The 57,671-nt window shown below is 70.4% G+C and carries 50 protein-coding genes (1 of these 50 running past the window's edge); 19 read left to right on the top strand and 31 right to left on the bottom strand.

Translation table 11 applies throughout. From position 1 onward, the window contains the following. On the bottom strand, positions 1-310 hold the 5' portion of the coding sequence (locus HHX40_RS33560; RefSeq protein ID WP_182877759.1) for a class I SAM-dependent methyltransferase. The gene continues 431 nt to the left of window position 1, outside the view; the window shows 310 of its 741 coding nt (coding positions 1-310); the start codon lies at positions 308-310; its stop codon lies off the left edge, out of view. A gap of 302 nt (positions 311-612) precedes the next feature. Here HHX40_RS33560 and HHX40_RS33555 point away from each other — a divergent pair, with 302 nt between their 5' ends. From HHX40_RS33555 to HHX40_RS33525, 7 genes are all read left to right on the top strand, one after another. Continuing rightward, positions 613-1,254 (top strand): sigma-70 family RNA polymerase sigma factor, encoded by a 642-nt coding sequence (locus HHX40_RS33555; RefSeq protein WP_117408844.1) that lies wholly within the window; start codon positions 613-615, stop codon positions 1,252-1,254. After that, positions 1,251-1,517, top strand: coding sequence for a mycothiol system anti-sigma-R factor (gene rsrA / locus HHX40_RS33550; protein ID WP_117408816.1), 267 nt, complete (start codon positions 1,251-1,253; stop codon positions 1,515-1,517). The genes HHX40_RS33555 and rsrA overlap by 4 nt, the downstream gene beginning before the upstream one ends. Positions 1,518-1,617: 100 nt before the next feature. Next, positions 1,618-2,535, top strand: a complete 918-nt coding sequence (locus HHX40_RS33545) for an NAD-dependent epimerase/dehydratase family protein (protein ID WP_182883782.1) — start codon at positions 1,618-1,620, stop codon at positions 2,533-2,535. A gap of 302 nt (positions 2,536-2,837) precedes the next feature. After that, positions 2,838-4,193, top strand: coding sequence for an HD-GYP domain-containing protein (locus HHX40_RS33540; RefSeq protein WP_182877757.1), 1,356 nt, complete (start codon positions 2,838-2,840; stop codon positions 4,191-4,193). Beyond that, on the top strand, positions 4,190-5,479 hold the full coding sequence (locus HHX40_RS33535; protein WP_182883781.1) for an HD-GYP domain-containing protein: 1,290 nt from the start codon (positions 4,190-4,192) through the stop codon (positions 5,477-5,479). Before HHX40_RS33540 ends, HHX40_RS33535 begins: the two co-directional genes overlap by 4 nt. 133 nt (positions 5,480-5,612) lie before the next feature. Next, positions 5,613-6,947 (top strand): acetyl-CoA carboxylase biotin carboxylase subunit, encoded by a 1,335-nt coding sequence (locus tag HHX40_RS33530; RefSeq protein WP_182883780.1) that lies wholly within the window; start codon positions 5,613-5,615, stop codon positions 6,945-6,947. A 32-nt stretch (positions 6,948-6,979) separates the two neighbouring features. Further along, positions 6,980-7,192 carry a biotin/lipoyl-binding carrier protein gene (locus tag HHX40_RS33525; protein WP_117408812.1) on the top strand — a complete coding sequence of 71 codons (213 nt, stop codon included), beginning with the start codon at positions 6,980-6,982 and terminating at the stop codon, positions 7,190-7,192. On the opposite strand, the gene HHX40_RS33520 is transcribed toward HHX40_RS33525, so the two are convergent. Further along, complete coding sequence (locus HHX40_RS33520; protein WP_117408811.1) at positions 7,189-7,566, bottom strand: thioesterase family protein; 378 nt, start codon at positions 7,564-7,566, stop codon at positions 7,189-7,191. The genes HHX40_RS33525 and HHX40_RS33520 overlap by 4 nt on opposite strands. Before the next feature lie 500 nt (positions 7,567-8,066). Between HHX40_RS33520 and HHX40_RS33515 the strand changes: the two genes are divergently transcribed. Beyond that, positions 8,067-9,764, top strand: a complete 1,698-nt coding sequence (locus HHX40_RS33515) for a serine/threonine protein kinase (RefSeq protein WP_182883779.1) — start codon at positions 8,067-8,069, stop codon at positions 9,762-9,764. Positions 9,765-9,821: 57 nt separating this feature from the next. Here the strand turns inward: HHX40_RS33515 and HHX40_RS33510 are convergent, their stop codons facing one another. From HHX40_RS33510 to HHX40_RS33490, 5 genes are all read right to left on the bottom strand, one after another. After that, complete coding sequence (locus HHX40_RS33510; RefSeq protein ID WP_182883778.1) at positions 9,822-11,468, bottom strand: acetolactate synthase; 1,647 nt, start codon at positions 11,466-11,468, stop codon at positions 9,822-9,824. 116 nt (positions 11,469-11,584) lie between these two features. Further along, a complete protein-coding gene (gene bioB / locus HHX40_RS33505; RefSeq protein ID WP_182883777.1) occupies positions 11,585-12,583 on the bottom strand; it encodes a biotin synthase BioB in 999 nt (332 codons plus the stop codon). 34 nt (positions 12,584-12,617) lie between these two features. Continuing rightward, positions 12,618-13,340: a dethiobiotin synthase gene (gene bioD / locus HHX40_RS33500; RefSeq protein WP_182883776.1), complete on the bottom strand. Its 723-nt coding sequence runs from the start codon at positions 13,338-13,340 to the stop codon at positions 12,618-12,620. A gap of 128 nt (positions 13,341-13,468) precedes the next feature. Beyond that, entirely contained in the window at positions 13,469-14,197 is a 729-nt protein-coding gene (locus HHX40_RS33495; RefSeq protein WP_208759319.1) for a GntR family transcriptional regulator, read from the bottom strand. Further along, the gene (locus tag HHX40_RS33490) at positions 14,194-15,351 is read right to left on the bottom strand and encodes an 8-amino-7-oxononanoate synthase (protein ID WP_259404145.1); all 1,158 of its coding nucleotides are present in this window, start codon (positions 15,349-15,351) and stop codon (positions 14,194-14,196) included. The genes HHX40_RS33495 and HHX40_RS33490 overlap by 4 nt, the downstream gene beginning before the upstream one ends. Positions 15,352-15,458: 107 nt before the next feature. Between HHX40_RS33490 and HHX40_RS33485 the strand changes: the two genes are divergently transcribed. Beyond that, entirely contained in the window at positions 15,459-16,922 is a 1,464-nt protein-coding gene (locus HHX40_RS33485; RefSeq protein ID WP_111700806.1) for a PAS domain-containing sensor histidine kinase, read from the top strand. Between the two features lie 255 nt (positions 16,923-17,177). On the opposite strand, the gene HHX40_RS33480 is transcribed toward HHX40_RS33485, so the two are convergent. Both HHX40_RS33480 and HHX40_RS33475 read right to left on the bottom strand, forming a co-directional pair. Next, positions 17,178-17,432 carry a WhiB family transcriptional regulator gene (locus HHX40_RS33480; protein ID WP_111700805.1) on the bottom strand — a complete coding sequence of 85 codons (255 nt, stop codon included), beginning with the start codon at positions 17,430-17,432 and terminating at the stop codon, positions 17,178-17,180. Between the two features lie 288 nt (positions 17,433-17,720). Further along, positions 17,721-18,713, bottom strand: coding sequence for a diacylglycerol/lipid kinase family protein (locus HHX40_RS33475; RefSeq protein ID WP_111700804.1), 993 nt, complete (start codon positions 18,711-18,713; stop codon positions 17,721-17,723). Between the two features lie 88 nt (positions 18,714-18,801). Here HHX40_RS33475 and HHX40_RS33470 point away from each other — a divergent pair, with 88 nt between their 5' ends. Then, a complete protein-coding gene (locus HHX40_RS33470; RefSeq protein ID WP_310738392.1) occupies positions 18,802-19,200 on the top strand; it encodes a hypothetical protein in 399 nt (132 codons plus the stop codon). 123 nt (positions 19,201-19,323) lie between these two features. Here HHX40_RS33470 and HHX40_RS33465 read toward each other — a convergent pair whose 3' ends face one another. The 3 genes from HHX40_RS33465 to sodN all read right to left on the bottom strand — a co-directional run bounded on the left by HHX40_RS33465 (position 19,324) and on the right by sodN (position 21,222). After that, entirely contained in the window at positions 19,324-20,106 is a 783-nt protein-coding gene (locus HHX40_RS33465) for an RNA polymerase sigma factor SigF (protein WP_220499890.1), read from the bottom strand. A 17-nt stretch (positions 20,107-20,123) separates the two neighbouring features. Further along, positions 20,124-20,549 (bottom strand): anti-sigma factor, encoded by a 426-nt coding sequence (locus HHX40_RS33460; protein WP_111700803.1) that lies wholly within the window; start codon positions 20,547-20,549, stop codon positions 20,124-20,126. Positions 20,550-20,820: 271 nt separating this feature from the next. Then, positions 20,821-21,222, bottom strand: coding sequence for a superoxide dismutase, Ni (gene sodN / locus HHX40_RS33455; protein WP_111700802.1), 402 nt, complete (start codon positions 21,220-21,222; stop codon positions 20,821-20,823). An 84-nt stretch (positions 21,223-21,306) separates the two neighbouring features. Between sodN and HHX40_RS33450 the strand changes: the two genes are divergently transcribed. Continuing rightward, positions 21,307-21,621, top strand: a complete 315-nt coding sequence (locus tag HHX40_RS33450; protein WP_244302491.1) for a S24 family peptidase — start codon at positions 21,307-21,309, stop codon at positions 21,619-21,621. Between the two features lie 21 nt (positions 21,622-21,642). Here the strand turns inward: HHX40_RS33450 and HHX40_RS33445 are convergent, their stop codons facing one another. Beyond that, entirely contained in the window at positions 21,643-22,170 is a 528-nt protein-coding gene (locus HHX40_RS33445) for a CGNR zinc finger domain-containing protein (protein WP_244302492.1), read from the bottom strand. Between the two features lie 292 nt (positions 22,171-22,462). Here HHX40_RS33445 and HHX40_RS33440 point away from each other — a divergent pair, with 292 nt between their 5' ends. Together HHX40_RS33440 and HHX40_RS33435 are read left to right on the top strand one after the other, a co-directional pair. After that, complete coding sequence (locus HHX40_RS33440; RefSeq protein ID WP_244302494.1) at positions 22,463-23,626, top strand: NAD(P)-dependent malic enzyme; 1,164 nt, start codon at positions 22,463-22,465, stop codon at positions 23,624-23,626. Positions 23,627-23,785: 159 nt separating this feature from the next. Beyond that, positions 23,786-24,943: a hypothetical protein gene (locus HHX40_RS33435; protein WP_182883774.1), complete on the top strand. Its 1,158-nt coding sequence runs from the start codon at positions 23,786-23,788 to the stop codon at positions 24,941-24,943. A 76-nt stretch (positions 24,944-25,019) separates the two neighbouring features. Here the strand turns inward: HHX40_RS33435 and HHX40_RS33430 are convergent, their stop codons facing one another. From HHX40_RS33430 to HHX40_RS38035, 8 genes are all read right to left on the bottom strand, one after another. After that, the gene (locus HHX40_RS33430) at positions 25,020-26,126 is read right to left on the bottom strand and encodes a trypsin-like serine peptidase (protein WP_182883773.1); all 1,107 of its coding nucleotides are present in this window, start codon (positions 26,124-26,126) and stop codon (positions 25,020-25,022) included. Between the two features lie 183 nt (positions 26,127-26,309). Beyond that, positions 26,310-27,422: a trypsin-like serine peptidase gene (locus HHX40_RS33425; RefSeq protein ID WP_182883772.1), complete on the bottom strand. Its 1,113-nt coding sequence runs from the start codon at positions 27,420-27,422 to the stop codon at positions 26,310-26,312. 178 nt (positions 27,423-27,600) lie between these two features. Beyond that, a complete protein-coding gene (locus HHX40_RS33420; RefSeq protein ID WP_182883771.1) occupies positions 27,601-28,821 on the bottom strand; it encodes a trypsin-like serine peptidase in 1,221 nt (406 codons plus the stop codon). 508 nt (positions 28,822-29,329) lie between these two features. Next, positions 29,330-30,412, bottom strand: a complete 1,083-nt coding sequence (locus HHX40_RS33415) for a trypsin-like serine peptidase (protein WP_182883770.1) — start codon at positions 30,410-30,412, stop codon at positions 29,330-29,332. Between the two features lie 486 nt (positions 30,413-30,898). After that, positions 30,899-32,158: a trypsin-like serine peptidase gene (locus tag HHX40_RS33410; protein WP_111700794.1), complete on the bottom strand. Its 1,260-nt coding sequence runs from the start codon at positions 32,156-32,158 to the stop codon at positions 30,899-30,901. Positions 32,159-32,677: 519 nt separating this feature from the next. Continuing rightward, on the bottom strand, positions 32,678-33,901 hold the full coding sequence (locus HHX40_RS33405; RefSeq protein ID WP_182883769.1) for a trypsin-like serine peptidase: 1,224 nt from the start codon (positions 33,899-33,901) through the stop codon (positions 32,678-32,680). A gap of 472 nt (positions 33,902-34,373) precedes the next feature. Beyond that, entirely contained in the window at positions 34,374-35,558 is a 1,185-nt protein-coding gene (locus tag HHX40_RS33400) for a trypsin-like serine peptidase (protein ID WP_182883768.1), read from the bottom strand. Positions 35,559-35,844: 286 nt separating this feature from the next. Continuing rightward, positions 35,845-37,002, bottom strand: a complete 1,158-nt coding sequence (locus HHX40_RS38035) for a trypsin-like serine peptidase (RefSeq protein ID WP_182883767.1) — start codon at positions 37,000-37,002, stop codon at positions 35,845-35,847. A 209-nt stretch (positions 37,003-37,211) separates the two neighbouring features. Between HHX40_RS38035 and HHX40_RS33390 the strand changes: the two genes are divergently transcribed. Further along, positions 37,212-37,667, top strand: a complete 456-nt coding sequence (locus tag HHX40_RS33390; protein WP_165900679.1) for an SSI family serine proteinase inhibitor — start codon at positions 37,212-37,214, stop codon at positions 37,665-37,667. A gap of 187 nt (positions 37,668-37,854) precedes the next feature. On the opposite strand, the gene HHX40_RS33385 is transcribed toward HHX40_RS33390, so the two are convergent. Continuing rightward, positions 37,855-38,979 (bottom strand): trypsin-like serine peptidase, encoded by a 1,125-nt coding sequence (locus tag HHX40_RS33385; protein ID WP_182883766.1) that lies wholly within the window; start codon positions 38,977-38,979, stop codon positions 37,855-37,857. Between the two features lie 317 nt (positions 38,980-39,296). Between HHX40_RS33385 and HHX40_RS33380 the strand changes: the two genes are divergently transcribed. Continuing rightward, positions 39,297-40,259 (top strand): zinc-binding dehydrogenase, encoded by a 963-nt coding sequence (locus HHX40_RS33380; protein ID WP_182877736.1) that lies wholly within the window; start codon positions 39,297-39,299, stop codon positions 40,257-40,259. A 39-nt stretch (positions 40,260-40,298) separates the two neighbouring features. Here HHX40_RS33380 and HHX40_RS33375 read toward each other — a convergent pair whose 3' ends face one another. The 6 genes from HHX40_RS33375 to HHX40_RS33350 all read right to left on the bottom strand — a co-directional run bounded on the left by HHX40_RS33375 (position 40,299) and on the right by HHX40_RS33350 (position 49,577). Next, the gene (locus tag HHX40_RS33375; protein WP_182883765.1) at positions 40,299-41,078 is read right to left on the bottom strand and encodes a PadR family transcriptional regulator; all 780 of its coding nucleotides are present in this window, start codon (positions 41,076-41,078) and stop codon (positions 40,299-40,301) included. 64 nt (positions 41,079-41,142) lie between these two features. Next, a complete protein-coding gene (locus HHX40_RS33370; protein ID WP_138463212.1) occupies positions 41,143-41,970 on the bottom strand; it encodes a DUF4097 family beta strand repeat-containing protein in 828 nt (275 codons plus the stop codon). A gap of 93 nt (positions 41,971-42,063) precedes the next feature. Then, positions 42,064-42,240 carry a DUF6104 family protein gene (locus HHX40_RS33365; protein ID WP_165900678.1) on the bottom strand — a complete coding sequence of 59 codons (177 nt, stop codon included), beginning with the start codon at positions 42,238-42,240 and terminating at the stop codon, positions 42,064-42,066. 85 nt (positions 42,241-42,325) lie between these two features. Next, positions 42,326-46,057, bottom strand: a complete 3,732-nt coding sequence (locus tag HHX40_RS33360) for a multifunctional oxoglutarate decarboxylase/oxoglutarate dehydrogenase thiamine pyrophosphate-binding subunit/dihydrolipoyllysine-residue succinyltransferase subunit (RefSeq protein WP_182883764.1) — start codon at positions 46,055-46,057, stop codon at positions 42,326-42,328. Positions 46,058-46,254: 197 nt separating this feature from the next. Continuing rightward, positions 46,255-46,896 (bottom strand): B3/4 domain-containing protein, encoded by a 642-nt coding sequence (locus tag HHX40_RS33355; RefSeq protein ID WP_182877732.1) that lies wholly within the window; start codon positions 46,894-46,896, stop codon positions 46,255-46,257. A 140-nt stretch (positions 46,897-47,036) separates the two neighbouring features. Continuing rightward, a complete protein-coding gene (locus tag HHX40_RS33350) occupies positions 47,037-49,577 on the bottom strand; it encodes a glycoside hydrolase family 9 protein (protein ID WP_310738391.1) in 2,541 nt (846 codons plus the stop codon). A gap of 243 nt (positions 49,578-49,820) precedes the next feature. Here HHX40_RS33350 and HHX40_RS33345 point away from each other — a divergent pair, with 243 nt between their 5' ends. Together HHX40_RS33345 and HHX40_RS33340 are read left to right on the top strand one after the other, a co-directional pair. Beyond that, the gene (locus tag HHX40_RS33345) at positions 49,821-50,405 is read left to right on the top strand and encodes a winged helix-turn-helix domain-containing protein (protein WP_182883762.1); all 585 of its coding nucleotides are present in this window, start codon (positions 49,821-49,823) and stop codon (positions 50,403-50,405) included. A gap of 102 nt (positions 50,406-50,507) precedes the next feature. Continuing rightward, the gene (locus HHX40_RS33340) at positions 50,508-51,569 is read left to right on the top strand and encodes an MBL fold metallo-hydrolase (protein WP_310738390.1); all 1,062 of its coding nucleotides are present in this window, start codon (positions 50,508-50,510) and stop codon (positions 51,567-51,569) included. Between the two features lie 49 nt (positions 51,570-51,618). Here HHX40_RS33340 and HHX40_RS33335 read toward each other — a convergent pair whose 3' ends face one another. The 3 genes from HHX40_RS33335 to HHX40_RS33325 all read right to left on the bottom strand — a co-directional run bounded on the left by HHX40_RS33335 (position 51,619) and on the right by HHX40_RS33325 (position 55,932). Continuing rightward, complete coding sequence (locus tag HHX40_RS33335) at positions 51,619-52,677, bottom strand: dihydrodipicolinate reductase (protein WP_182883760.1); 1,059 nt, start codon at positions 52,675-52,677, stop codon at positions 51,619-51,621. A 154-nt stretch (positions 52,678-52,831) separates the two neighbouring features. Continuing rightward, on the bottom strand, positions 52,832-55,192 hold the full coding sequence (locus HHX40_RS33330) for a glycoside hydrolase family 65 protein (RefSeq protein WP_182883759.1): 2,361 nt from the start codon (positions 55,190-55,192) through the stop codon (positions 52,832-52,834). Further along, on the bottom strand, positions 55,189-55,932 hold the full coding sequence (locus HHX40_RS33325) for a beta-phosphoglucomutase family hydrolase (RefSeq protein WP_182883758.1): 744 nt from the start codon (positions 55,930-55,932) through the stop codon (positions 55,189-55,191). The genes HHX40_RS33330 and HHX40_RS33325 overlap by 4 nt, the downstream gene beginning before the upstream one ends. Positions 55,933-56,093: 161 nt before the next feature. Between HHX40_RS33325 and HHX40_RS33320 the strand changes: the two genes are divergently transcribed. Both HHX40_RS33320 and HHX40_RS33315 read left to right on the top strand, forming a co-directional pair. Then, positions 56,094-57,281, top strand: coding sequence for an ROK family transcriptional regulator (locus tag HHX40_RS33320; RefSeq protein ID WP_111701052.1), 1,188 nt, complete (start codon positions 56,094-56,096; stop codon positions 57,279-57,281). Between the two features lie 17 nt (positions 57,282-57,298). Then, positions 57,299-57,671, top strand: a 373-nt coding sequence (locus tag HHX40_RS33315; RefSeq protein ID WP_182877725.1) for an ATP-binding cassette domain-containing protein, incomplete at its 3' end; no start/stop codon positions are given.

Here is a 57,671-nt window from a genome sequence, read left to right as displayed (position 1 = left end):
CGATGACGCCGTCCACGCTGCCGTCGGGCAGGAAGCCCAGATCGTCGGCGCGCACCTTCTGGATGCGCTCGGAGGCGTCGCGCAGCCAGGGATCCGCCGGCCTGCGGAAGTCGACGACCTCGACCACGCGGTGCCCGGCGCGCGCCGCCTGGGCCGGCCACCGCCCCCGTCCGCCGGACAGGTCCAGCAGCAGGGAGGGACGGGCGGGCAGCCACCGCCGGAGCTGCTCGGCGACCACCGCGTGATAGAAGGTCCAGTACGGCCCGAGTGTGCCCGAGCCGTTGAGTTCGTTGGCCGGTATAGGCAGCACGAGCGGCTCCTGCACTCTGGCCGTCCCCGCGCACTCGCGTGGAACGGCGAAACTCGGTCTCCGGGCCACCTCGGTCGTGTCCGGCACACGCACGCGACGGACGGCATCGGCCGGACACTCCCTCGCCGGTGCCTGGTTTTTTCCCCGCACCGGGTCGTTCGTCACCTCAAACTGCACCGGGAACAGACTCTACGCCCGCCCTGTTGCAGTTGTGCATGAAGACGTTGGTGCTGTCAGAAGGCCTCGACTGGCCCGGCCTGGGCGGACCGGTATCCTCGGCTGGGTACGGCGTCCTGAAGGGGGTGGGTCCGGTCTCCAAGACAGCCGAGGAGACTCTGGAGCAGCGCAGCGAGCGGTTCGAGCGCGACGTCATGCCGTTTCTCGACCAGCTCTACTCCGCGGCGCTCCGGATGACCCGTAACGCAGCGGATGCGGAGGATCTCCTGCAGGAGACCTTCGCCAAGGCCTTCGCCTCCTTCCACCAGTTCCAGGAGGGGACGAACCTCAAGGCCTGGCTCTACCGCATCCTCACCAACACCTTCATCAACAGCTATCGGAAGAAGCAGCGGGAGCCCAAGCAGGCGGGCACCGAGGAGATCGAGGACTGGCAGCTCGCGCGGGCGGAGTCGCACACGTCCAGCGGGCTGAAGTCGGCCGAGATCGAGGCGCTTGAGCATCTTCCCGACAGTGACGTGAAGGATGCTCTCGCCGCACTTCCCGAGGAGTTCCGCATCGCCGTCTACCTGGCGGATGTGGAGGGCTTCCCGTACAAGGAGATCGCCGAGATCATGGGCACGCCCATCGGGACCGTGATGTCGCGCCTCCACCGCGGCCGCCGGCAGCTCCGCAACCAACTCGAGGACTACGCGCGTGAGCGCGGCCTCGTACGGCCGGACTCCCGCGGCGCGGATCAGGGCGGGACGGTTGGCGAGGAGGAGCGATGAGCTGCGGGAAACACCACGACACGCCGTGTGGCGAGGTGCTCGACAAGGTCTACACCTACCTGGACGGCGAGCTCGACAACGACCGGATCGCCGAGATCAGGAAGCACCTCGACGAGTGCGGCCCCTGTCTTGAGGAGTACGGCCTGGAGGAGGCGGTCAAGCGCCTCGTGGCCAAGCACTGCGGGTGCGATCCCGTGCCACAGGACCTGCGCGCCAGGGTCCTGACCCGCATCCAGCAGGTACGCGCCGAGATGGCCGAATAGGCCGCGTCCCCTGGGCAGAGTGAGGACCGGGCTGTGCGAGGCCCGGGCCGCGGCGCGGCCCGTTAGGATCTTCCCGTACGGGGCCGGGAGGGGGCGGGGCATGCGTGCGCTGGTAACGGGCGGAGCGGGCTTCATCGGGTCGACCCTCGTCGACCGGTTGCTCGCGGACGGACACGAGGTCGCGGTGGTGGACGACCTGTCGTCCGGGCATCCGCGCGACTCCGACGCCCCCCTGCACGCGATGGACGTGCGCGACCCCGCGCTCGCGGAGGTCGCCGCCCGGTGGCGGCCGGAGGTCGTCTGTCACCTCGCCGCGCAGATCAGCGTGCGCCGGAGCGTGGCCGACCCGGTGACCGACGCCGCGGTCAACGTCGAGGGCACCGTGAACGTCCTGGAGGCCGCCCGCCGCGCCGGCGCCCGCAAGATCGTCTACGCCTCGTCCGTGGCCGTCTACGGCAGGCCGGCCGTCATCCCGGTCCCCGGCGACGCCCCCGCCGATCCCCGTTCGCCGTACGCCGCCTCCAAGCTCGGCGGGGAGCTCTACCTCGCGACCTACCGCGCGCTGCACGGCCTCGAATACACCACGCTCGTGCTGTCGAACGTCTACGGGCCGCGCCAGTCGCCCGAGGGCGAGGCCGGGGTGGTCGCCATCTTCACCGACGCCCTGCTGACCGGGAAGCCCACGGTCGTCTACGGCGACGGCTCCCAGACCCGCGACTACGTGTTCGTGGACGACGTGGTGGACGGCTTCGCCCGCGCCTGCGGCCCGGACGGCGACGGCCGCCGGTTCAATCTCGGCACCGGCGTGCGGACCAGCGACCGGGAGCTGCACACCTTGGTCGCCGCGGCGGCGGGCGTTCCCGACGAGCCGCGCTTCGAGCCCGCGCGACTCGGCGACCTCCCCGACATGGCCGTCGACCCGGCGCCCGCGCTGGAGGGCCTCGGCTGGCGTCCCCGCCATGATCTGGCCACCGGCCTGAAGGCCACCGTCGAATGGGCCCGCGAGGCGCCGGCCTGACGCGAACCCCTGCAATTGCACGCGGTGTGATTGCTTGGTTACGTTTTGGCTGCGATGGTCGCGACATCCCGGACCGGCCCGCGCCCCTTCTGTAGCCTGAGGGCGCAATCGACGTGGAGGCGGCGCAATGTTTGGGAAGACCGTCGTCAGGCTGATAGTGGCGCTGGCGCTGCTCACTCCGGTGGTCGCTCTGGTCGGCCTCGCTGCCGGCACCCCGGGGATCTCCTGGACGTAGTCACTGCCTGTGGGCCGGTCACGGACGGCCGGCCCACAGGTCCGATCCGCATTCGAGGTGGCCGCCAATGCGGGAACTTCCATGGCCCGCCAGGGTCTATTTCGCCGCGCTCGTCGGGACCGCCGGCGTCGTGATCGCGCGTGGCCTGCTCGCCCGTCACGGGCTCACGCCGGAGGACTGGTCCACGCTCCTCGTCCTCGCACTGCTGTTCCTGCTGTGCGAGTCGGTGCCGACGCTGCTCAGCGTGCCGAACGTCGCGGTGTCGGTGAGCTTCTCCGCCGCCCTGGCCGCCGTGGTGCTCGTCGGCCCGGAGGGGGCCGCCCTGGTCGGACTGGCCGCGGTGGTGAGCGCGCGCCCCGGCCTGCCGCTGGTGAAGCGGCTGTTCAACGGCGCGCAGTACGCGCTGTGCGGATACGCCGCCGGGTGGGCCTACGAGAGCGCGGGCGGGGTGCCCGGGCTGCCGGAACCGGCCGACTTCCCGGGCGTCCTGGTGCCGTACGCCGCCGCGACGGCGGCCTTCGTGGCCATGAACTTCGCGCTGACCGCGGTCATCCTGCGGCTCGCCGCCGTGGTGCACCGCGACCAGGTCTCGCTCCGCGTGATGGTGCAGTTCCTCAGCTCCTACGTCGGCTTCGCCACCTTCGGCCTGCTGATCGCGGCCCTGTGGTCGACCGTGCAGTCGATCTCCGCCGTGCTCGTGCTGCTGCCGCTGTTCGTCGCCCGGTGGGCGCTCGGGCACTACCACGCCGAGCAGCGCGCGTACGACGCGACCATCGCGGCGCTGTGCCAGGCGGTGGAGACCAAGGACTACTACACGCGCGGGCACTGCACGCGGGTCTCCGCCGCCTCGTCGATGATCGCCGAGGAGATCGGCATGGGCACCGAGCGGCTCCGCGCGATCCGGTACGCCGGCATGCTGCACGACGTCGGCAAGCTCGGCGTGCCGACCAAGGTGCTGCAGAAGGAGGGCCGGCTCACCGAGGAGGAGTACGCCGCGATCCAGCTGCATCCCATGCGGGGGCTGGAGATCGTGCGGGGCATCGACTTCCTCGACGAGGCGTTCGCCGGGATCATGCACCACCACGAACGGCACGACGGCAAGGGCTACCCGATGGGGCTCGCCGGGTCCGAGATCCCAGAGTTCGCCCGGATCATCGCGGTGGCCGACGCCTTCGACTCCATGACCTCCGACCGTTCGTACCGGAAGGCCAAACCGATCGAGGTCGCGGTGGCGGAGCTGCGCAAGAACGCGGGGACGCAGTTCGACCCCGACATGGTGGTCCGGTTCGTCAGGGCGCTCGACCGGCACGGGTGGCAGCCGGCCCAGCCGGCGCCCGTCCCGCCGGACGACGCCGCCGTGGAGACCACGGCCAAGGACCACGACGACCCGACCACCCCGATCCAGGTGGTGTCCGAGCGGTGAGGACACGCCGGCCGGCCACCGCGCACCTGGGACTCGACTCGGGTCAGCTCCTGCTGATCTGCGCGGCCGGGATGCTGACCGTCGCGGGCATCGCCCACACGGCGGCGCGGGGACTGACCGACCCGCGGGTCGCCATCGGGTTCGGCGCGCTCATCGCGGCCGGAGAGCTGGCCCGGCTCACCATGCCGGGCAACCGCGAGGTCGCGCCGGTCTCCACCGCGGCCTCCCTCGGGTACGCCCTGCTGCTCGACGTGGGCGGGCGGCCCGCGGGCCACTCGGCCCTGGAGGTCGTGGCGGTGATGTCGGTGGGCATGATCGCCGGAGGGCTGCCGCATCTGGCGGTCGGCCGGCCGCCGCGGCTCGACGCGATGGCCCGGAGACTGCTCGCCGGGTCGCTGCTCGCGTTCGCCTACCGGCCGCTGACCGGCTCGCTGGAGGCGACCGCCCGGGACACCGGCGCCGGCCACGGCAACTGGTGGCCGGCGCTCGGGGTGATGGCCGTGCTGGTCACGGTCATGCTCGCGGCCGACGTGGTGATCGCGGCCATGCTCCGGGCCAACCAGGTCAGGACCGCGTTCGGCGTCGCCGTACGCGACGAGATCAGGATGGCCGCGCCGCTCGGCGCCGCCGTCGCGGCGTCGGGCATCCTGCTCGCGCTCGCCTCGCACAGCATGGACATGACCGCCCTGCCCGCGTTCGCCGCGCCGCTGCTCGTCACGCAGGTGGCCTTCCGCAAGTACGCCGGCATCCGCGCGACCTACCTGCAGACGGTGCGCGCGCTGAGCCGGGTCACCGAGGTCGGCGGATACGTGGAGCCGGGCCACTCGCGCCGGGTCAGCCGGCTGTCCGTCGGCGTCGGGCGGGAGCTCGGCATGTCGGAGCCCCAGCTGCTGGAGCTGGAGTACGCCGCGCTCATGCACGACATCGGCCAGCTCTCGCTGCGCGATCCGATCCCCGGCGGGGCCACGGTGCTGGCCGACGCCGACCAGGCCCGGCGGATCGCCGGCCTGGGCGCCGAGGTGATCAGGAAGACCGGCGTGCTGCACGGCGTGGCGGAGATCGTCCGGCGGCAGTGCGACACGCTCGGCGAGTCGCCCCCGATGGCCAGCCGGATCATCAGGGCCGCGAACGCGTACGACGACCTGGTGGGCGCGTCGACCGACCGGGACAGGGCGGCGGCGGCGCTGGAGCGGCTGCGGCTCGACGGTGGTTCGGCCTACGATCCGGGTGTGGTGGAGGCCCTGGCGCGTGTCGTCGACCGGCTCGTGCTCGTCACCCGGTTGTAGCAGACGTAACACTGCGGCACCGCCGGCGCCACGCCGATGACATCATCGTTGTCGCGACCCTACAGATTCGCCCGCCGGGTTCAGTCGGAACGGGCGGAGGGCCCTGGCGGGTGATCCCCCTAGAGTTGGCAACGTGCTCGACTCAGTTCTGATCGCCAATCGCGGTGAAATCGCCCGGCGGATCATCCGTACGGTCCGGGGAATGGGGCTGCGCGCGGTCGCGGTCCACTCCGAGGCGGACGCCGACCTGCCGTTCGTCCGCGAGGCGGACGACGCCGTGCTCCTCGGCCCGGCGAACCCGGCCCAGAGCTACCTCGACATCGACAAGGTCCTCCAGGCCGCCCGTACGACGGGAGCGCGGGCGGTCCACCCCGGTTACGGGTTCCTCGCGGAGAACGCCGCGTTCGCCCGTGCGGTGATCGACGCCGGGCTCGTCTGGATCGGCCCGGACCCCGAGGCCGTCGAACGGATGGGCGACAAGATCAACGCCCGGAACCTGATGGAGGCGGCGGGCGTCCCGGTCGCCGCCGGGACCAGGGAACCGGTGTCCGACCTCGCGCAGGCCGAGCGGGCCGCCAAGGAGATCGGCTACCCCGTCATGGTCAAGGCGTCCGGCGGGGGCGGCGGAATCGGCATGGGCGTCGCCCGTGACGACGACTCGCTGGCGAAGGCGTTCGAGCAGGCCTGCCGGGCGGCCGCCCGGTTCGGCGGCGAGCCGGCCATCCTGCTGGAGCGGTACGTCGAACGGGCCAGGCACGTCGAGGTGCAGATCCTCGGCCTCGCCGACGGCACGGTGGTCGCGCTGGGCGAGCGGGACTGCTCGGTCCAGCGGCGGCACCAGAAGGTCGTGGAGGAGAGCCCGTCTCCCGGCGTCACCCCGGAGCTGCGTGAGCGGATGCTCGCGGCCGCCGTACGGGCGGGGGAGGCGGTGTCCTACCGCGGCGCGGGCACGGTCGAGTGCCTGGTGGACGCCGACGCCCAGGACTTCGTCTTCCTGGAGATGAACACCCGCCTCCAGGTGGAGCACCCCGTCACCGAGCTGGTCACCGGCCTCGACCTGGTGGAGCACCAGATCCGGATCGCCGCCGGGGAGGTCTACTCCGTGGAGCCGCGGAGCAGCGGCCACGCGATCGAGTTCCGGGTGTACGCCGAGGACCCCCGCCGGTTCCTGCCCGGCCCTGGCAAGATCGGTGTGTGGGAGGAGCCGGAGGGCGAGGGGGTGCGCGTCGACTCGGGATACACGGCGGGCAACACGGTCACGCCGTTCTACGACCCGCTGATGGCCAAGCTCTGCGTCGTCGGCGCCACCCGCGAGGAGGCGCTGGAACGCGGACGGGCGGCCGTCGCGGCGTTCCGCGTCGAGGGTCCCAAGCACAACCTGCCCTTCTGCGCCGAACTGCTCGATCATCCCGAGTTCGTGAGCGGGGACTACGACACCGGTCTGGTCTCCCGGATGAGAAAATCCTGATCTGCTGAATCCATGTTGAGGGGAGTGTCCGGGTGGCCGAGGTGCACGCCGAGATGGTGGCGAACGTCTGGAAGATCGTCGTGAGCGAGGGCGACGTCGTCGACGAGGGCGACACGCTGGTGATCCTGGAGTCGATGAAGATGGAGATCCCGGTCCTCACCGAGGACGCGGGGACCGTCACCAAGCTCCAGGTCAAGGAGGGCGACGTCGTCCAGGAGGGCGACCTCATCGCCGTGATCGACTAGAGACGGGCGAGGAAGCGCTCGCGGTCGACGACGACCCGTTCGATCGTGCCGGTGGCCACCTGGGCGCCGGTCTTGTCGACGGCGCTGACGGAGAAGACGAGCCGCCTGCCGTCCACCTCCGTGAGTTCGGCGGCGATCCAGACGTGCATCCCGACGGGGCTGGGCAGGCGGTGCTCGATCAGCACCCTGGTCCCCACCGAGGTCTGCCCGGGCTCCAGGTGCTGGTGGACGGCCTTGACCGTGGCGCCCTCGGCGAACGAGAGCAGCCGGGGCGTCCCCAGCACCGGCACGTCACCGCTGCCGACCCGGATGGCCGTGTCCCCACGCTCCACCATGATGAGGACCTCGGCGCGCAGACCTGGAGCGAGACTCATGCCGTGAGCCTATTGGTTCGGCTTCCGATTGGAAGCGGCCGCAACTTTTCGCGGCGCGGAGACGTCTTAGAGAGGGGCGTCGCAGGAAGCGGCGTCCTGGACAGCGGTGTCTCAAGAAACAGTGGTGTCTCAAGAAGGGGGAAGAGCAGGCGGTCACCGGCTAGGGTGATGCACCGTGGACCTCTTCTGCGATCACTGCGGCCGTCCGGCCGAGGACGGTGATCACGCGGCCTGCCTGGCCGCGAGGACGATGGAGCCACCGCGCTACTGCCCGCAGTGCCGCCGGCGGCTGGTCGTCCAGGTGACGCCGAGGAGCTGGTCGGCGCGGTGCTCGGTGCACGGTGCCAGCGGCGGATAACAGGTAAGCTCGACATCCGGCCCCCGAGCCCGGATCCCTCGCCTTACAGGGTTCCGTGATCCTGTCGTTATCTTCCCGCGACGCGAGCCTGCTTTGTTGGACACCTTCGGGGGTCGAGTGACTTAGGGGGTACGGGGCGCAAATGGTGGCCCAAGGGATGACCCTGGCCGGGCGCTACCGGTTGGACGCCCGGCTCGGCGCCGGGGGCATGGGCGAAGTGTGGCGTGGTGAGGACACGGTCCTCGCGCGCACGGTCGCGGTCAAGGTGCTGCTCCCCGGTCGCCTCGACGACCCCGGATTCGCCGTTCGCTTCCAGGGCGAGGCGCGGGCGATGGCGACCGTCAACCACCCCGGAGTCGTCGACGTCTACGACTACGGCGTGACCGACGTCCCCGGCGACGGCTCGACCGCGTACCTCGTGATGCGGTTCGTGGACGGGGAGCCGCTCGACCGCCTGCTGACCCGGATCGGCCGCATCGGCCCCGAACCCGCGATGGAGCTCATCGCGCAGGCCGCCTCCGCGCTGCAGGCCGTGCACGAGCGGGGGATCGTGCACCGGGACATCAAGCCCGGCAACCTGCTCGTCCGCCCGGACGGCACGCTGGTGCTCACCGACTTCGGCATCGCCCGCGCCGACTCGGGCAGCCGCCTCACCGACGCGGGCATGGTGCTCGGCACCGCGGCCTACTGCGCACCCGAGCAGGCCGAGGGTGCTCCGGTCACGCCCGCCGTCGACATCTACGCCCTGGGTGTGGTGGCGTACGAGTGCCTGGCGGGCCGGCGCCCCTTCGACGGCGACTCGCCGGTGACGATCGCGCTCAAGCACATCCGCGAGGAGCCGCCGCCGCTGCCGCCGGACGTGCCGCCCGCCGTGCGGGCCGTCGTCGAGCGGGCCATGTCCAAGGACCCGGCGCTCCGCTGGCCGTCGGCCGCCACGATGAGCCAGGCGGCCCGGCAGGCGGTGCAGCCCGGTGCCCAACAGACACCCAATGCTCCGATACCCGGGGCCCAGATACCCGGCGCAGGCATGTCCGGCGCGGTCTCCCGGGCGATGGCCGTCCCCCCTCCGCCGGTCGCGGCGACCCAGGCCGGTCCCTACCCGGGCGGGCCCGAACCGGTCCCCTCCACCGGCCACACCTACCGCGTCACCCGCGAGTCGTGGGACGACGCCCCCGCCGTGCCGCCGGCGACCGTGGCGACGCCGCAGCAGGGCACGCGGGTGTCGCGGCGCGCGGCGGCGAGAGACGCCGCCCAGCGGTCCAGGCGGGGCCGCGGGCTGCCGCTCGCGGCCGGAGTGGCGGGAGTGGCCGTCGTCGGGGCCCTGGCCGTCCTGGGGATCAACATGGCCTCGGCCGGGTCCGGCACGCCCGAACCCTCGAACACGGGGCCCCTCACCGTGGAGACCCCCACGCCCAGCCCGTCGCCGTCCCGTTCCCGCGCCCGCAGGACGCCGACCCCGACGGCGGCCGTGCCGTCGGTGCGGCCCAGTTCGCCCAGGCCGAAGCCGAGCCCGACGCCCACTCCGTCGCCGAGCCCGTCCGCCTCACCCTCGCCCTCTCCCTCGCCGAGCCCGGCCGAGGATCTCGTCGAGGTCCCGTCCGTCGTGAAGGTGACCGAGAGCGTCGCGCTGGCGCGGATCAACAAGATGGGCCTCAAGCCCGCCGGCACCACGACGGGTGAGGGCAAGTGCCGGGGGCTCGTCGTCAGCCAGAGCCCGGCCGCCGGGACGAGGAAGCCCGAGGGCTCCGTGGTCAAGTTCGTCGTGCAGCTGAAGCCCTGCGCGTCCGCCTCGCCCAGCGCCACGCCGAGCCCGTCCCCGGCCCGTACGCCGGCCCCCTGACGGTCACGCCCCGCCCGCCGGAGCGGGCGGGGCGCTCATGCCCGTCAGGCGCCCTCGTCAGACGCCCGAGGTGGTGCGCGGGTAGGCGACGGCCGGATCGGTCGCGATGTTCACCATGTACGGCACGCCGGAGTCGAAGGCGCGGCGCAGCGCCGGGCCGATCTCGTCCGGCGACGTGACCAGTTCCCCGCCGCCGCCGAGCGCGGTGACGACCTGGTCGTAGCGGCACTGCGGCTGGAGCTCGGCCGCCACGTCGTAGCCGTACAGCATCTGCATGGGGTGCTTCTCCAGCCCCCACATGCCGTTGTTGCCGCAGATCATCACGACCGGCAGCCGGTGCCTGACCAGCGTGTCCACGTCCATCAGCGAGAAGCCCGCGGCGCCGTCGCCGAGCAGCAGCACGACCTGCGACGACGGCCGGGCCAGCCGGGCCGCGATGGAGTAGCCGAGCCCGGTGCCGAGGCAGCCGTACGGCCCGGGATCGAGCCAGCTGCCCGGGCGGCGCGGCTCGACGTACTTGCCGGCGTAGGAGACGAAGTCGCCGCCGTCGCCGATCACCACCGCGTCGTCGGCGAGCACCTTGTTCAGCTCGCCGTAGATGCGCATGGGATGGATCGGGTCGGAGGCCGACTCCAGCAGCGGCGCGTCCTCGGCGATCGCCGCGGCCGCCGTCTCGCCCAGCCGGGTCACCCAGGGCGCGTACGCCTTCGGGTTCACCCCGGCCGTGCCGCACGCGGCGCCGAGGCCCCAGAAGAGGAGGGACAGGTCGCCGGACGCCGAGCCCGACAGGCCGGTGTGGGTCGCGAGCTGGGAGGGCGCGTCGACGATGTGCACGACCCGGGCCAGCGGCGCGCCCTCCTTGCCGCCGAACCAGCCGTACGCGAGGCGGAAGTCGAGCGGGGTGCCGACGACGACGACCAGGTCGGCCTGGCTGAACGCGAGGCCGCGGGCACGGGTGACGAGCAGTTCGTGCCCGGCGGGCAGGATGCCCCGCCCCTGCCCGTTGGGCACGACCGGCAGGCGCCACTCCTCGGCGAAGTCCCGCGCCGCCTCCTCCGCGCGGTCCATCCACACGTCCGAGCCCAGCACGAGAAGCGGGCGCTCGGCCTCGGCGATCAGCCGCGCGATGCCGGCGAGCGCCTCGGGGTCGGGCTCCAGCGGCGACGGGGTCAGCGTCTCCGAGTCGTACTCGGCCGACGGCGAGAACAGGTCGTCCATGTGGACGTCCAGGAACACCGGACCGCGGTGCGGGGCGAGCGCGGTCCGGAAGGCCATCTCCACGTCCTGCCCGATGGAGTCCGCGCCCGAGCCGGTGAAGGCGAGCTTGGTGATGGGCTCGAACAGCGGGGGATGGTCCATCTCCTGCAACGCCCCGGAGCCCCAGCGCGAGCGCGGGGCGCGCCCGCCGAGGACGACGACAGGGGAGCCGTTGAAGTGGGCGGTCGCGACCCCCGAGACGCCGTTGGTGACGCCGGGGCCGGCGGTGAGCACCGCGAGGCCGGGCCTGCGCGTCAGCCGGGCCGTCGCCTCGGCGGCGAACACCGCGCTCTGCTCATGGCGCACGTCGAGGATGCGCATGTTCTGATGGACGGCCCCGTCGTAAAGGGGGAAGACGTGCCCGCCGGAGAGCGTGAACATGGTGTCCACGCCGTAGGCCTGGGAGACGGCGACGGCGATGTCGCCTGCGTGTTTGGGGGACTCCATAGGGTGAAACCTACCAGTCGGTCACTTTTGCCAACAGACGGACGGCCAATGCCCTCCCGCCACAGGAGAACGTCGGTCACCTCCGCTGATGCCCGTTGCCGCCCGGGATAAGCCAGTCAGAGGGTCTGGGAGAGCGCCTTGATGGGCATCTTGAGATCGGCGAGCAGCTCCAGGTCACGTTCGGGCGCCCGGCCCAGTGTCGTGAGGTAGTTTCCGACGATGACGGCGTTGACGCCGCCCAGCATGCCCTCCCTCGTACCGAGGTCGCCGAGGGTCAGCTCACGGCCTCCGGCGTACCGCAGGATGGTGCGCGGCAGGGCGAGGCGGAACGTGGCGATCGTCTTCAGCGCCTCGGCGCCGTCGACCAGCGGGTGATCGGCGAACGGCGTGCCCGGCCGGGGGTTGAGGAAGTTGAGCGGCACCTCGTCCGGCGCCAGCTCGCCGAGCTGGGCGGCGAACTCGGCCCGCTGCTCCGGCGTCTCACCCATGCCCACGATGCCGCCGCAGCACAGCTCCATGCCCGCCTCCCGGACCATGAGGCAGGTCTCCCACCGCTCCTCCCAGGTGTGGGTGGTGACGACGCGGGGGAAGTGCGACCGGGCGGTCTCCAGGTTGTGGTTGTAGCGGTGCACCCCCATCTCGGCCAGTTCGTCCACCTGCGCCTGGGTGAGCATCCCGAGCGAGCAGGCGACGTTGATCTCGACGGCCTCCCGGATCGCCCGGACGCCCTCGCGGACCTGGTCCATCAGCCGCCGGTCCGGCCCGCGCACGGCGGCCACGATGCAGAACTCGGTCGCCCCGGTCCGCGCCGTCTCGACGGCCGCCTGGACGAGGGAGGGGATGTCGAGCCAGGCCGCGCGGACCGGAGAGGAGAACTGCCCGGACTGCGAGCAGAAGTGGCAGTCCTCCGGGCAGCCTCCGGTCTTGAGCGAGACGATCCCCTCCACCTCGACCTCGGGACCACACCACTTCATCCGCACCTCGTGCGCCAGGGCGAGCAGGTCCGGCAGGCGGTCGCCGGGAAGCGTCAGGCACTCCAGCGCCTGCGCCGCGTCGAGCCCTCTGCCCTCGTCGAGAACCTGAACGCGGGCGATCTCCAGGATGTCGGTCTTCACGCGGCACTCCCGTCGGTCCGTTGGGGCACTGCTGTCACAGGGGCAGCTTAAAGGTCGAACGGAACGCGGCCGGGTTGAAACTGCCGCCGAACGCGGGAGCCAGGCCTGCCCGCGCCACGCGGGCGAACGCCTCGGGGCCGAGCGACCCCGCGCCCTCCGGCAACGCGCCGGACAACGGGCGGGCGGCGAGCATCTCCAGGTCGGCGACGTTCGAGCGGTCCGCGAGACCCGGGACGGCGGGCCAGGAGCCGATCACCACGCCCGCGAGGTCGAGGCCCCGGCCCGCCATCGCCTCAAGCGTCAGAGCGGTGTGGTTGAGGGTGCCCAGCCCGGCCCGGGCCACCACGAGCACCGAGGCGTCCAGGCGCCGGGCGAGGTCCGCGAGCGTGCCGCCCTCCTCGTCGTACCGGACGAGCAGTCCCCCGGCGCCCTCGACGAGCACCAGCCGGTGCGACTCGGCCAGTTCCCCGATCCGGGCCGCCGCGGCCTCGATCGACAGCGGCGGCAGGCCGGAGAGGCGGGCGGCGGCCGCGGGGGAGAGGGGGTCGGGATACCGCGTCATCTCGAAGGTCGAGGTCACCCCCGACAGGCGGATCACCTCGTCGAGGTCCCCGGGCTCCCCGGCCGCGACCCCCGTCTGCGCCGGCTTCACCACGGCGGCCGTCGCGCCCCGCGCCACCGCCAGCGCCGCGAGCGCGGCCGTCACCACCGTCTTCCCCACCCCGGTGTCCGTCCCGGTCACCACGAGAATGCTCACTGTGTTTCCCGCTTCGCTCTCGGGGCGCTCACATCCGCCATCTTCCCTCGTCGCTCGGGAGTTCGTTCCTCACTCCCTCTCTCCTCAGTCCAGATCGGCGGCGCGCCCCTCGGCTCGCTCGGCAGCCATCAGGGCCTGCGGAGGCGGGTGACGAACTTGTAGCGGTCGCCGCGGTAGAGCGACTGGGCGTACTCGACCGGGTTGCCGTCGGCGTCGAAGGCGTGCCGGGTCAGCAGCAGCATCGGCAGGCCGACGTCCACCCCGAGTACCTGCGCGTCGTACGGCGTGGCGAGCACGGTCTCGATGACCTCCTCCGCGTCGGTCAGCCGCACGTTGTAGGCGTTGTGCAGCGTCTCGTACAGCGAGGCGTGCACCTCCAGCTCGCGCCGCAGCCGGGGGAAGCGGCGGGCGGAAAGGTGCGTGGTGTCGATCGACATCGGCTCGCCGTTGGCCAGGCGGAGGCGGTGGATGCGCAGCACCCGGCTGCCGGGGTTGACGGCCAGCCGCCGGCCGAGCGTCTCGTCGGCGGTGACGTAGCTGATGTCGAGGATCTTGGTGTCCGGTTCCAGGCCGACCGTGCGCAGGTCGCCCGTATAAGAGGTGAGCTGGAGCACCTGCGCGACCTTGGGCTGCGCGACGAACGTGCCCTTGCCCTGGATGCGCAGCAGCCTGCCCTCGACCACCAGCTCCGACAGCGCCTGCCGGACCGTCGTCCGCGAGGTCTCGAAACGTACGGCCAAGGCGCGCTCGGGCGGGAGCGCGCTGCCCGCGGGGAGGCTCTTGGTGAGCTCCAGGAGACTCCGCTTCACGTCGTAGTACTTCGGCACCCGCGGAGAGTCCTCGCTGTGCTCCGTCACCTGTCCCACCCTCGACCCGGCCCTTTCGTCATCTCGGCCACAGCGGTGAGCGCACCCCGGACCACCACGAGATCATCGGACCGCAGATCGGCACGTGCGGTCAACCGCAGACATGCGCGGCCCTGGGGCACCGACGGTGGGCGGAAGCATCCCACGCGCACCCCGTGATCCGCACACAGGGCCGCCGCGTCGAGCGCGAGCCGGGGCGGGCCGAGCACGACCGGCACCACGGCGGCGGCGGGGTCGGCCGTCTCCAGGCCGAGCTCGCGGGCCAGCGCGGCCAGCTCGCGGGCCCTCTCGCGGGCGCGGGCGGGCAGACCGGGAGACGCCTCCAGCAGGTCGAGGGCGGCCAGGGCGGCCCCCGCGCACCCGGGCGCGAGGCCGGTGTCGAAGATGAACGACCGGCCCGTGTCGACCAGCGTGCCGATCACCTCGGGGGCGCCCAGGACCGCGCCGCCCTGGGAGCCCAGCGACTTCGACAGCGTGACGGTCCGCACGACGTCCGGCCGGCCGGCGAGACCGGCCGCGTGCGCCGCGCCCCTGCCGTGGTCGCCGACGACGCCGAGCGCGTGGGCCTCGTCGACCACGAGCAGCGCGCCGTGCCGTACGGCGGCCTCGTACAGGGCGCGCAGCGGCGCGACGTCTCCGTCGACGGAGAACACGGCGTCGGTGACGACGAGGGCGTGCTCCTCGTCCCGCTCGGCCAGGACCTTGGCCACCGCCTCGGCGTCGCCGTGCGGCGTGATCACGACCCGCGACCGCGACAGCCGGCAGGCGTCCACGATCGAGGCGTGGTTGCCCGCGTCGGAGACGATGAGCCCGTCCCGGCCGAGGGCGGCGACGGCGGCGAGGTTGGCGAGGTACCCCGACGAGAACACCAGGGCGCGGGACGCCCCCGTGAAGGCGGCGAGCCGGTCCTCCAGCTCGGCGTGCAGCCGGGTCGAGCCCGTCACCAGGCGCGACCCGGTGGAGCCCGCCCCCCATTCGCGGGTGGCGCGGACGGCCGCCTCGACGATCCGCTCGTGCCGGGCGAGGCCGAGGTAGTCGTTGGAGGCGAGGTCGAGCAGCCCGTCGTGGTCGGGCGTGCGCGGGCGCAGGGCGCGCCGCAGGCCCGCCGCCTCCCGCCGCGCCGCGGCCGCGCGCAGTCTGTCCATCGGCCCTGTGCTGCCGGCCCCGTCATGCGGCCCTGTCATGAGGTGCATACTGCCAGGTGACGAAGGTCGATTCGCTTTCGGCCCGGAAGGCGGCGCATCATGCACACGTGCCGACTCTCAGCGACCTGGTGTCTCGTCACACCGCACTCGAATCCGCCGACCTCGACTGGATTCACTCACTGGTCTCGGACTGGCAGCTGCTCGCCGACCTGTCGTTCGCCGATCTGATCCTCTGGGTTCCCGACCAGGGCGGCACGAGGTGGCTGGCGGTGGCCCAGATGCGTCCCACGACCGGTCCCACCGTCTACCACGACGACGTGGTGGGGATGTCCGTGGCGGCGGGAGAGCGGCCGCTGATCGACGTGGCGTGGGCCGAGCGCCGCATCTGCCGGGAGGGCGACCCCGACTGGTCGAGCGGCGTGCCGGTGCGTGAGGAGACCATCCCCGTACGGCGGGGCAGGGAGGGCCCGATCATCGGGGTGATCCAGCGGTCCACCAACCTGTCGTCGGCGCGCACCCCCTCCCGCCTGGAGCTGACGTACCTGCAGAGCGCCTCCGACCTCGCGCAGATGGTGGCGGAGGGCAGGTTCCCGTTCACGGAGGAGGAGCCGCTCCTGGTCAGGTCGCCCCGCGTGGGCGACGGCCTGCTCCGGCTGGACAAGGCCGGCCGGGTCACCTACGCCTCGCCGAACGCCCTGTCGGCGTACCGCCGTCTCGGCCTGCACGCCGACCTCGTGGGCGCGGACCTCGGGAAGACGACCGCCGACCTGTGTTACTCCGACGAGCCGATCAACGAGGATCTGATGCTCGTCGCCAGCGGCCGGGCGCCCCGGGAGACCGAGGTGGAGAACGGCGGCACGGTCGTGCAGCTACGGGCGATCCCGCTGATCGTCGGGGGCGGCCGCATCGGCGCGCTGGTGCTGATCCGCGACGTGACCGAGCTGCGGCGGCGTGAGCGCGAGCTGCTGACCAAGGACGCGACGATCCGGGAGATCCATCACCGGGTGAAGAACAACCTGCAGACCGTGGCGGCGTTGCTGCGGCTCCAGGCGCGCCGCCTGAACAACCCGGAGGGGCAGGAGGCCCTGAACGAGGCCGTGCGGCGGGTCGGCTCGATCGCGATCGTCCACGAGATCCTCGCGCAGATGCCGGAGGAGATGGTGGAGTTCGACGACATCGCCGACCGGGTCATCGCGATGACGGCGGAGGTGTCGGTCGCGCACGTGGCGATCAAGCGGACGGGCGGCTTCGGCGTGCTTCCCGCGGCGGTCGCGACCCCGATCGCGATGGTGCTGACGGAGCTGCTCCAGAACGCGGTCGAGCACGGCTTCGCGCATTCCTCAGGGAACGTGCAGGTCGTCGTCAGGCGGGACGCCGACCGGCTGGAGGTGGTGGTGGCCGACGACGGCAGGGGCCTGCCCGCGGACTTCGACCTGGAGGCGACCGGAAGCCTCGGGCTCCAGATCGTCCGCACGCTGGTCGTCGGCGAACTGTCGGGCCGCCTGGGCGTGGCCGGGAGGGACGGCGGGGGGACCGAGGTGAGCATCAGCATCCCGGTGCAGCCCGCCTGAGGCGCGCGTGAGGGGCACCCCGCTTCGCCGTGGCGGTGTGGGGGATGCCATAGTGGACGCGATGACCGACCGCAATGACGACCGCGACGACCGACATGCTGCGATCGACGTGATGCGACCCACGTGACTCAGATGGAGCGTGACTCGCCTGCAGCGAACGACGTGCTGACCGCGACGAGGGTGCGCCGCCGTCCGGTGAACGCCGCGAGGGCATTCACCGAGGACGGTCGCGTACGGCGGCCGGACGGCCGGGGGTCAGACGGCGGCGCGGGCGCGGGCACGAGCCGTGCGGCGCTTGAGCGCGCGGCGCTCGTCCTCGCTCAGTCCGCCCCAGACTCCGGCGTCCTGGCCGGACTCCAGGGCCCACTTCAGGCAGGAGTCGGCGACCGTGCATCGCCGGCACACCTGCTTGGCCTCGTCGATCTGCATGAGCGCGGGACCGGTGTTCCCGATCGGGAAGAACAGTTCGGGGTCCACGTCACGGCAGGCAGCGCGGTGGCGCCAGTCCATGCGTTCCACTCCTTCGTCAGATGGAGCCTTCGTGGCTCCGCTGGCCGTCAACTTTGTGAACTCTTTCACTAACTAGGCCGGACGTTTACCCGGATCCAGGGTTAGGGGCCGGGAAGCGTCCACGCGATCGCCGGGGGCCCTTGCGGAGGCTGTGGTCTCCGTAAAGGTCCTACGTTCCGACGTCGTGATTCAGCTTTTCAGCCGTACCAACACCACACAAGAGGTTTGGGACAAGGTTTTGCCCGTCGTGGCTGTCGGATGCGTCACACTATGACTACATGTAACAGGTTAGACGAGGACTTGTAACGCGTCCGGGATAGCGCGAAAGATCACCCACTCGTGTTCTCCCAGGTAGTCGCCGTCGAGCTGGAAGGCTACCGGCCGGGAGGCGAGGAGGGTGAACTCCTCTTCGTCATGCGTCTGAATGAGGTGTTTACCGCGCGGCAATCCCCGGTGTTCTCCGATGATCTGTCGGACCAAGGAGAGCACGGCGGGTGAATTCAACCTGCGGAGCCCGAGAAGATCGAGCCCTGTCTCGAAGCCGGCCCACGGTGTCGGGTTGATCGGACGTGCGCCGGCGTACGTCCACGGCGCCGTGTTCGACACGATCGCCATGAAAATCCCATCCTCTGTCGGCAGGCCGGGACGCGCCAGCCGGATCGCCGGACGCCGCCGGTCGGTCACGAAGAAGTGCCGCACCGCCGTGCTCACGTAGAGGGCGGGCAGCGCGCGGTGTCCCGCGCTCCGCAGACCCTCCACGGCCCGGATGACCTCCGCGTCGTATCCCAGTCCTGCACAAAATGTGAAATATCGGGACCTTTGTTGGTCAGGGCCCGCTCCTGCCCCCGGATCGGGACCCGAAACCTCGTCGTGCCAAATCGCCTGTCCCAGACCGATGACACGGCGCCGGTCCTCGCGCAGCGCCTCCAGGACGGCTCCGGTCGCCTCGACCGGGTTGTTGGGCAGCCCGAGGGCGCGGGCGAAGACGTTGGCGCTGCCCCCGGGGATGACGATGAGGGCCGGCCGTTCGGTCGCGTGCCCGCCCGGATGCGCCTGGAGCAGCCCGTTGACGGTCTCGTTGATCGTTCCGTCGCCGCCGAGCACCGCCACCGCGTCGAATCCCTTGGCCCGCGCCGTCGCGGCGAGCGCGGTCGCGTGGCCGCGGTACGCGGTCTCCTCGACCGACAGGTCCACGGCGGCGCCGAGCGCCCGGATCAGCACGTCCCGCGTGCGCCGGTGCGTCGAGGTGGCCTTGGGATTCACGAGGAGGAGAGCCCGCATGCCTGAAGGTTAACGAACCGTTTACCGCTTCCGCCGGGTGACGCCTCTCCGGGGAGGGCGACCATCCCTGCGGGTAGGGTTGGGCGTTGTGATCAGCAGTTCCGCCGGCCGTCCCGCCACGCTCGCCGTGGCCGCCGCCGTCCTGGCCGCCGAGGGCCTGCTCGCCGTCGTCATGGGCGGCTACGTCGGCGTCGAGACCTTGATCGGCAAGCCCACCGACCTGGTGACCGGCCTCGCGGTGGCCGGGTTCGGCGTGCTCGGCGGGGCCGCCCTGATCTGGGTCGCCTGGGGCCTGTGGCACGTGCTGCGCTGGAGCAGGGGACCGGCGGTCGTCACCCAGATCTTCGCGCTGCCCGTCGCGATCACGCTGATCCAGTCGGCGCAGTACGGCTTCGGCGTGCCGCTCGTCGTCGCCGCCGTCGTGGCCCTGGTCGCGTTGCTCGCCCCGGCGTCGACCCACGCGCTGATGGGCGAGGACGGCTCCTGATCCCGGTGGGCCTGATCCGGATGGGCCCGATCCCAGTGGGCCGATCTGGGTGACCGAGCGCCGCCGGGGGGAGTGCGGCGTCCCAGTCGTTCCTGTGATCGGTTCCCCTGATCGTCCGGGGCGTCAGTCCTCGGCGGTCAGGCCCTCGCGGAGCTGGGCCAGGGTCCGGGCGAGCAGCCGGGACACGTGCATCTGCGAGATGCCCAGCTCGGTGGCGATCTGGGACTGCGTCATGTTGCCGAAGAAGCGCAGCAGGAGGATTCTCTTCTCCCGCGGCGGCAGGCGCTCCAGCAGTGGCTTGAGCGACTCGCGGTACTCCACGCCCTCCAGCGACTCGTCCACGATGCCGAGCGAGTCGGAGACCGCGGGAGCGTCGTCGTCGCCCGAGTCGGGCGCGTCGAGCGACACGGTGGAGTAGGCGTTGGCCGACTCCAGGCCCTCCAGGACCTCTTCCTCGGTCATCCCCAGGTGGACGGCGAGCTCGGCGACCGTGGGCGCCCGGCTCTCACGCTGGGACAGCTCGCTTATCGCCTTGGTGAGCGAGAGCTTGAGCTCCTGCAGCCGGCGCGGCACGCGGACCGCCCAGCCCTTGTCGCGGAAGTGCCGCTTGATCTCCCCGACGATGGTCGGGGTGGCGTACGTGGAGAACTCCACGCCGCGCCCGAGGTCGAAGCGGTCGATCGACTTGATGAGACCGATCGTGGCGACCTGCGTCAGGTCGTCGAGCCACTCGCCCCTGTTCCGGAAACGGCGGGCGAGGTACTCCACGAGCGGCAGGTGAAGCTCGACCAGCTCGTCGCGGATACGCTGGCGCCTCGGGTCGTCCGGCGGCAGCTCCGAGAGCTCGGCGAAGAGCGTGCGCGCGCGTACGCGGTCCGGCACCGCCGCCGAGTCGCCGGAGGCCATCGCACTCGTCCTTTCCGTCACGACGGCCTCGCCGCGCTCCGGCGCTTACGCAGCATGATCGCCAGATGGTCGGCGTGGTCGGAGATGGCGTCCACGTCGTCGGCCAGTGCGGTCAGCACCATCCAGGCGAAGTCCTCCCGGTTGGGCGAGCTCACGCCGAGGGTGTTCACCTCGACGCGCACCGTCATCTCCGGTCCGGTGAGTTCGAACTCCGCGAGGAGGTCCGTTCCGGGTACGGCGTGGCGCAGCAGCATGGCGCACGCCTCGTCCACCGCGATGCGCAGGTCCTCGATCTGGTCGAGGGTGAAGTCGAGCCGTGCGGCGAGCCCGGCGGTGGCCGTGCGCAGCACGGACAGATAGGCGCTCACGGCGGGCAGCCGGACACTCACAGCATCGCGAATCCCGGTCAGATCCACCGCAGGCGTCTCGGTTTCCTCGGTCACGTTCCTCCTCGCCCCTTCGAGCCGGCTCACTGCCCGCTGACTGCAACTTACCGCCACTTGGACGGTGCTGCCCCGGCCAGACGCGCCGATTATGGCGTTCCTTGGAGGTAACTCCTCGTAAATTCCGTAGTACCGAATACGAAGCTTCTATGGAGTTTGGTCGCGCCTGGCGTACATGCCCTTGTCGCGTGCTCTGAGCCGCTTTCCTGGGCCGCTTTCCGGGCGACCCGGCCCCGCGCGGCATGGCCGTGCGGGGCCTCGGTCCGCCCGATCAGGCGGCCTTGGTCTCCCAGAAGATCTTGGAAATCTCCTCGATCTTCGCCAGGAGGTCGTCCGCCAGCCCGGGGTCGACGGTGCCCTTGGCACCGGCCGCGCCCGCGAGCTTCGTCGCGTCCCAGAAGAGCTGGTGGAGCTGGGGGTACTGCTCAAGGTGCGGGGGCTTGAAGTAGTCGGTCCACAGCACCCAGAGGTGATGCTTGACCAGCTCGGCCCGCTGTTCCTTGATGAGCAGCGCGCGGGTCCGGAAGACCGGGTCGTCGTTGTCGGCGTACTTCTTAATGATCGCCTTCACCGACTCGGCCTCGATACGGGCCTGCGCCGGGTCGTAGACCCCGCACGGCAGGTCGCAGTGAGCGGACGCCTCGTGCCGGGGTCGCAGCAGTCGTGCGAGCATCGGAATCCTTCCTTAGGAATGCTGATGACAGCACCGTTCCAGAACCGACCTTACTCGTCTCGAAAACGCCACGCGGAGGGGGATGTGCTCACCGCCGTATGTGTCTCCGGAGACTCGATGCGGCCCGCGCTGCGACCCGGGGACTGGCTGCTGGTACGGCTCGGCGCCGCCGTGCGGCCGGGTGACGTGGTGGTCGCCAGGCGGCCGCACGGGCTGATCGTCAAGCGGGCCTTCCGGCTGACCGGCGACGGCTGGTGGCTGGAGAGCGACAACCAGTCGGCCCCCGGGCGCCGCGACAGCTGGGACTTCGGCGCGGTGCCCGAGGACGACGTCCTGGGCAGGGTCGTGCTGCGCTACTGGCCCCGGCCCGCGCTGCGCTTCCCCGCGCCGCCCGGCTGAGGGGTGTGCCGGCCCACCGGATCAGGCGCCGCGCTTGCGGGCCCGGTACGCGGCCACGTTGGCCCGGCTGGCGCACCGCTCCGAGCAGTAGCGGCGCGACCGGTTGGAGGAGGTGTCGATGTAGACGTTGCGGCACGGCGACGCCTGGCAGAGGCCGAGCCGGTCGACGCCGAGACGGGTGACCACGCTGGCGAGGCCCATGACCGACCCGACCGCCAGGGCGTCGGCGACCCGGCCGCCCTCGGTCAGGTGCAGGTGCCAGGGCTGGCCGTCGTGGCCGGAGATCTGCGGATGCACGGGATGCCGGACCAGCAGGCCGTTGAGCCGGTCGACCACGTCGACGTCGTCTCCTCCCGACGCGGCCTCGAACACCCCCGCGAGCTCCTCACGCAGCTCCCAGAGCGCGTCGATGTCCCGGCGGGTGAGGCGGGAGGCCGCCTCCGTACGGCCCGTCTCCTCCAGCAGCGACCGCAGGGAGAAGGGGTTTTTGAGCTCGTCGCCCATGTTGACCAGCTGAACGGCCAGCTCGGCGTAAGACGTCAAGTCCACTGGGGCGCCCATGTACGTAAGAGATCACTGGCAAAGCCGAGTATTACACGCCTCGTGGCCTGGGGGAACACCCATAGGGGCAACGATCTGGGGTCGCCGGGACGGGGGCGGGCGGTGGTTCGTGTGGCACAATCAGGAGACGGGTGACCCCCGTACCCCCTCAAGAGACGACCGTCAACGACGACGGCCTCCGGCGGCTACCGAAGCCTGGGCTCTCGTTCTCTTGTCGGCGTCTACCGAAGGAACTCGTCCTTTCGACACTGGGGTCGCTGTGACCGTTACGCCTGATTCCTTGACTTCTCTCGATCTGGATCCCGCTTTCGCGCTGCACCGCGGTGGCAAGCTGGAGGTCCGCTCCACCGTCCCGGTCCGCGACGCCGGGGACCTGTCGCTCGCGTACACCCCGGGTGTCGCCCGCGTCTGCACCGCCATCGCCGACAACCCCGACCTGGTCAACGACTACACCTGGGTCTCCAACGTCGTGGCCGTGGTTTCCGACGGCACCGCGGTGCTGGGGCTCGGCGACATCGGGCCGGCCGCCGCGATGCCCGTGATGGAGGGCAAGGCCCTGCTGTTCAAGCAGTTCGCCGGGGTCGACGCGGTGCCCGTCTGCATCGACTGCACGGACGTGGACGCGATCGTCGAGACCGTGGTCCGGCTCGCGCCCTCGTTCGGCGGCGTCAACCTGGAGGACATCAGCGCCCCCCGCTGCTTCGAGGTGGAGGACCGCCTGCGGGCGCTTCTCGACATCCCCGTCTTCCACGACGACCAGCACGGCACCGCGATCGTGGTCCTCGCCGCGCTGCGCAACGCGGCCCGCCTCACCGGGCGGTCGCTCGGCGACCTGCGCGCCGTCGTCGCCGGCGCGGGCGCCTCCGGCGTCGCCGTCTCGCGCATCCTGCTGAACGCCGGGATCGGCGACATCGCGGTCGCCGACTCCAAGGGCATCATCCACACCGGCCGCGACGACCTGAACCAGGTCAAGTGGGCACTGGCCAGGGACACCAACAAGGCGGGCCTGACCGGCTCGACCGAGGGGGCCCTCGCAGGCGCCGACGTGTTCGTCGGGCTCTCCGGCTCCACCATCTCCGAGCGGGCCGTCGCCGGGATGGCGCGGGACGCGATCGTGTTCGCGCTGTCCAACCCCACCCCCGAGGTCGAGCCCTCGGTGGCGGCGCGGTACGCCCGCGTGGTCGCCACCGGCCGGTCCGACCACCCCAACCAGATCAACAACGTGCTGGCCTTCCCGGGGGTCTTCCGGGGCGCTCTCGACGTCCGCGCCAGGACCATCACCGAGAACATGAAGGTGGCGGCGGCCGAGGCCCTCGCGGCCGTGGTCGGGGACGACCTGTCGGAGAACTACGTGATCCCCTCGCCGTTCGACGCCCGGGTCGCCCCCGCGGTGATCGCCGCCGTCGCGCGTCAGGCCCGCGAGGACGGCGTCGCGCGCAAGTGACGCCACGCCCCGCCTGGGGCCGAAGGGCCGGACGCCGTGGCGTCCGGCCCTTTTTTCTCCACCGGGCACTTGGGAATCCCTTTACCTCGTCACGGTAGGTGCTATAAAGAGAGCTCTCCGTAACCTCATCGGCTGATGCCTGTCCCGGTTGGAAGAGCGATGCGACGTGACCTCGACCGCATCAAGGGCCTGACCCGACGGCTCGGCGGCCTCGGCGTGGGACAGCGGTTCCCCCATTCGTGGGAGGAGGGTGTGGCAAGCGTGACAGCACTGTGGAGGGCCGACGTCGAGCGGCGCAGGTTCCTGCTCGACTCCACCTTCGCCCTGGGAGCGGGCTCGGCGGGACTCGCTCACTGGCTGGCGGCACCGGACGCGACGCGGCTCGCCGCGACCGGGCCGCGCCGGGTCGGGGCCTCGGACGTGGCCGCGATCCGGGAGGTCACCCGATCCTTCGGGGAACTGGACAACCGGTTCGGCGGCGGCAGCGTGCGCGGGCCGGTCGTGCGCTACCTGCACACCGCCGTGACGCCGCTGCTGCGCGAGGGCGCGTACGGCGAGGTCACCGGGCGGTCGCTCGCGACCGCGGCGGCCGAGCTCACCCGGCTCGCCGGGTGGATGGCCTACGACCTCGAACAGCACGGGCTCGCCCAGCGCTACCTCATCCAGGCGCTCGGCCTGGCGCGGGGCGCGGGCGACCATGCGCTGAGCGGCGAGATCCTGGCCGGGATGAGCCACCAGGCCGTCTACATCGGGCACGCCCGGCACGGGCTGGAACTGGCCAGGGCGGGGGTCGAGGCGGCCCGGCGCTCGGGGGTCCTCACCCTGCTCGCCGAGACGCGTGTGCTGGAGGCGCACGCCCTCGCGCTGCTGGGGGACCGGGCGGGGTGCGGGAACGCGCTGCACGAGGCCGAGATCGCCTTCGACCGGCGCTCTCCGCAGAGCGAGCCCCGCTGGATCGGCTACTTCGACGAGGCCTACCTGGCCGCGAAGTCGGCCCACTGCCTGCGCGACCTCGGCGACGGCGGAGGAGCCGTACGGCAGGCCAGGCGGTCGCTGGTGATGGATGGGCGGTATGTGCGGGGGAGGATGTTCAACCTCGCGCTGCTCGCCTCGGCCCTGATCCAGGAGGGCGAACTGGAGGAGGCGTGCCAGGTCGCGTCCTCGGCGCTCGACGTGGCCGAGGGCATCCAGTCGGCCCGCACCCGGACCTACGTCGCGGACCTGCGCCGGCGACTGGCGCCGTACGCCGCGGATGCGCGGGTGGCCGCGCTGCTGGAGCGCGGCCGGCGTGCGGGCAGGGCGGCGGTCGGCGTGTGACGCCGCCGCGCCCTGACCGGACGGGTGCCCACGGTGGGGCCGGCCGCGAGGGACCGGACCCCACCGGAGGCGGGCGTCACTCGGACTTGGCCTCGGTGATGCCGAGCGTGCCGTCCTTGCGGACCAGCGAGCCGGACCACAGCGAGTAGGCCGCCTTGTAGACGCCGTAGGTCTCGCCGTCGAAGTACGGAGAGCTGATCATGTCGCTACGGCCGTTGTCGTCGGTGTCCCCGCCGAGGCTGGTCACACCGTTGATGTAGCCGAGACGGCGGGCGCTGCTGTACTTGAGGATCCAGGGGCCGCCGGACGAGCCGCCGGTCATCGAGCACTTGAGGCCCACCTGCTCCTCGGCCTTGACCGAGGCCTCCTTGACCGGGAAGTACGGCTTGCCGTAGCACCACTTGAGCTTCTCGCCGGTCCAGACGTAGTTGCCGTCTCCGTGCGGCGCCGCGGGGTAGCCGAACACGAAGACCGGCGCGCCGACCTTCTGGTTGTAGGCGAGGCCCTGGCCGCCGACGTTGTTGCCAAGCGGGCCGAGGTCCTTGTACACGTTCTTCTGGTAGTCCCAGCCGATGCCGCTGTAGACGGTGACGAACGAGTAGTCCCGGTCGGCGTCCTCGTACACGTCGAAGTCGTAGTGCGTGAACGCCTGCTTGCCGACGTACACGCCCCACGGAGCCTTGCCGTCGTAGTAACCCGGGATGAACACCCAGTTGTCGACGACCTGGTGGTTGCTCTCGATGTCGTAGACGCAGTGCCCGGCCGTGGCCACGAGGTTGTGGTACGCGGACTGCACCGAGGAGGCGGAGCAGGAGTAGAGACCACTGCCGATGGAGAAGAAGACCCGGCCGACGGTCTTCGGCAGGTTGACGTTCTTGGACTTCGCGGTGGTCTTCTTCTCGTCGCCGATCGCGGGCACGATGCCCGGCTTGCCGTCGGCGGCGGGGGCTCCCTTGGAAACGTGCTTGGGAACCGTGTTGTGCTCCATGCCGTACGGGTCGGCCGCCTTGAGCTTCGAGCCGCCTCCGTCGAGCCAGAACTTGACGGTCGGGCCGGCCTGGGCGGGGCCGGCCAGCTTGGCGCTGGACAGGACCCGGCCGGCCTGGGCCGGAGCGGTCAGGGCCGTTGCCGCGAGTCCCGCGGCGGCGATCGCGCCGATCGGGAGAAGCACGTGCTTCTTCATAGGGGGGTCGCTCCTCGCGCTGTACGTGGGACGTCACTTACGCCCCATGCGTCAGTAAAGGGATGTCAAGGAACTTACAGCACAGGAGCTTGTTGCCATAAGTCGTAGATAAGAAGACGTGTCCGGAATTAAGCCCGTTTTGTGTGCGGTATGTTTCGCGGCGGGTCACCGGTCGAAACGCCGTCAGGCGGGAGAAGTGACGCGCTCGTGCCGGGCGGCGTCGTACACGTGGAACAACTCGCCGTCGAAATAGGGCGAAAGGGCGATGGACTGGCCGGACGTGCCGATGGTCAGGCCGTTGAGGTAGCCGAGCCCGCGCCCGCCCCGGTAGGCGGCCAGCCACGGCGATCCGCCGGCGGACACGAAGGGCGCGCGTACGGCCACCAGTTCGTCCGCCTTTTGGGTCAGGTCCCAGACGCGAAACGGTCTTCCGTACGATCGGCTCAAGCCGGTGGGGGCGGCGCCGGCGGCGCGCCCGACGGGATAGCCGAAGACGGCGAGGGATCCGCCGACCGGGAGGTTGTAGGCCAGGCCCTGCTCGCCCACCTTGTCGCCGAGGCGGCCCGCGCGGGTGAGCAGCACGCCGGTGTAACCCGTACGCGTCCGGTACTTCGGACCGGTGAACGCGGCGTACCGCGCGGCGCCGGAAAGCGCGACCCGCCGGGGCAGCACGCCGTCGTGGACGCCGACGAAGGCGTAGTCGCGGTCGAGGTCGCCGTAGCGGGTGAAGTCCTGGTGGGCGAAGGCCTGCTTTCCGGGATAGATACCGAGGGGGGCCGAGCCCCGGGCGAAACCGGGCACGAAGACCCAGTAGCGGTAGGTCCGGGCCGCCCCCGAGCCTCGCCGTGCGGGCTCGTACACGCAGTGGCCGGCGGTCGCGACGAGGTTGCGGTGGTCGGCCTGGACCGAGGTGCCCGCGCACCAGTGCGGGCGGTGGTCGGCGCCGACGAAGAAGACCCTGCCCGCGGTTCTCGGCAGGTTGACGTTCCGTGTGGTGCCGGGCACCCGCCTGGCCCCGGCGACGGCGGGCACCACGCCCCGGTCGCCGCCGGGCTCCGCGTCGCCGCGCGGTGCGCGGGTGGCGGCGATCGTCGCAGGCAGGAGATAGGGCGTCGCGACGGTGAGCGCACGCGCGCCCTGCCCGAGCCAGTAGGCGAGTGCGGAGGAGACCTCCGTCTGGGGAACCAGCGGGCTCGTCACCGTGATGTCGTAGGCCCGCGCGGGTGCGGGAACGACCGCGGCGAGCAACGCGGACGTCGCCACCGCCCCTGACAGCGGGGCGAGGATGCGCTTCACCCGATCTCCTTGCCGTGGAACGTTTCCCGCGCGGCACTCGTCGACGCGATGCGAAGGAACATACAGCGCATAGGCCTCACGTCGGAAACAACCGCGAAAAAAGGAACAGGGCCCAGCCGGAGCCGGGCCCTGTTCGTCAATCTGTGTGTCAAGCGGATCGGTCAGAGCGCGTACGCACTCAGGCGATCGAGCCGGACCAGTTGTTCTTGGCCGCGCTGTAGACGCCGTAGGTCTCGCCGTCGAAGTACGGGGAGACGGAGGTGTCGTAACGGTCGTTGCCGTCGGTGTCGGAGACGCCGATGGTCACGCCGTTCAGGTAGCCGAGACGACGGCCGTTGTTGTACTTGAGCAGCCACGCCGAGCCGAGCGAGCCCTCACCGGTGAAGGAGGACTTGACGCCCTGCAGCTCCTCCGCCTTGATCGCCGGAGCGGTCGCGGGGAAGGTCTTGCCGTAGCTCCACTTGAGGGTGTTGCCGGAGAAGGCGTGGTTGCCGTCCGGGTGCGAGCCGCTCGGGTAGCCGAACACGAAGACCGGCTGGCCGATCTTCTGGTTGTAGGCCAGACCCTGACCACCCACGTTGTCGCCGAGGCGACCCGCGTCGACGAACTTCCAGACGTAGTACTTGCCGCCCTCGGTCCCCGCCAGCAGGAACGGGAAGTTCTTGGCGTAGGCGTCCCAGGTCGCCTTCGGAACCTCGGTGCGGTTCACGGGGGCCGAGCGGTCCGCCGTGCCACCGTTGACCTTGAGGCCGTTGTAGACGGTGACGAACGCGTAGTCGCGGTCGCCGTCCTCGTAGACGTCGTAGTCGTAGTGGGTGTAGGCCGTCTTGCCGACGTACACGCCCCACGGGGTCTTGCCCTGGTAGTAACCCGGGATGAAGACCCAGTAGTTCAGCGTCGCCTTGTTGGACACCGTGTCGTAGACGCAGTGACCGGCCGTGGCGACCAGGTTGTGGTACGACGACTGCACCGAGGTCGCGGTGCACCAGTGCGGGTTGACCGCGACGACCTTGGGGTGCTGCCGCGTGCCGACGTTCTTGAACCCGTCCGCGAAGAACACCTTGCCGGTGGTCTTGGGGAGGTTCACATTCTTCGACTTGGCGGCGGTCTTCTTCTCGTCGCCGATCGCCGGGACGATGCCGGGCTTGCTGTCGGCCGCGGGGCCACCCTTGGAGAGGTGCTTGGCGGCGACCTTGGTCTCGACGTTGTACGGCGTGGCGGCGATCAGGTTGGCCGCGTTCTCCGCCAGCCAGAAGGCGGCGATGTTCTTGGCCTGGATGCCGGTCGACGCCAGCGGGTCACTGGCGACGTCGCCGGCCGCCTGGGCGGGGGTGACGAGACCGGCGGCGAGCAGGCCGGCGGTGGCCACGAGGCCACCGAAAGCAAGAGTGCGCTTCATGGGGAAACTCCTTGGTCTGGCGTGAGACGCCTCATGCGCCCCATCCGTCAGTGAAGGGATGGCTGGACCATACAGGGACGATCTTGAGATGCGGTAGCGGTTCCCGTGCCGTCTCAGGCCGCCGGAGCGGCGAGATCAATCCGTAATCTTCACGCCAAGGAGTGCTTTTTTACGACCTAGGCAGACATTTGCCCAGATAGTCGGTCAAGTGCGAGTGTGGGGAGCAAGGGACGCCTGGGGCGTTTGTTTCGGTCCACAAAAACGGCGGTGTGATGCGAATCACATGAAACGAATGCCACCGGATCGGCCCGTGGCGCGTCTAAGGGGCCCCTTGAACGCCCCGAGCCCCGGCGTAGTACGGCCGGGGCTCCGGGTGGGATGGAACCTGTTCGCTCGCCGCCGAGGGGTTCTCCGCCGGCCGGACGAGGGTGGTACAGGTGCGGGCCGGTGGGTTCACCACCGGCCCGCGGTCGTGCGGTCGTCCGCGCGAGTGGGACTCGCGTGAGGACTACTGCGCGGTGATCTTGCCGGACCAGTTGTTCTTGGCCGCGTTGTAGACGCCGTAGGTCTCGCCGTCGAAGTACGGGGAGACGGAGGTGTCGTACCGGTCGTTGCCGTCGGTGTCGGAGACGCCGATGGTCACGCCGTTCAGGTAGCCGAGACGACGGGCGCTCTTGTACTGCAGCAGCCACGCCGAGCCGAGCGAGCCCTCACCGGTGAAGGAGGACTTCACGCCCTGGAGCTCCTCGGCCTTGATGGCCGCAGCGGTCGCGGCGAAGGTCTTGCCGTACGACCACTTGAGGGTCTTGCCGGAGAAGGCGTGGTTGCCGTCCGGGTGCGACCCGCTCGGGTAACCGAAGACGTAGACCGAGCTGCCGATCTTCTGGTTGTAGGCCAGGCCCTGCCCGCCCACGTTGTCGCCGAGACGGCCGACGTCCTTGATGACGAGCCGGCGCTTCTCCCACGACGGGAGCACGCCGTTGTACACGGTGACGAACGCGTAGTCGCGGTCGCCGTCCTCGTACACGTCGTAGTCGTAGTGGGTGTAGGCCGTCTTGCCGACGTAGATGCCCCACGGGGTCTTGCCCTGGTAGTAACCCGGGACGAACACCCAGTAGTCCATCGTGGCCTTGTTGGACACGGTGTCGTACACGCAGTGACCCGCGGTCGCGACCAGGTTGTGGTAGGTCGACTGCACGGAGGTGGCCGAGCACCAGTGCGGCCTGCCGTCGGCGCCGCGGAAGAACACCTTGCCCGTGGTCTTGGGCAGGTTCACGTTCTTCGAGGTGCTGCTCGACTTCTTCTCGTCACCGATGGCCGGCACGACGCCGGGCTTGCTGTCCGCGGACGGCCCGCCCTTGGAGACGTGCTTGGCGGCGACCTTGGTCTCGACGGCGTACGGCGTGGCGTTCTCGAAGTTCGACGCCCGCTCGCCCCGCCAGTACTTGATGACCTGGAGGGCGGCCGAGTTCGTGGAGGCCAGGTTGTCGTTGGCCCAGGTCCGGCCGGCCGCCTGGGCGGGGGCGGCGAGACCGGCGGCGAGGAGGCCGGCGGTGGCGACGAGGCCACCGAAAGCCAGAGTGCGCTTCATTGAGGGTGTGCTCCTTGCTCTGTCGTGAGACGCCTCATGCGTCCCATGCGTCAGTAAAGGGATCGCCAAGGAACATACCGGGCAGATCTTCACGACAGAAAGCGTTCGCGGCGCCTCGGAGAGGAGCCGTCGGCGCGTTACCGTTCCGTTATCGGATTCGGCTCCGGTTTGGGGTAGCCGAAACAGGGCCGAGTGCGCAGGTGGAGCGGAAGGCTGAATCCTCGCTGTGAGGAGGCGCCGGGAGGGTGCAGCTCTCATGAGTGTGAGCCAAATCACAGTGACCGGAGGGAGCGGAATCGGCGGCCGAACCGTCTAAGCCCGCCCCGATCCCCGTCTCCGGGCGCCCGGATCGCCGCCTCCGGCGCCCGGAGACGCCGAAAGGGCCCGGAGACGCCGAAAGGGCCCGGCTCGGAAGCCGGGCCCTTCGGGTGGACCGTGTCAGGGTTTGGACCCCTGACGGGTGACCGCTTGCGCTCTCGAGGAGAGTTAGGCGATCGAGCCGGACCAGTTGTTCTTGGCCGCGCTGTAGACGCCGTAGGTCTCGCCGTCGAAGTACGGGGAGACGGAGGTGTCGTAACGGTCGTTGCCGTCGGTGTCGGAGACGCCGATGGTCACGCCGTTCAGGTAGCCGAGACGACGGCCGTTGTTGTACTTGAGCAGCCACGCCGAACCCAGCGAGCCCTCACCGGTGAAGGAGGACTTCACGCCCTGCAGCTCCTCGGCCTTGACCGACGGAGCGGTCGCGGCGAAGGTCTTGCCGTAGGTCCACTTGAGGGTCTTGCCGGTGAAGGCCTGGTTGCCGTCGGGGTGCTTGCCGCTCGGGTAGCCGAACACGAAGACCGGCTGGCCGATCTTCTGGTTGTAGGCCAGACCCTGACCACCCACGTTGTCGCCGAGGCGACCGGCGTCAGCGAACTTCCACACGTAGAACTTGCCGTTGGCGGCGTAGTGGGGCAGAGCGTCCTCGTCGTGGTACGCCTTGAAGGTGTTGAAGTCCACCTCCTGGAAGCCGGCGTACGACTTCAGCTCGTCCCACTTGCGGTCCTTGATCAGCTGCCAGATGCCGGCGAAGCCGTCGTGCGGGAACTTGATGCCGTTGTACACGGTGACGAACGCGTAGTCGCGGTCGCCGTCCTCGTACACGTCGTAGTCGTAGTGCGTGTAGGCCGTCTTGCCCACGTACACGCCCCACGGGGTCTTGCCCTGGTAGTAACCCGGGATGAAGACCCAGTAGTTCAGCGTCGCCTTGTTGGACACCGTGTCGTAGACGCAGTGGCCAGCGGTGGCGACCAGGTTGCGGTACGCCGACTGGATCGAGGTCGCCGTGCACCAGTGCGGGTTCACGGCCTGCGGGTACCAGTGGTTGCCCCGACCGTGGACCCACTTGAACCCGTCCGCGAAGAACACCTTGCCGGTGGTCTTGGGGAGGTTCACGTTCTTCGACTTGGCGGCGGTCTTCTTCTCGTCGCCGATCGCCGGAACGACGCCGGGCTTGCTGTCGGCCGCCGGGCCACCCTTGGAGATGTGCTTGGCGACGACCTTGGTCTCGACGTTGTACGGCGTGGCGTTGATCAGGTTGGCCGCGTTCTCCGCCAGCCAGAAGGCGGCGATGTTCTTGGCCTGGATGCCGGTGGCGGCCAGCGGGGCGCTGGCGACGTCACTGCCGGCCTGGGCCGGGGCGGCAAGCCCCGCGGCCAGGAGCCCGGCGGTGGCGACGAGGCCACCGAAGGCGAGAGTGCGCTTCACAGGAACTCCTTGCTCTGTCGTGGAACGCCTCATGCGTCCCATGCGTCAGTAAAGGGATAGGCAGAACCATACAGCGCAGATCTTGTGGACGTATGGCAGCTTTTGACGTCTAATCCGACTCCGCCCGCTTGTGACCAATTCGTGATGTCGTCACCAGGGGGGATGGATCGTTCCGGGCGGGCCATTGCCGCAGCTAGAGAATCTTCCTTTCCGGGTCTTCACCGGCGATCGTGGAAATCCTTGTGCCGGGGCGTCAGGAATGGCTGTGACGCGAATCACACCGCTGTGATGGCACTGGTCGGGCGGCTGATCCGTCTAACGCGCCCGGGCCTCACCTAGGGTGGCCGAATGGTGGCGCGACACCGCGGACGGAGAAAGGCACGTTTCCGGCCACGTCGCGCGAGGCTCTCTCTTGGTTTACCTCTCCCGGGCAGAGAATGCGGCCGTCGTGGCGTATTGGGAGAAAACGAAAGAGCCCGGCCGGAGGCCGGGCTCTTCGTCAAGCCTGAACCGCTGGGATCAGTGGTTCAGCGGGTTCTCCCACGGCACCGCGATGGAGCCGGACCAGTTGTTCTTGGCCGCGCTGTAGACGCCGTAGGTCTCGCCGTCGAAGTACGGGGAGACGGAGGTGTCGTAACGGTCGTTGCCGTCGGTGTCGGAGACGCCGATGGTCACGCCGTTCAGGTAGCCGAGACGACGGCCGTTGTTGTACTTCAGCAGCCAGGACGAGCCGAGCGCGCCCTCACCGGTGAAGGAGGACTTGACGGCCTGCAGTTCCTCGGCCTTGACCGACGGAGCGGTCGCGGCGAAGGTCTTGCCGTAGGTCCACTTGAGGGTCTTGCCGGTGAAGGCCTGGTTGCCGTCGGGGTGCTTGCCGCTGGGGTAGCCGAACACGAAGACCGGCTGGCCGATCTTCTGGTTGTAGGCCAGACCCTGACCACCCACGTTGTCGCCCAGGCGACCCGCGTCCTCGAACGCCCACACGTAGTAGGTGTTGCCGACGTGGCAGACCCACTTCGAGCCACGGAACCACACCGGGAACTTGCTGTAGGTCTCGTAGGAAACCTTCTTCCACGAGCCCGGGTTCGCCGGCGTGAACGGGATGACCCCGTCGTGGTTGAACTTGAGGCCGTTGTACACGGTGACGAACGCGTAGTCGCGGTCGCCGTCCTCGTACACGTCGTAGTCGTAGTGCGTGTAGGCGGTCTTACCGACGTAGATGCCCCACGGGGTCTTGCTCTGGTAGTAACCCGGAACGAACACCCAGTTCTTCAGGGTGGCCGCGTTGGACTCGGTGTCGTAGACACAGTGTCCGGCGGTCGCGACCATGTTGTGGTAGGCGGACTGCACGGAGGTGGCGGAGCACCAGTGCGGCCTGCCGTCGGCGCCGTTGAAGAAGACCTTGCCCGTGGTCTTGGGCAGGTTCACGTTCTTCGACTTCGCGGCCGACTTCTTCTCGTCGCCGATCGCCGGCACCACACCGGGCTTGCTGTCCGGAGCCGGACCGCCCTTGCTGATGTGCTTGGCGACGACCTTGGTCTCGACGTTGTAAGGCGTCGCGTTGACCAGGTTCGCGTACTCGTTGTTCCACCAGTAGGCGGCCGTGGCCCAAGCCGCGATGCCGTTGGTGGCGAGTGCGTCGCTGGCGACGTCCTGCGGGGTGGCCTGAGCCGGGGCGGCGAGGCCCGCGGCCAGGAGGCCGGCGGTGGCGACGAGGCCACCGAAAGCCAGAGTGCGCTTCATGGGGAACTCCTTGGTCTGTCGTGAGACGCCTCTTGCGTCCCATCCGTCAGAAGAGGGATGGCCAGACCTTACAGCCCCGATTTGGACCGAAACAGGCGAACAGGACGGGCCTCGGGGCCCGCCGCGTGCCGAGATCTTCGCGTGACCTGACTGACGGAGTGAAAACCTTCCTGTCGACCCGCCCCGCCGATCGTTTCCGCAGCCTGGGAGTTCCCTGGGAGTTTTCTGACCGAATCCTGTGGAAGGGCGTGACGTCGACGGCCGTGTCACGATGTGACGCAAATCACAGCATATGAGTGGAACGGGATGTAACGACGCCGCCTGACCTGGGTCTTCGCATCGGGCGGCGTCGCGCTTCCCTGTCCCTGGGTTTACGTCCCCGTCGCAGAATTTCCGTCGGTACGCCGGAAGGCCCGGCTGAGGACAGCCGGGCCTTCCGTGGGGGTGTCGCCGCGTGCGGCGATCAGGCGGATCAGGCGATGGAGCCGGACCAGACGTTGGCGGCGGCCTTGTAGACGCCGTAGGTCTCGCCGTCGAAGTACGGGGAGACGCTGGTGTCGATCCGGTCGTTGCCGTCGGTGTCGGAGACACCGCTGGTGACGCCGTTCAGGTAGCCCAGGCGACGGCTGCTCGAGTAGTTGAGCAGCCACGCGGAGCCCGAGGAGCCCTCACCGGTGAAGGAGGACTTCACGCCCTGGAGCTCCTCGGCCTTCACGGCCGGGGCCTTGGCGGCGAAGGTCTTGCCGTACGACCACTTGAGGGTCTGGCCGGAGAAGGCGTGGTTGCCGTCCGGGTGCGACCCGCTCGGGTAGCCGAACACGTAGACGTACTTGCCGATCTTCTGGTTGTAGGCGAAGCCCTGGCCGCCGACGTTGTCGCCCAGGCGACCGGCGTCGGTGAACTTCACCACGTAGTACTTGCCGCCCTTGGCCCTGCGGATGAAGCGGTCGTACTTGTTGTACTCCTTCTTGTCGACCTGCTTCCAGTTCCACTCGGCGACGTTGCGCAGGTCGCCGCCGCGGCCGGCCTTGATGCCGTTGTAGACGGTCACGAACGCGTAGTCGCGGTCGCCGTCCTCGTACACGTCGAAGTCGTAGTGGGTGTAGGCCGTCTTGCCGACGTAGATGCCCCACGGAGCCTTGCCCTGGTAGTAACCGGGCACGAAGACCCAGTACTTCATGGTGGCCTTGTTCGACTCGGTGTCGTACACGCAGTGGCCGGCGGTGGCGACCACGTTGTGGTACTTCGACTGCAGCGAGGTGGCGGTGCACCAGTGCGGCCTGTGGTCGGCGCCGACGAAGAAGACCTTGCCGGTGGTACGCGGCAGGTTCACGTTCTTGGAAGCGCCGCTGGCCTTGGTGCCGCCGCCGGTGGGGGCGACGGTGCCCGGCTTGCTGTCCGCGGACGGCCCGCCCTTGGAGATGTGCTTGGCGGGGACCTGGGTCTCGTACCCGTACGGGGTGGCGTTGACCAGGTTGGCGGCCTTCTCGGTCAGCCAGTAGGCGACGATGTTCTTCGCGGCGACTCCGCTCGCGGCCAGGGTGTCCGAGGCCGTGTCGGGAGCGGCCTGAGCCGGCCCTGCCAGGGTGGCCCCGACGAGGCCGGCGGCGGCGATGCCTCCGATGGGGAGGATCAGGCGCCTGACTCGGGTGTTCATGAAACTCCAGGTGCTGTCGTGTGGGACGCCTCATGCGTCCCACCCGTGTGTAAAGGGCTAGTAAAGACAGTACCTGCGCTCTTAACCCCTGTTTTAGGTGCTTTCCGTGTGACATCGCCCGTTACTTGACGGTTATCTTCAACAGGCACTGTCAAGTGATCGATCACAAGTCGGCATCGGCGCAGGTCTGATCGAGAGCGGTGCGTGTAAAGACCGGTACGCAGCGCGACTACCAGGCACGTCGTGGTGTGAGCCAAATCACATTCGCGATCCCCGGGGGCCGGAGTCAGCCGGTGCCCTGCCGGCCCGCCTGTGTGTACACCCGCCGGGTGAGCGTGTTGAAGTACGGCGTGGAGACCGCATCGAGACGCCCGCCACCGCTGAGGTTCCAGGTCAGGCTGGTGACCCCGGTCAGGCGGCCGGTCCGCTTGGCGGGGTTGTAGCCGACGACCCAGGGGCCGCCGCTCGCGCCTGCGGTGAATGCGCAGCCGGGCAGGCGCACTCCGTGCTCCAGTTGCCAGGTCGGCGCGCTGACGATCTTCTTCTCCGTCGTGCCGGAGCAGGTCCGCACCGTCTGGCCGTCGTACGGGCGGGTGCCGTCGGGGTGGGCCCCCGCGGGATAGCCGAAGGCGCTGACGCGCCGGGCGAGCGGCTTGGCGGAGGTGAACAGGAAGGCGCCGACCTTGTCCTCCAGGCGCCCGACGTCCACCGCCCGATACCGGAACCTGCCCTGCTGCGTGTACGGCTGCCAGGTGAAGCCCCGGTGCACGGTCACGAAGGCGTAGTCGCGGTCGAAGTCGCCCTGCCCGGCGAAGTCCTCGTGCATGTAGAGCGTGTGGCCGACGAAGATCCCCTTGGGGGCCACGCCGTCGTGGTAGGACGGGATGAAGATCCAGTTCTCCACCGGCTTGTCCTGGGCCAGCGCGTACGCGCAGTGTCCGGCGGTGGCGACGAGGTTGCGGTGGGCCGAGTGGACCGCGGAGGCGGAGCACCAGTACTGCTTGTCGCCCACCTTGAAGAAGACCTTGCCCACCATCGGCGGGGCGTCGCCGGGGGCCGACACGGCCGCCCGCAGGGGCGGGGTCGCGCCCCGGCTCGCTTCCCCGGGGACCATCTCCAGCGCGGAGGTGGTGCTCTTCACCGACGGCGACGGCTTGGTGCTCGGCACGTAACTGCTCGCCTGCTTGAGCCGATCAGGGCTCCAGTACGCCGCCACCCGCTCCTTGTCGGCCTGCTTCGGCGCGAGGGCGAAGCTGCTGACGCCGTCCCTGCTGACCCCGCTGTCGCCGGCCACACTCCTGCCGAGGCCGCTCACGACGGAGACCGGGGCCGCGGCGAGTTGGGGCGAGGCCGTCGCGGGTGTCGCCGGTCCCTGGCTCCAGAGCACGGCGGCCAGGCCCGCGGCGGCGGCGACGCCACCGGCGAGTGCGAGCTTCCTGGTCACCGTGGACCCCTCAGATGGGAGATATGGATAGTAAGGGGTGATTTTTCCAGATCCACACGGTTCAGGCACACCTTCTTGCCCAGCTCGTTATGAAACCCGCGGAACCGATGCGGTCTGTGGTACGTCAGATTTCCTTGTGGCGCGGAGTGTGCGCTTGCTCGGAGACCCCCCCACGGGAACGCTGGCACCAGCGGAAACGGGGGGATCGAATGAGAACACTGCTTGTCCTGCTGGCCGGTGCGGCCCTGGTCGCCGGCCCGTCCGGCCACGCGTCGGCGTCTGACCAGGTGAGGGGCCTGCCCGCGCCGCCGTCACTGAAAATCGGGGCACAGGCTCCCCCGTCCCCGGCCGCCCGCGTACGCGTGGCGATCCTGACCGTGGCGAACGGCGCGCAGGCGGATCCGCCGGCCCGCTCGGCCTTCCTGAACTGCTCCCCGGTGGGGGGTTCGCATCCCCACGCGGCCGAGGCGTGCGCGCGGCTGAGAAGAGCGGTCCTCGATCCGGCGGTGCTGAAGCGGCCCGGCACGGGACCCTGCACGATGCTCTACTCACCTGTGACGGTCACCGCCAGCGGTATCTGGGACGGGAAGTACTTCCAGCTCCGGCACACCTTCGGCAACGACTGCGAGATGCGGTCGGTCACCGGTGCGCTGGCCGAGTTCTGATGCGGACGTCCGACGCTTCCGGCATTCCACCGCATCCGGCGTAGGCGGGACGTAAGCCTCCTTCGGCGCGGTACGCACGGAGACATGCGAACGGAGACATGCGAAGGGCCCGGCGGTCGCCCGCCGGGCCCCCGTCCACCTGGACGTGCGCGCCTGACCGAATGGCCGTGCGGTCAGGCCGCCCGCGTCACTGCGTCCACCGGTTGGCGGCCGCCGCGTAGACGTCGTAGGTCTCGCTGTTGAAGTACGGCGAGGAGATCCGGTCGTACCGGTCGTTGCCGTCGCTGTCCCAGGCGACGCTGTTGATGCCGTTCAGGTAGCCCTTGCGCGTTCTGCTCCTGTAGTCGAGGAGCCACGGGCCGCCGCTCGCGCCGGCGGTCATGCCGCACTTGAACCCGATGTGCTCCTGGATGTTGTACTTCAACGCGGCCGGCATGGGAGTCGTCTGGCCGTAGCACCACTTCATCGTCTGCCCGGTGAACGGCCGGTCGCCGTCCGGGTGCGGGCCCGCCGGATAGCCGAACGAGAACACCTTGACCTTCGTGCTGCGGTTCCAGGTGAAGCCCTGGCCGCCCACGTTGTCGCCCAGGCGGCCGGCCGGGGTGGTCGTGTACTGCGTGGCCGAGCCGACCTTCTTCGGGGTCAGCCGGAAGCCCGACGACACGTTCACGAACGCGTAGTCGTAGTCGTAGTCCTCCTTGACCACGAAGTCGTCGTGCGCCTGGAACCACTTGGCGGGATAGATGCCGTACGGCGCCTTGCCCTCCCACACCTGGTTGCCGTCCCAGTAGGAGGGAATGAAGATCCAGTTGTCGTAGAACTGGTTCGACACCGGGTCGTAGACGCAGTGTGCCGAGGTGGCGACCACGTTGCGGTACCTGCCCTGAACGGACGTGCCGGAGCAGTACTTCCAGCTCCGGGGGTCGAGCGGATTCTGGCCGGGCAGCGTGAAGAACACCCGGCCGACCGTGTTCGGCAGGTTGACCTGCCGGGACACGCCCGCCTTGGTCTTCTCCGCGCCGATCGGCGGGACCGTGCCCGGCTTGCCGTCCGGGGTGGTCTTGCTGACCTTGCCGAAGCCCTTGACGGAGTTGCCGAGTTCCTCGCTGTAGTCCTTGGCCGCCCGCAGCCGTTGCGGCGACCAGAAGGAGACCGCCTGGGCGGGCGTCTGGGGCGCCGCCTTGACGGTCACGTCGCCGGGGCCGGTCTGCGCCGAGGCCGCCGGCTGGGTGACGCCGATCACGCCGACCACGCCGGCCGCGACGAGCGCGCCGGTGAGGGGGATGGTCAGGCGTCGTGCTCGGGGGATCATGAAGCTCCTTTCCCTGGGACGGATGAGGGTGCGTCCCATTCAGCAGGAAAACGCTCCGAAGATTAACGACCGGATCCGACCGGCCGCCGTGCTTATAACCAGAACAATCAGCAGATTGCCCTATCTGTTATCGATAGCGGCTGGTTATGGTACGTGTCTCCGCAGCTCAGAGGGGGTTTGACGGGGTACGTCGTCTTACCGGACGGAGGGTTCACAACCATTCTTGACCGGTCTTGATTGATTTCCGGCGCTCTGGTCCCGGTAATGCCCTCGATTATCAAAACGGACAGACCCGGCGCGCGCGGTAGTGTGCTGGCATGTTCGCCGTCACCGCCACGCAGACCGATCCGGACGACCCGCTGAAGGGCCTGACGCTGGGTGAGCACCCTGAGCCCGCCGTACCGGACGGCTGGACCACCGTCACGGTCCGGGCCGCCTCGCTCAACCACCACGACCTGTGGACGCTCCGGGGGGTGGGCATCAGCCAGGACCGGTTGCCGATCGTCCTCGGCTGCGACGCCGCGGGGGTGGACGAGGACGGCGAGGAGGTCGTCGTCCACGCCGTGATCGGCACGCCGGTGAACGGCGACGAGACCCTCGACCCGGCCCGCTCGCTGCTGTCGGAGAAGTACGACGGCACGTTCGCCGAGAAGGTCGTGGTGCCCCGGCGCAACCTGGTGCCCAAGCCCGCCGCGCTCTCCTTCGAGGAGGCCGCCTGCCTGCCCACGGCCTGGCTGACGGCCTACCGCATGCTGTTCGACAAGGCCGGGCTGGAGCCGGGCTCCACCATCCTCGTCCAGGGCGCCGGCGGCGGCGTGGCGACCGCGCTGATCGTGCTCGGCCGGGCCGCCGGATACCGGGTCTGGGCGACGAGCCGGTCGGAGCACAAGCGGGAGCGGGCCCTCGGCCTCGGCGCCGACCAGGTCTTCGAGACGAACGCCCGCCTGCCCGAGCGGGTCGACGCCGTCATGGAGACGGTCGGCGAGGCCACCTGGAAGCACTCGCTCAACTCCCTGCGCCCCGGTGGCCGGATCGTCACCTGCGGCGCGACGAGCGGGATGGTCGCCGCGACGCAACTCGTGCAGGTCTACTTCCTGCAGAAGTCGATCATCGGGTCGACCATGGGAACGCGCGAGCAGCTCGCGCGGCTCGCGGTCTTCCTCGAGCAGACGGGCGTACGGCCGGTGATCGACCGGGTGCTTCCGCTCACCGAGGCGGAGGAGGGCTTCGCGGCCGTGCACCGGGGCGACGTCTTCGGCAAGGTGGTCTTCACACTCTGACGGCGGCCCTGACCGCGACCCTGACCCCGGTTGGAGCGGTCAGGGGCGCATGGCGCGGCGGATCCGCTCCGCGGCCTCGTCGAGAGCGGCCCGGCACTCCGCCAGCGCCTCCTCGCGCGGTGTGCCCTCCCCGGAAGCCCCCGGGGGAGGCTCGGCGAGAGAACGGTGGAGGTCGGTGACGAAGTCCGCCAGCATCCGGCTGAGGGCGGGGTCGGGGCCGGTGCGGGGGGCGCCCTCGTGCCGGCTCCCGCCGAACCCCCAGGTGTCCTCCCAGACGCGGCGCCACTCCTGCTGCCAGCGGTCGCGCTCCTCCTGCCATTCGTGCTTGTGGCGGCGCCACTCCTCCTTCTGCCTGCGCCACTCCTCCCTGGCCTGGTCGCGGTGCCGCTGCCACTCCTCCTTCTGGGTCCGGCCCAGCTCCCGGCCGTCGTCGCCGATGTCCCGGGCCATCTGGGTGAGCTCGTCGCGCAGGGACCGCACCGTCTGCCGCACGTCCTCCTTCACCTCCCGGGCGATGTCCTGGACCGAGGCGGTGATCTCCTGCTCCAGATCGGCCAGCTCGTCCATCCGGTCGGCCAGCTCGGCCCGTCCCTTGTCGGTCAGCGTGAAGACCTTCTTGCCGTCCACGACCTCATGGGTGACCAGGCCCTCGTCCTCAAGGCGGGCCAGCCGGGGATAGATGGTGCCGGGGGAAGGGGAGTAGACGCCGAGGAAGCGATCCTGCAGCAGCCGGATGACCTCATATCCGTGCCGCGGGCTCTCCTCCAGCAGCTTCAGCAGGTACAGCCGCAGCCGCCCATGCCCGAAGACCGGACTCATGCCACCTCCTCGCCTTCGGCTCGGAGTGGCCTGAGCCAGACGCTGTGCCTACTGATTCGCTCGCTCATGCCTTCTCCTCCTCTTCCCGGCGGCCGGTGGGGGGGCCGCTCAGCAGGGTGACGTCGCCCGACATGGTGGTCGCGGAGAGCGAGGCCATGCCGCCGCCCAACCGGCCGCCGAGCGAACGGACGCCGGGCATCGCGGTGGACTCCAGCCCGGGAAACGCCGACTCGACCCTGCCGGAGGTCGAGCGGACGGTCACGTCGGCGTCCACGGAGCGCGGGAGCCGTACGACGACGGGACCGGACACGCTGTGCATCGTGACGTGACCGGTGGGCGCGAGCTCCAGGTCGGCGGTGATCCGGCCGGACACCGTGTTCGCGCGCAGCCGCCGCGGCCTGCCCCCGGCGACGGTCAGCTCACCGGAGACGCTGCCGAACGACAGGTCGCCGGCCATGCCCCGGCTCTCCACCGAACCCGACACCGTCTCGGCCTGCACCTCGCCGCTGACGCCGTCGAGGACGATCTCCCCCGAGACGCTCTTCACGCCGGTGGTCCCCTCCATGCCGGTCACCAGGGCGGAGGCCGAGACCACTCCGGCCTGCACCGGGCAGCTGCTCGGCACGGTGAGCGTCAAGGTGGTCCGCCGTGAGCCCGGGCGTAACCACCCGAGGATGCCGTCCCATGTCAGGTCCTTGTACGTGACCGTCAGGCGGCCGTCCGCCTCGTCATGGGTCACCAGCAGCGGCGCCCCCTCCACCTCCGTCACCTCCAGGGTGGGCGGGCCGTCACTGGCCAGCACGGCCAGCCGGCCGGCCACGATCCGCACGTTCAGCGCGGTCACCTTGCCGAACGTGAGCTGCCCGGGGGAGTCGATCGTCCATTGGGGCATCGCCAAGCCCTTCCACGCGAAGTCCTGCCGTCCACAAACACGATATATCGCGTCTGTGGAAAGTCAAGATGTATCGCGTTCGGCCCGGCGCTCTCAGTCCTCGTCGTCGTCCAGGCGCGCGAGCCAGGTGGCCAGCCGCTCCACGGGCACCTCGAACTCGGGATTGAGATCCACGAACTCGCGCAGCCGCTCGGCCAGCCAGGTGATGCCGACCTCCTCCTCGCCGCGCCGCTCGACGAGCTCCTCGATCCCCTTGTCGGTGAAGTACATGCCTCGCTCCAGTGCAATTACCTGATCATGAGGAGAGGTCCCCCACGCGTCGCGGGGGACCTCCTCAATCCTGCGGGATCGCCGGTCAGCCGAAGATCTCGTCGAGCATGCCGCGCAGCTCCGCGTCGTGCTTGGAGTGCGAGCCGACGGCCGGCGACGAGTTCGGCGTACGCGAGACCCTGCGGAGGGCGCGGCCGCCGAGCAGGTCGGGCCGTTCCGTCAGCTTCAGCGCCAGGTACGGCCACGGGCCCATGTTGACCGGCTCGTCCTGTGCCCAGAGCAGCTCCGCGTCGGCGCCGTAGCGGGACAGCTCGGCCTTGAGCGGGTTCTCCGGGAAGGGGTAGATGCGTTCGAGCCGGACGAGCGCCACGTCCTTCCTGCCGTCCTTCTCGCGCCGGGCGAGCAGGTCGTAGTAGATCCTGCCGGAGCAGACCACGACCTTCCGGACCGCCGCCGGGTCGACCGTCGCGTCGCCGATGACCGGGCGGAAGGAACCGGAGGTGAACTCCGACGTGGCCGAGGCCGCCGCCTTGAGCCGCAGCAGCGACTTGGGCGTGAACACGATGAGGGGCTTGCGCCGCTCCGACAGCACCTGCCAGCGCAGCAGGTGGAAGTAGTTCGCCGGGGTGCTCGGCTGCGCCACCGTCATGTTGTCCTGCGCGCACATCTGCAGGTAACGCTCGATGCGGGCGGAGGAGTGGTCCGGGCCCTGGCCCTCGTAGCCGTGCGGCAGCAGCAGCACGACCGAGGAACGCTGGCCCCACTTCTGCTCGCCCGACGAGATGAACTCGTCGATGATCGACTGGGCGCCGTTGGCGAAGTCGCCGAACTGCGCCTCCCAGGCGACCAGGGCGTCCGGGCGGACCACGCTGTAGCCGTACTCGAAGCCCATCGCGGCGAACTCGCTGAGCAGCGAGTCGTACACGTAGAACTTCGTGGTGCCCTGGTTGAACGTCTTGAGCGGGGTGTGCTCCTCGCCGGTGACGCGGTCGACCAGCACGGCGTGGCGCTGGCCGAAGGTGCCGCGGCGGGAGTCCTGGCCGACGAGCCGCACCGGGTGGTCGTCGATGAGCAGCGAGCCGAACGCGAGCATCTCACCGGTCGCCCAGTCGATCGAGTCCTCGGCGATCATCGCGCCGCGACGCTGGATGACCGGTGCGAGACGCGGGTGGACGGTGAAGCCGTCGGGCAGGTTGAGCTGCGTGTCGACGACCCGCTTGACGACCTCCTCCGAGATCGCCGTCTTGGTGTCCTCGTGCGACCACTGGAACACCTCGTCCGGCTCGGGGACCACGACCGAGCCCGGTTCCAGCGGCTGCCTGGTCGCCTCCCGGGTCTCGGTGAAGGCCCGCTCCAGCTGCTCCTGGTAGTCGCGGAGGGCCTGCTCGGCCTCCTCGACCGTGATGTCGCCGCGGCCGATCAGCGCCTCGGTGTACAGCTTGCGGGTCGAGCGCTTGGCGTCGATCAGGTCGTACATCAGCGGCTGGGTGAAGGCCGGGTTGTCGGTCTCGTTGTGGCCGCGCCGCCGGTAGCAGATCAGGTCGATGACCACGTCCTTGCGGAACGCCTGGCGGTACTCGTAGGCGAGCCGCCCGACGCGGACGACGGCCTCGGGGTCGTCGCCGTTCACGTGGAAGATCGGCGCCTGGATCATCCGGGCGACGTCGGTCGCGTACACGCTCGACCGCGAGGAGGCGGGGGAGGTGGTGAAGCCGACCTGGTTGTTGACCACGATGTGCACGGTGCCGCCGGTGCGGTAGCCGCGCAGCTGGGACAGGTGCAGGGTCTCGGCGACCACGCCCTGCCCGGCGAACGCCGCGTCGCCGTGGACGAGCACGGGCAGGACGGTGAAGCCCTCCTCGCCGCGCTCCAGCAGGTCCTGCTTGGCCCGGACCACGCCCTCCAGGACGGGGTCGACGGCCTCCAGGTGCGAGGGGTTCGCCACCACCGACGTGCTGATCTTGTTGCCGTCGGGGTCGACGAAGTCGCCGCTCGCGCCGAGGTGGTACTTCACGTCGCCCGAGCCGTGCGCGCTGCGCGGGTCGATGTTGCCCTCGAACTCGCCGAACACCTGGGCGTACGACTTGCCCACGATGTTGGCCAGCACGTTGAGCCGGCCGCGGTGGGCCATGCCGATGACGACCTCGTCGAGGCGCTCGCCCGCGGCGGCGCAGATCACCGAGTCGAGCAGCGGGATCAGCGACTCGCCGCCCTCCAGCGAGAACCGCTTCTGGCCGACGTACTTGGTCTGCAGGAACGTCTCGAACGCCTCGGCGGTGTTGAGCCTGCGCAGGATGTGCAGCTGCTCCTCGCGGTCGGGCTTGGCGTGCGGCCGCTCCACCCGCGCCTGGATCCAGGCCCGCTCCTCGGGGTTCTGGATGTGCATGTACTCGATGCCGACCGTCCGGCAGTACGAGTCGCGCAGCACGCCGAGGATGTCGCGCAGCTTCATCAGCGGCTTCCCGCCGAAGCCGCCCGTGGGGAACTCGCGCTCCAGGTCCCACAGCGTCAGGCCGTGCGACTGGATGTCGAGGTCGGGGTGCTTGCGCTGGCGGTACTCCAGCGGGTCGGTGTCGGCCATGAGGTGGCCGCGGACCCGGTAGGCGTGAATCAGCTCCAGCACGCGGGCGGACTTGGCCACGTCGTCGTCGTGGGTGGCCGAGATGTCCTGGACCCAGCGGACCGGCTCGTACGGGATGCGCAGCGACTCGAAGATCTCGTCGTAGAAGCCGTCGGAGCCGAGCAGGAGCTGGTGGATGCGGCGCAGGAAGTCACCCGACTGGGCGCCCTGGATGATCCGGTGGTCGTAGGTCGAGGTGATCGTCATCACCTTGCTGATGGCCAGGCGGGACAGGGTCTCCGCCGAGGCGCCCTGGTACTCCGCCGGGTACTCCATCGCGCCGACGCCGATGATCGTGCCCTGGCCGGGCATGAGACGCGGCACCGAGTGGACAGTGCCGATCGTGCCGGGGTTCGTCAGGGAGATCGTGGTGCCCTGGAAGTCCTCCACGCCGAGCTTGCCCGCGCGGGCCTTGCGGACGATCTCCTCGTACGCCGTCCAGAACTGGCGGAAGTCGAGCGTCTCGGCCCGCTTGATCGAGGGCACCAGGAGCTGGCGGGTGCCGTCGCTCTTCTGCACGTCGATGGCGAGGCCGAGCCCGACGTGCTCCGGCTTCACCAGGACCGGCTTGCCGTCCACCTCGGCGTACGAGTGGTTCATCTCGGGCATGGACTCCAGCGCCCGGACGATCGCGTAGCCGATGAGGTGGGTGAAGGAGATCTTGCCGCCGCGCCCGCGGGACAGGTGGTTGTTGATGACGATGCGGTTGTCGATCAGCAGCTTGGCGGGCACCGCGCGGACGCTGGTGGCGGTCGGGACCGCCAGGGAGGCCTCCATGTTGGCGGCGGTGCGCGCCGCGGCGCCGCGCAGCTTCTCCTCGGCCGCACCGGCCGGAACCGGGGTGGCGGCCTGCTTGGCGGGCTGCTTCGCCGGCTGCTTGGCCGGCTGTGGGGCAGGCGGCTTGACCGGCGCGGGCGCCGTGGCCTGCGGCTGGGGCGGCGTGGGCTGCGTCGTCTGCGGAGCCGGGCTCACCGGGGCGGGAGCCTCGGGAGCCGCCGTCGTGGTCGCGCCGTTCGCGGCGCCGGCGGCCTTGGGTGGAGCGGGCTTGCCCGTTCCGTTGTAGTCAGCGAAGAAGTGCCACCAGGCCTGGTCCACAGACTCGGGATCTTCGAGATACTTCTGGTACAACTCGTCGACAAGCCACTCATTTTGCCCGAAGCTTGCCAGCGGGTTTGTCCGCGACGACTCTGACGACACGGCGGAAATCGCCCTCTTCCGCAGATCGGCGTTGATGTTTGGTGAACCTGTCCAAGGCTACTCGCCTCACACACCGAGGTGCGCCCGCGCGGGTCACCGGTCCCGGCCCATCCTCCCAGGATCGATCAAACAGGTCACGCGCGGATAGCCCGTCTGGGTGGTGAGGTGTCCCTCACCACCTGGTCATCACGACTGGCTCACCCGAGGAGCCGCGACTCGATCCGGATATCCGGAGCTATAGCGGACAGCATACCCGCGAGGTCCTCACCGGCCGCATGCAGTGCGGGAATGGAGAGCGGTTCGAGCCGTTCGAGGAGGAACAGCGCGTCGACCGTCTCCTCGGTGATCCTCGTCCTGACGCACTGCCGCCAGTTCCACCTCCGGCAGGTGACGCCCTCGTCGTCGCGCCACACCACCTCGCCGATCGCGGGCTCGCCCAGCGCCTCCTCCGACGGCTCGTCGCCCGCCGCGCGGACCAGCCGGGCGGTGCCGCGGTAGCGGCGCAGGTCCTCGCCGCCGATCGGCAGGCCGTGCCGTACGGACACGGCGTTGTAGGCGTCCACCACCAAATTGATCTCGGGCAGCGGCAGGCGGCGGACCAGCGCGTCCACCGACGGGCGGGTCCGCTGGGGCTTGGCCCCGAAGGCGCGGTACGCCGCGCGCCACGCCTCGATCCTCTCGTCGTCCTGCGGCACGGCCCTGGCCGCCGCGTCGGCCAGCCACTCCCGCGAACGGTCGTCCGAAGGGCCGTTGCGCAGGCCGTACGCGCAGACGACCAGGACGGCGAAGTCCGGACGCAGCGCCGTGACGGCGTCGTCCACCCAGATGTCGTCGATCACGCCCCACAGCGTAGTGCCCGGGTGGGCCGGCCCCGCCGGAATGGAACCGGCCGCCGCCTCTGCTGAGGCGGCGGCCGGGGTCGGGGGTTACGGCGACGTTCTGATCGGGCCGGTCGGGCCGGTCGGGCCGATCGGCCGGGTCAGGAGGAGCAGGCGGCGCCGTTGAGGGTGATCAGGTCGGGCGTGGGGTTGGGGCCGGGAGACGACACGCCGTTGTAGCCGATGACGACCGTCTGGCCGGGCCTGATGGTCTTGTTCCACGTCTCGTTCTCGGCGGTGGCGGTCGCCCCCTCCTGCGAGAAGTTGGCGCTCCAGCCGTGGTCGATCTTCTGGCCGCCCAGGAACGACCACTTCAGCTTCCAGCCGTCGACGGCCTTCGTGCCGGTGTTCACGATCGTGATCTGGGTGGTGAAGCCGGTCGGCCAGGAACCGTGCGTGGTATAGGTGACCTTGCACGCGCCGGGGGCCTTGACCGTGCCGTCGCCCTGGTCGGCGATGAACGCCGAGATCCACGACATCGGCGAGTTCCAGTTGATCGTCAGCTCGTTGGTCGCCCACGAGCCGATGTCGTCGATGTAGCAGAACTGCGCCACGCAGCCCCTCAGCTTCGCCTGGGCCACCGGGTCCTGGATGCTGGAGTTGGGGCCGCCGGCGAGCGTGCCGCGCGGCGGGTTCGGCAGCGAGGTGTCCAGCGAGTGGGCGTACCACCTGCTGTGCTGGTTCTTCGACGCCACCTCGCCGTAGCCGGTCACGTACGACTGGTTGAGCGCGTTGCGGCCGAGGATGTAGTCGACGCCCTGCAGCACGCCGTCGCGATACTTCAGGTCGCCGGTGATGTCGTAGGCCGTGGCCATGACCACCATGTTGTTGAGGACGATGCTGTTCGATCCCCAGTCGTAGGAGGCCGCGTCGTACGGCAGGCCGTACGGGTGGGCCGTCAGCTTGGCGAGGTACTTGTCCGCGCCGGCCACCACCGAGGCGCGCACCTCGCTGCGGCCGGGCAGGGCGTTGGGCACGGTCGCCAGGTCGAGCCGGCCGAGCGCCGCGACGTTGCCCCAGTCCATGGCGCCCGTGTTCCAGATGTCGGCGGTGTGGAGCGGCGAGGCGAGGAGGTAGTTCTCGAACTCCTTGTCGCCCGTGGTGATGTAGAGCTCGGCCGCCGCCCAGTAGAACTCGTCGCTGACCTTGGCGTCGTCGTAGGTGCCGCCGCCGACGCCGTCGGAGGCGGAGGCGAGCACGTTCGGGTTCGCCTTGGCCGCCGTCCACGCCTTCTTCGCCGCCGCCAGGTTCTTCGCGGCGAACGCGGCGTCGTACGGCGCGAAGATCCGGGCCGCCTGGGCGGCGGTCGCGGCGAGGTTCAGCGTCGCGGCCGTGCTGACCGGGTGCAGTTCGCGCTTCTGCGGGTCCAGGTTCGGCAGCAGCGGCAGGCCGGTCCAGTTCTCGTCGTGGATCTTGTGGTGGACCATGCCGTCGGACCGCTGCATCTTCAGCAGGAACTCCTGCTCCCAGCGGGCCTCGTCGAGCACGTCGGGAACGGCGTCGCCGCTCTCGGGGATGTTCAGGCTGCCGATGGGCTTGGCGGTCGGGGCGTTCTTGGTCCGCTCGAACTCGCTCATGATCTGGGCGACCGAGATGCCGCCGTTGACCACGTACTTGCCGTGGTCGCCCGCGTCGTACCAGCCGCCGGACACGTCGAGACGGTAGTCGCACACGCCCGGCTGGCAGGGGACGTTCTTGTCGCCCTGGTTCGGAGCCACGTCCACGTGACCGGCGGGCCGGCCGTACCCGGGCCGCAGCGCGTCGTCGATCGCGATGCCGCTGCGCTGGGTGTAGTAGAACTTCAGCGCGTCGAGCTTGAGGTCGGCGTAGGCGTCCGGCTTGATGTCGAACGGCCGGCTGGTCTCACCGTCGGCGGTGAGCGTGTAGCCCGTCCCCGCCTTGACGTACGAGCCGAAGTCGATCGAGTGGACGTTCTGGCCGGAGCTGGCGTCCACGCCGCGCGGGGTCGTCGTGCCGTGCGCGACCACGGTCCCGGCGGAGTTCTTGAGCTGCCAGGGCAGCGCGGCGGTGGCGTCGGTGACCACGGTGGCGTTCTTGGGGCCCTTGGGCAGGTAGGCCACCTGGTTCACCCGCACCCGGGGACCGGTGTCGGGCTTGTAGACGTCCGGCGGCGCCCCGCCCTTGAGCGAGACGTTGTCGACGCAGAAGCGCCACGGCGTCGCGCTGCCGCCGATCTGGAAGACGACCTGGGCGTTGGGCAGGTCGACCGGCGAGGTGAACGTGTAGCTGTAGGTGTTGCCCGAGACGCTGACCTCGGGAGCCGCCGCCACGTACTGGGTGTAGGGATCCGTCGGCAGCTGGACGTACGCCCTGGCGACCTTCGACGGGTCGGCGGTGGCGAAGAAGCTGAACGCGTAGGTCTCGTCCTTCACCAGCGGGATGTCGTTGACGCCGATGATCGCGTCCCAGGGGTTGACCGTCCCGCCGGGGACGTTCGTGCAGAGCCGGCCGCCGGACAGTTCGAAGTCCAGGTTCGAGGTGTGCCACCACGGGTCGGCGGTGGTGTCGAACGTGCCGTTGGGGATCTGTTCCGGGCCCTCGTCCGCCGTGACGGGAGGCGCGCCGGTCAGGCAGGCCGTGGCTAACGCCGCCACGGCGAGAATGCCGATTCTTCTGAGCACAGTGGTCCTCGGGGTGGTCCTCGGGGTGTCCGCGAGGGGCTGGTGGGGAAAGGCGGTGTGGGAATGGTGGTGTGGGAGCGCTCCCAAAGGGGAGCGGCACCGATGTTTCCGCCGGGTTTCCAGGGGCGTCAACGACGGCTGTGCTCCGGCCCACGTCACCGGTGGTTGGGGGAGCGCGCGGCTGAAACTTTCATTTTCGCAAAGGAACCTTTGCGAAGCGCGGGGGTTGTTAGCGTCCCCGGCATGGATCAGGAGGTCTACCACGTACGGGACCCGCGCGCGCTGAAGGCGGTCGCGCATCCGTTGCGGTCGCGCCTGCTGGCGGAACTGCGCACCGATGGTCCCGCGACCGCCACGGAACTGGCCGCGCGCCTCGCGGAGAGCTCCGGCTCCACGAGCTACCACCTGCGGCAACTCGCGCGGTACGGGTTCGTGGAGCCCGACGCCGAGCAGCGCGACCGGCGTGAGCGGCGCTGGCGGGCGATCCACCGGTTCACGTCGTGGAGTGACGTGGCGACGGCCGCGGGCGCCGAGGGCCGGGAGGCCGCCGCCTGCCTGCGCCGGCGTCAGCTGGAGCGGCTCACCGCCGACGTGGAGAGCTTCGAGCGCGACCGCGACCTGTGGAGCGAGGCGTGGGCCGAGGCGGCCGGCATGTCCGACCTGGTGGTACGGCTGTCGCCGGCGACGGTCGCGTCCCTGTACGAGCGGGTGTCGGCCCTGCTGCTGGAGGCCGAGGAGCGGGACCGCGACGACCCCGACGCGCGCGGCGTCACGGTCCTGCTCGCCGCCCATCCGCGCAGCGGTCCCCGGGGAGGCGGGCGCGAGTGACGGTGGTTCGCCGCGATGTGCGGTGCCCGGGGGCCCGGTAGAACGACATTCGGTTCAGGGCGGCACAATCAGGCAGCGAAGCTGCGAGAGGGGCGTGGACCGGTGAGCAAGGGGAGCGTGACGGCGGCGAACGAGGCGCAGCGCGCGGCGTGGCGGGGCGGCGGGCTGCCGGAGGTCGAGCGGGTGCGCCCGGGGCTGTGGTCGATCCCCGTCCCGATCCCGATCAACCCGTTGCGCTACGTCCTGGTCTACGCCCTGGAGATCCCCGATGGAGTGGTCCTCGTCGACGCGGGATGGAACACCGGCGAGGCGTACGACGCGCTCGTGGCGGGGCTCGGAACGGCCGGATACGACATCACGGACGTGAAGGCCGTGCTGGTCACGCACATCCACCCCGACCACTACGGCCTGGCCGGGCGCGTACGGGAGGTCTCGGGCGCGTGGATCGGGCTCCATCCGGCCGACGCGCGCCTCCTCCGCGGCCGCTACGACGACTCGGCGATCGACGATCTCGTCGAGCAGGAGCGCGCGCTGCTGCTCCGCTGCGGCGTGCCGGACCTCACGGCACAGGAACTGGCGGGCGCGTCGGTCATGCTGCGCCAGTTCGTGACGATGGCGGTGCCCGACCGGCTCATCGAGGACGGCGACCGGCTCGGCCTGCCCGGATGGGACCTCCGGGCGGTGTGGACCCCCGGCCACTCGCCAGGCCACCTGTGCTTCGCCGAGCCGGAGCGCAGGCTGCTGTTCTCCGGCGACCATGTGCTGGCCAGGATCACGCCGATGGTCGCGGTGCACCCGCAGTCGGCGCCCAACCCGCTGGCCGACTATCTCGACGCGCTGCGCCTGGTGGGCGGGCTCGACGTGGAAGAGGTGCTGCCCGCCCACGAGTACCGCTTCCTGGAACTGGCCGCCCGTGCCGACCACGTCATCACGCACCACGAGGAGCGGCTCGCGGAGATACGGCGAGTCGTCGCGGACGGCGACGGCCCGGCGTGCTGGGACATCGCCACCCGGCTGAGCTGGTCGCGCCCGTGGGAGACGATCCCCGCGCACATGCGCAGGACGGCCAACGGCGAGACCCTCGCCCACCTGGTCTGGCTGGAGCATCGCGGTCAGGTCACCCGAGTGCCCGGCGAACCCGACCGCTGGTACCCCGCCGGCTGAGCCAGGCCGTACGGGAACACCCCACTGCTCCCGCGCCGCGCGCTGTCCGTCAGGCCAGCCGCACGGCTCCCCGGCCGGTGGCGAGGGGGAGGTCGAGGAGCGTGCGGATGCCCGGCGGGGCCGCGCACACGGCGGCGATCGAGTTGACCGCGTGGGCCGCCGCCCCGGCCAGCCCCTGGGTCATGTCGTCGATCGTCACCGCCATGCCGGGCCGTCCCTGCACGTGCATGGTGAAGCCGAGGTCGCCCCACTGCGGCACCCGGCGGCCGTCGGCCTTGTAGACGCACTCGACCGTGATGAACGGCCGGCCGCGCGCCAGTCCGGTGAACACCCAGCGGGACGCGGAGATCGTGCCCTTGCGCACCTCACCCGCCGCGATGTCGAAGTCCTCGGTCGCGAGCAGGTACTCGTCGGTCTCCTCCACCTCGTCCAGCGGCACGCCGAGCGCGGCGGCGACAAGCTCGACGCTCTCGCCGAACAGCGCGCGCTGGAAGGCGCGGAACGGCCGGACGGACGTGCTGTAGTCGTCGGGCTCCCGGCCGAAGCCCATCAGGCCGGCGGTGACGTGCCGGGAGGGATGACCCCGGTAGTCCGAGCACTCCCGCACGTAGATGTGGTCGAGCCGGTCCGACAGCCCGGTCAGCGCCAGGGGCAGCAGGTCGCTCATGAAGCCCGGGTTGATGCCCGTCCCGTGCAGGGACGCCCCGCCTCGGGCGCAGGCGGCCTCCAGGCGGTCCACCAGCCCCGGGCCGTACGCGCGGGGGTAGACGAATCCGGTGGTGGTGACGACGTTCTTGCCCGAGGCGAGCAGCGCGCAGATCGTCTTGGCGTCGGTCCCGGGATCGCCGCCGAAGTAGGACGCGGGCAGCGGCATGTGCAGCACGCAGTCGGCCTCGGTGGCGAGTATCCGTTCGGCGTCGTCGGTGCAGGCGACCCCGACGGGCCCGAGCCCCACCAGTTCGCCGGCGTCCCGGCCCACCTTCTCCCGGTCGTAGACGAGCACCCCGGCGAGCTCGAACTCCGGACGGGCGATCACGCTGCGCAGGGCGCGCCCACCGACCGCGCCCGTCGCCCATTGGATCACGCGCAGGGGAGCGGTCGAGGACATGCGTGCCTCCAGCGGGTTCGCTCGGGCGTGACCGCGCGGTGAGAGGGGAGTCGCCGATCCGCGCCCAGTTCGGGACAGGAACTGAGGAACGTTCACGAGCACGCTCACTGTACGACGCCGCGCCGCCTTGGCCTGCCCGAACGGTGATATCGCCTCAGGGGATCGCCGGGCGGCGGGCGGGCGGCTCGCGGCCGGGGGGCTGCGTGATCCGCAGTTCGGGGAAGGGCGGCGACGGGTTGCTCCGGGACTGCGGCCGCGCGCCGAGCGACAGGGTCTCACCGTGGTGCGCCAGCGAGACCGGCGAGCCGTGCAGCAGCCGGTACGTCGTGTCCTCGGACGTGACGTCGACCCTCAGCAGGCGCCCGCGGTAGCGCACCCGGAAGGTGAGCCGGGTGATCTCCGAGGGCAGGCGGGGGGCGAAGCACAACCGCCCCTCGCCCGCGCGCAGGCCGCCGAACCCCGCCACCAGCGCGATCCACGCCCCGGCCAGCGAGGCCATGTGGACGCCGTCACGGGTGTTGTGCTGCAGGTCGCGCAGGTCGATGAGCGCCGCCTCCCCGAGGTAGGCGTAGGCGAGCCCGAGCTGCCCGACCTCGGCGGCGAGCACGGCCTGGGTGGCCGCGGACAGCGAGGAGTCCCGCACCGTCAGCGCCTCGTAGTAGGCGAAGTTGCGGGCCTTCTGCTCGGGTGTGAACGCCTCGCCGCACAGGTGCATGGCCAGTACGAGGTCGGCCTGCTTGACCACCTGCTTGCGGTAGAGGTCGAAGTAGGGGAAGTGGAGCAGCAGCGGGTACTGGTCGGGCCGGGTGTTCTCGAAGTCCCACACCGCGTGCCCGGTGTAGCCCTCGCTCTGCGCGTGGACCCCCAGCCGCTCGTCGTACGGGAGGTACATGGCGGCGGCGGCGTCGCGCCACACCGCGATCTCCTCCAGAGTGACGCCGAGCTGTCCGGCCCGGTCGAGATGGCGTACGGCCGTCGCGGCGGCGGCCCGCAGGTTCCGGCGGGCCATGAGGTTGGTGTAGAGGTTGTTGTCGGAGACCGCGCTGTACTCGTCCGGGCCGGTCACCCCGTCGATGCGGTAGCGGCCCTCGGCGTCGTGGTGGCCGAGCGCGCACCACAGGCGCGCGGTCGCGACCAGCAGCGGCAGGCCGGCGTCCCCCTCGAACGCGGTGTCCTCGGTCGCGTCGACGTACCGCGTCACCGCGTCGGCGATGTCGGCGTTGACGTGGAAGGCCGCGGTGCCGGCGGGCCAGTATCCCGAGCACTCCTCGCCGTTGATCGTGCGCCAGGGGAACGCCGCCCCGCCCAGCCCGAGCAGCTCCGCCCGCGCCTCGGCGAGCGGGAGGATCGACGCGCGCCACTCCAGCGCGTCGCGGGCGGCCCTGGGATAGGTGTAGGTGGCGACGGGCAGCACGAAGCTCTCGGTGTCCCAGAACGCATGCCCGTCGTAGCCGGAACCGGTCAGGCCCTTGCCGGGAATGGGCCGCCGCTCCAGCCGGGCGCCCGCCTGGAGCAGGTGGAAGAGCCCGAAGCGTACGGCCTGCTGCACCTCGGCGTCGCCCTCGACCTCGACGTCCGCGCCTGCCCAGTAGTCGTCGAGGAAGGCGCGCTGCTCGGCGCACAGGCCGTCCCACCCGGTGAGCCGGGCCGCGGCCAGCGCGGCCACCACCTGGTCGTGCATCGCGGGCCGGGAGCGCTTGGCCGACCAGCCGTAGGCGAAGAACTTGTCCAGCCGCAGCCGCTCTCCGGGTCTCAGGCGGGTGGCGACCGTCACGCGGCTGACGTCGCCGCCGCCGTCGCTGTCGACCCGGGTGCCGCCGGGGCCGTCGACCCCGTGGCACATGGCGGCGGCGACCCGCAGCCGGCTGGCGCGGGTGGAGTGCACCATGACGCACATGCCGTCACTGCCGGTCGCGTTCTCCTCCAGCACCAGCGGCGCCTCCAGCGCGGCGGCGGCGCGGGGGTCGGCGGCCGCCGTGGGGACGGTCTCGTTGGCCACCAGCTCCGACTGGACGACCACGTTGACCGGCTGGTCCACCGGCTCCACCTCGTAGCGGATCGCGGCCACGGCCCGGTGGGTGTACGACACGAGCCGGGTGGAGCGCATCCGGATCTCCACCCCCGTGGGCGGGCTCCAGCGGACCGTGCGGATGAGCGTCCCGGCGCGCAGATCGAGGAGCCGCTCGTGTGCGTGCAGGGTGCCGTACCGGACGTCGAACGGCTCGTCGTCCACCAGCAGCCGGATCAGCTTGCCGTTGGTGACGTTGACCACCGTCTGCCCCGACTCGGGGTAGCCGTAGCCCGCCTCGGCGTACGGCAGCGGGCGCAGTTCGTAGAAGGAGTTGAGGTAGGTGCCGGGCAGCCCGTACGGCTCGCCCTCGTCGAGGTTGCCGCGCAGCCCGATGTGCCCGTTGGACAGTGCGAACACCGACTCCGTCTGGGCGAGCACGTCGGTGTGCAGGCGGCACTCGCGGACCGTCCAGGGCTCGGTGGTGAAGGCGGGATGCCTGATCATCGCTCGTCCAGCAGGTCGGCGAGGTCGCTCACCACCACGTCGGCGCCGTTGTCGCGCAGGGCCTGGGCCTGGTTCGCGCGGTCCACGCCCACCACCCAGGCGAAGCCGCCCGCGCGCCCGGCGGCGACCCCCGCCAGCGCGTCCTCGAAGACCGCCGCGGCGGTCGGCTGGATGCCCAGGGCCTCGGCGGCGGCGAGGAACATGTCGGGGGCCGGCTTCCCGGCCAGGCCGCGCTCGGCCGCCACCGCACCGTCGATCCGCGCGTCGAACATCTCGGAGAGCCCCGCGGCGGACAGCACACGGGCGGTGTTGGCGCTGGAGGAGACGACCGCCCGGCGCAGACCGGCCTCGCCGACCTCGCGCAGATAACGCACCGAGCCTTCGAAGACCTCGACGCCCTGCCGGTCGAGGACCGCCTGGACCAGTGCGTTCTTGCGGTTGCTCAGGCCGTTGAGCGTGGGCATGCCCGGCGGGTCGTCCGGCTCGCCCTCCGGCAGGGTGATGTCCCGGGACCGGAGGAACTCCCGCGTGCCGTCCAGGCGCTTCCTGCCGTCGACGTACCGGTCGTAGTCGCCGGTCGCGTCGAAGGGGACGAACGGCGTGCCGGTGGCGACCGCCCGGTCGCGGAGGAAGGCGTCGAACATCTCCTTCCACGCCGCCGCGTGGACCCCCGCCGTACGCGTGAGCACCCCGTCCATGTCGAACAGGCAGCCGCGTACCCGCTCCGGCAACCCCAGCATCCGCCCTCCAAGAAGTCCTGTTTCCTCTCCTACCCTGCTCTGCCCTCCGTCCTGACTTTTGTTGAATTCAGCGAAAGATTGCATCAGATCGGTAAAAGGTCTTCCTTGTCGTGGGGAAAAGGGGTACGTTTCCAGCCAATCACGTGGACGCGGAGGCGTAGGTGAAACGGACGACCATCAGGCCGGAGAACGTCCATCAGGCCGCGCTTCTGCGCTTGCTGAGGGACGGCGGGCGCTCCCGCGCCGAGCTCGGCGACGTGGTGGATCTGTCGCGATCGAAGCTCAACGTGGAGCTGGACCGGCTCGTCGAGCTGGGTCTGGCCGAACCGGACGGGCTCGCCGCCTCACGCGGCGGCCGGCGTTCGGGCCGCGTACGGCTGTCGCAGTCCACCCGCTTCGCCGGTATCGACGTCGGCGCCACCTCGATCGACGTCGCGGTGACCGACGGTGAGCTGAAGGTGCTCGGCCACCTCAGCGAGCCCTGCGACATCAGGGAGGGCCCCGCGGCGGTGCTTGACCGGGCGATCGACCTACTCGGCAAGCTGCGCAGGGACGGCCTGTACGACGATCTGACCGGAGCGGGGATCGGTGTCCCCGGGCCGGTGAGTTTCGCCGAGGGCGTCCCGGTAGTGCCGCCGATCATGCCCGGCTGGGACCGTTACCCGGTGCGGGAGACGATCGGCCAGGCGCTGTGCTGTCCCGCGATGGTGGACAACGACGTCAACATCATGGCGCTGGGAGAGCTGCACACCGGTCTCGCCCGGAGTGTCGGCGACTTCCTGCTCGTGAAGATCGGCACCGGCATCGGCTGCGGCATCGTGGTGGACGGCAAGATCTACCGCGGTGTGTCCGGCAGCGCCGGCGACATCGGCCACATCCGGGTGGACGACCTCGGCCCGGTCTGCTCCTGCGGCAACTCCGGCTGCCTGGAGGCCTACTTCGGCGGAGCGGCGCTGGCCAGGGAGGCGGTCGAGGTGGCCCGCTCGGGCGGCTCGCCGTACCTGGCCGAACGGCTCGCGGCCGCGGGCACGCTGACGGCCGAGGACGTGGGCGCCGCGGCGGCGCAGGGCGACCCCGGGGCGATCGGGCTGATCCGCGACGGCGGACGACGGGTGGGCCAGGTCCTGGCCAGCCTGGTCAGCTTCTTCAACCCCGGACTGGTGATCATCGCGGGTGGCGTGGCCAAGCTGGGCCACGTGCTGCTCGCGGAGATCAGGAGCGTCGTCTACCGCCGCTCGCTGCCGCTCGCCACCGGCAACCTGCCGATCGTGCTTTCCGAACTCGGAGAGACCGCGGGTGTCATCGGCGCCACCCGACTGATCAGCGATCACGTCTACTCCGCCAACTGACATCGTTGGGAGACCCCATGGGAGACGAGCACCCCCTGCTCAAAATGAGGGGGATCGTCAAGCAGTTCCCCGGCGTGCGTGCGCTGGACGGCGTCGATCTGGAAGTGAGAGCCGGCGAGGTGCACTGCCTGCTCGGCCAGAACGGCGCCGGGAAGTCAACGCTCATCAAGACCCTCTCCGGCGCGCACGCGCCGGACGAGGGCGAGGTGCTCATCGACGGCACCCCCGTACGGCTGGCGCCGCCCACCGCGGCCATGGCCCTCGGCATCGCCACGATCTATCAGGAGCTCGACCTGGTGGACGGGTTGAGTGTGGCCGAGAACATCTATCTGGGTCATGAGCGGGCGCGGTTGGGGTTCTCGCGCCGGGGGGAGGCCGAGCGGGCGGCGG

The sequence above is a fragment of the Microbispora sp. H10949 genome, from assembly GCF_014161435.1.
Lineage (GTDB): Bacteria > Actinomycetota > Actinomycetes > Streptosporangiales > Streptosporangiaceae > Microbispora > Microbispora triticiradicis.
The sequence above is the reverse complement of the archived record's forward strand: the minus strand, read 5'-3'. Positions and strand labels throughout refer to the sequence as shown.

Excerpts from the sequence above, each read along its gene's own strand:
- HHX40_RS33330 (WP_182883759.1), bottom strand. The coding sequence starts at position 55,192 with ATGATCAGGCATCCCGCCTTCACCACCGAGCCCTGGACGGTCCGCGAG.
- HHX40_RS33390 (WP_165900679.1), top strand. The coding sequence starts at position 37,212 with ATGAGAACACTGCTTGTCCTGCTGGCCGGTGCGGCCCTGGTCGCCGGC.
- HHX40_RS33415 (WP_182883770.1), bottom strand. The coding sequence starts at position 30,412 with ATGAAGCGCACTCTGGCTTTCGGTGGCCTCGTCGCCACCGCCGGCCTC.
- HHX40_RS33385 (WP_182883766.1), bottom strand. The coding sequence starts at position 38,979 with ATGATCCCCCGAGCACGACGCCTGACCATCCCCCTCACCGGCGCGCTC.
- HHX40_RS33375 (WP_182883765.1), bottom strand. The coding sequence starts at position 41,078 with ATGAGTCCGGTCTTCGGGCATGGGCGGCTGCGGCTGTACCTGCTGAAG.
- HHX40_RS33490 (WP_259404145.1), bottom strand. The coding sequence starts at position 15,351 with ATGGACAGACTGCGCGCGGCCGCGGCGCGGCGGGAGGCGGCGGGCCTG.
- HHX40_RS33435 (WP_182883774.1), top strand. The coding sequence starts at position 23,786 with ATGCGACGTGACCTCGACCGCATCAAGGGCCTGACCCGACGGCTCGGC.
- HHX40_RS33540 (WP_182877757.1), top strand. The coding sequence starts at position 2,838 with ATGCGGGAACTTCCATGGCCCGCCAGGGTCTATTTCGCCGCGCTCGTC.
- HHX40_RS33370 (WP_138463212.1), bottom strand. The coding sequence starts at position 41,970 with ATGCCCCAATGGACGATCGACTCCCCCGGGCAGCTCACGTTCGGCAAG.
- HHX40_RS33510 (WP_182883778.1), bottom strand. The coding sequence starts at position 11,468 with ATGGAGTCCCCCAAACACGCAGGCGACATCGCCGTCGCCGTCTCCCAG.
- HHX40_RS33345 (WP_182883762.1), top strand. The coding sequence starts at position 49,821 with ATGGATCAGGAGGTCTACCACGTACGGGACCCGCGCGCGCTGAAGGCG.
- HHX40_RS33400 (WP_182883768.1), bottom strand. The coding sequence starts at position 35,558 with ATGAACACCCGAGTCAGGCGCCTGATCCTCCCCATCGGAGGCATCGCC.
- HHX40_RS33545 (WP_182883782.1), top strand. The coding sequence starts at position 1,618 with ATGCGTGCGCTGGTAACGGGCGGAGCGGGCTTCATCGGGTCGACCCTC.
- rsrA (WP_117408816.1), top strand. The coding sequence starts at position 1,251 with ATGAGCTGCGGGAAACACCACGACACGCCGTGTGGCGAGGTGCTCGAC.
- HHX40_RS33520 (WP_117408811.1), bottom strand. The coding sequence starts at position 7,566 with ATGAGTCTCGCTCCAGGTCTGCGCGCCGAGGTCCTCATCATGGTGGAG.
- HHX40_RS33515 (WP_182883779.1), top strand. The coding sequence starts at position 8,067 with ATGGTGGCCCAAGGGATGACCCTGGCCGGGCGCTACCGGTTGGACGCC.
- HHX40_RS33480 (WP_111700805.1), bottom strand. The coding sequence starts at position 17,432 with ATGGACTGGCGCCACCGCGCTGCCTGCCGTGACGTGGACCCCGAACTG.
- HHX40_RS33465 (WP_220499890.1), bottom strand. The coding sequence starts at position 20,106 with ATGGCCTCCGGCGACTCGGCGGCGGTGCCGGACCGCGTACGCGCGCGC.
- HHX40_RS33430 (WP_182883773.1), bottom strand. The coding sequence starts at position 26,126 with ATGAAGAAGCACGTGCTTCTCCCGATCGGCGCGATCGCCGCCGCGGGA.
- HHX40_RS33335 (WP_182883760.1), bottom strand. The coding sequence starts at position 52,677 with ATGTCCTCGACCGCTCCCCTGCGCGTGATCCAATGGGCGACGGGCGCG.
- HHX40_RS33380 (WP_182877736.1), top strand. The coding sequence starts at position 39,297 with ATGTTCGCCGTCACCGCCACGCAGACCGATCCGGACGACCCGCTGAAG.
- HHX40_RS33475 (WP_111700804.1), bottom strand. The coding sequence starts at position 18,713 with ATGCGGGCTCTCCTCCTCGTGAATCCCAAGGCCACCTCGACGCACCGG.
- HHX40_RS33325 (WP_182883758.1), bottom strand. The coding sequence starts at position 55,932 with ATGCTGGGGTTGCCGGAGCGGGTACGCGGCTGCCTGTTCGACATGGAC.
- HHX40_RS33365 (WP_165900678.1), bottom strand. The coding sequence starts at position 42,240 with ATGTACTTCACCGACAAGGGGATCGAGGAGCTCGTCGAGCGGCGCGGC.
- sodN (WP_111700802.1), bottom strand. The coding sequence starts at position 21,222 with ATGCTCGCACGACTGCTGCGACCCCGGCACGAGGCGTCCGCTCACTGC.
- HHX40_RS33420 (WP_182883771.1), bottom strand. The coding sequence starts at position 28,821 with ATGAAGCGCACTCTTGCTTTCGGTGGCCTCGTGGCCACCGCCGGCCTG.
- HHX40_RS33405 (WP_182883769.1), bottom strand. The coding sequence starts at position 33,901 with ATGAAGCGCACTCTGGCTTTCGGTGGCCTCGTCGCCACCGCCGGCCTC.